At 58.5% G+C, this 57,671-nt stretch carries 48 protein-coding genes (1 of these 48 running past the window's edge); 24 read left to right on the forward strand and 24 right to left on the reverse strand.

What is annotated here, in order from left to right; translation table 11 throughout:
* Nucleotides 1–154 precede the first annotated feature (154 nt).
* From yfaE to ubiG, 5 genes are all read right to left on the reverse strand, one after another.
* Nucleotides 155–475, reverse strand: coding sequence for a class I ribonucleotide reductase maintenance protein YfaE (gene yfaE / locus ACW5XD_RS02220; RefSeq protein ID WP_456493427.1), 321 nt, complete (start codon nucleotides 473–475; stop codon nucleotides 155–157).
* Nucleotides 476–508: 33 nt separating this feature from the next.
* Nucleotides 509–1,642 carry a class Ia ribonucleoside-diphosphate reductase subunit beta gene (gene nrdB / locus ACW5XD_RS02225; protein ID WP_456493428.1) on the reverse strand — a complete coding sequence of 378 codons (1,134 nt, stop codon included), beginning with the start codon at nucleotides 1,640–1,642 and terminating at the stop codon, nucleotides 509–511.
* Between the two features lie 65 nt (nucleotides 1,643–1,707).
* Nucleotides 1,708–3,975, reverse strand: coding sequence for a class 1a ribonucleoside-diphosphate reductase subunit alpha (gene nrdA / locus ACW5XD_RS02230; protein WP_456493429.1), 2,268 nt, complete (start codon nucleotides 3,973–3,975; stop codon nucleotides 1,708–1,710).
* 555 nt (nucleotides 3,976–4,530) lie between these two features.
* Nucleotides 4,531–5,217 (reverse strand): HAD family hydrolase, encoded by a 687-nt coding sequence (locus ACW5XD_RS02235; RefSeq protein ID WP_456493430.1) that lies wholly within the window; start codon nucleotides 5,215–5,217, stop codon nucleotides 4,531–4,533.
* Nucleotides 5,217–5,933: a bifunctional 2-polyprenyl-6-hydroxyphenol methylase/3-demethylubiquinol 3-O-methyltransferase UbiG gene (ubiG, locus tag ACW5XD_RS02240; RefSeq protein WP_456493431.1), complete on the reverse strand. Its 717-nt coding sequence runs from the start codon at nucleotides 5,931–5,933 to the stop codon at nucleotides 5,217–5,219. Before ubiG ends, ACW5XD_RS02235 begins: the two co-directional genes overlap by 1 nt.
* Nucleotides 5,934–6,134: 201 nt before the next feature.
* Here ubiG and gyrA point away from each other — a divergent pair, with 201 nt between their 5' ends.
* Complete coding sequence (gyrA, locus tag ACW5XD_RS02245; protein WP_456493432.1) at nucleotides 6,135–8,930, forward strand: DNA topoisomerase (ATP-hydrolyzing) subunit A; 2,796 nt, start codon at nucleotides 6,135–6,137, stop codon at nucleotides 8,928–8,930.
* Between the two features lie 511 nt (nucleotides 8,931–9,441).
* On the opposite strand, the gene ACW5XD_RS02250 is transcribed toward gyrA, so the two are convergent.
* Entirely contained in the window at nucleotides 9,442–10,497 is a 1,056-nt protein-coding gene (locus ACW5XD_RS02250; protein ID WP_456493433.1) for a PA0069 family radical SAM protein, read from the reverse strand.
* Nucleotides 10,498–10,673: 176 nt separating this feature from the next.
* Between ACW5XD_RS02250 and ACW5XD_RS02255 the strand changes: the two genes are divergently transcribed.
* From ACW5XD_RS02255 to ACW5XD_RS02320, 14 genes are all read left to right on the forward strand, one after another.
* The gene (locus ACW5XD_RS02255; RefSeq protein WP_456493434.1) at nucleotides 10,674–11,261 is read left to right on the forward strand and encodes a tetratricopeptide repeat protein; all 588 of its coding nucleotides are present in this window, start codon (nucleotides 10,674–10,676) and stop codon (nucleotides 11,259–11,261) included.
* A 236-nt stretch (nucleotides 11,262–11,497) separates the two neighbouring features.
* Nucleotides 11,498–13,426 carry a threonine--tRNA ligase gene (gene thrS, locus ACW5XD_RS02260; RefSeq protein ID WP_456493435.1) on the forward strand — a complete coding sequence of 643 codons (1,929 nt, stop codon included), beginning with the start codon at nucleotides 11,498–11,500 and terminating at the stop codon, nucleotides 13,424–13,426.
* A 21-nt stretch (nucleotides 13,427–13,447) separates the two neighbouring features.
* The gene (gene infC, locus ACW5XD_RS02265; RefSeq protein WP_274454371.1) at nucleotides 13,448–13,978 is read left to right on the forward strand and encodes a translation initiation factor IF-3; all 531 of its coding nucleotides are present in this window, start codon (nucleotides 13,448–13,450) and stop codon (nucleotides 13,976–13,978) included.
* Nucleotides 13,979–14,063: 85 nt separating this feature from the next.
* Nucleotides 14,064–14,261, forward strand: coding sequence for a 50S ribosomal protein L35 (rpmI, locus tag ACW5XD_RS02270; RefSeq protein WP_005315535.1), 198 nt, complete (start codon nucleotides 14,064–14,066; stop codon nucleotides 14,259–14,261).
* Nucleotides 14,262–14,275: 14 nt separating this feature from the next.
* The gene (gene rplT / locus ACW5XD_RS02275; protein WP_005300683.1) at nucleotides 14,276–14,632 is read left to right on the forward strand and encodes a 50S ribosomal protein L20; all 357 of its coding nucleotides are present in this window, start codon (nucleotides 14,276–14,278) and stop codon (nucleotides 14,630–14,632) included.
* A 319-nt stretch (nucleotides 14,633–14,951) separates the two neighbouring features.
* On the forward strand, nucleotides 14,952–15,935 hold the full coding sequence (gene pheS / locus ACW5XD_RS02280; RefSeq protein ID WP_456493436.1) for a phenylalanine--tRNA ligase subunit alpha: 984 nt from the start codon (nucleotides 14,952–14,954) through the stop codon (nucleotides 15,933–15,935).
* 12 nt (nucleotides 15,936–15,947) lie between these two features.
* Nucleotides 15,948–18,335, forward strand: a complete 2,388-nt coding sequence (gene pheT, locus ACW5XD_RS02285; RefSeq protein WP_456493437.1) for a phenylalanine--tRNA ligase subunit beta — start codon at nucleotides 15,948–15,950, stop codon at nucleotides 18,333–18,335.
* Between the two features lie 3 nt (nucleotides 18,336–18,338).
* The gene (gene ihfA / locus ACW5XD_RS02290) at nucleotides 18,339–18,635 is read left to right on the forward strand and encodes an integration host factor subunit alpha (RefSeq protein WP_005300715.1); all 297 of its coding nucleotides are present in this window, start codon (nucleotides 18,339–18,341) and stop codon (nucleotides 18,633–18,635) included.
* Nucleotides 18,636–18,671: 36 nt separating this feature from the next.
* Entirely contained in the window at nucleotides 18,672–22,661 is a 3,990-nt protein-coding gene (locus tag ACW5XD_RS02295; protein WP_456493438.1) for an ATP-binding protein, read from the forward strand.
* A gap of 1 nt (nucleotide 22,662) precedes the next feature.
* Complete coding sequence (locus ACW5XD_RS02300; protein ID WP_456493439.1) at nucleotides 22,663–23,910, forward strand: response regulator; 1,248 nt, start codon at nucleotides 22,663–22,665, stop codon at nucleotides 23,908–23,910.
* Between the two features lie 5 nt (nucleotides 23,911–23,915).
* Nucleotides 23,916–24,515, forward strand: coding sequence for a GNAT family N-acetyltransferase (locus tag ACW5XD_RS02305; protein ID WP_456493440.1), 600 nt, complete (start codon nucleotides 23,916–23,918; stop codon nucleotides 24,513–24,515).
* 89 nt (nucleotides 24,516–24,604) lie between these two features.
* Complete coding sequence (cobB, locus tag ACW5XD_RS02310; RefSeq protein ID WP_456493441.1) at nucleotides 24,605–25,372, forward strand: Sir2 family NAD+-dependent deacetylase; 768 nt, start codon at nucleotides 24,605–24,607, stop codon at nucleotides 25,370–25,372.
* 86 nt (nucleotides 25,373–25,458) lie between these two features.
* Nucleotides 25,459–25,920 carry a hypothetical protein gene (locus ACW5XD_RS02315; protein WP_456493442.1) on the forward strand — a complete coding sequence of 154 codons (462 nt, stop codon included), beginning with the start codon at nucleotides 25,459–25,461 and terminating at the stop codon, nucleotides 25,918–25,920.
* Nucleotides 25,917–27,611, forward strand: a complete 1,695-nt coding sequence (locus ACW5XD_RS02320; protein ID WP_456493443.1) for a GGDEF domain-containing protein — start codon at nucleotides 25,917–25,919, stop codon at nucleotides 27,609–27,611. Before ACW5XD_RS02315 ends, ACW5XD_RS02320 begins: the two co-directional genes overlap by 4 nt.
* Here the strand turns inward: ACW5XD_RS02320 and ACW5XD_RS02325 are convergent.
* The 7 genes from ACW5XD_RS02325 to ACW5XD_RS02355 form a co-directional block, all read right to left on the reverse strand.
* Complete coding sequence (locus ACW5XD_RS02325) at nucleotides 27,556–28,563, reverse strand: substrate-binding domain-containing protein (protein WP_456493444.1); 1,008 nt, start codon at nucleotides 28,561–28,563, stop codon at nucleotides 27,556–27,558. The two genes, ACW5XD_RS02320 and ACW5XD_RS02325, sit on opposite strands and share 56 nt — an antisense overlap.
* The gene (gene rbsK, locus ACW5XD_RS02330) at nucleotides 28,563–29,495 is read right to left on the reverse strand and encodes a ribokinase (protein ID WP_456493445.1); all 933 of its coding nucleotides are present in this window, start codon (nucleotides 29,493–29,495) and stop codon (nucleotides 28,563–28,565) included. The genes ACW5XD_RS02325 and rbsK overlap by 1 nt, the downstream gene beginning before the upstream one ends.
* Before the next feature lie 107 nt (nucleotides 29,496–29,602).
* On the reverse strand, nucleotides 29,603–30,478 hold the full coding sequence (gene rbsB, locus ACW5XD_RS02335) for a ribose ABC transporter substrate-binding protein RbsB (RefSeq protein WP_456493446.1): 876 nt from the start codon (nucleotides 30,476–30,478) through the stop codon (nucleotides 29,603–29,605).
* A gap of 21 nt (nucleotides 30,479–30,499) precedes the next feature.
* Nucleotides 30,500–31,465, reverse strand: coding sequence for a ribose ABC transporter permease (gene rbsC / locus ACW5XD_RS02340; protein WP_456493447.1), 966 nt, complete (start codon nucleotides 31,463–31,465; stop codon nucleotides 30,500–30,502).
* Entirely contained in the window at nucleotides 31,462–32,991 is a 1,530-nt protein-coding gene (gene rbsA, locus ACW5XD_RS02345; protein WP_456493448.1) for a ribose ABC transporter ATP-binding protein RbsA, read from the reverse strand. Before rbsA ends, rbsC begins: the two co-directional genes overlap by 4 nt.
* A 21-nt stretch (nucleotides 32,992–33,012) precedes the next feature.
* Complete coding sequence (rbsD, locus tag ACW5XD_RS02350; protein ID WP_456493449.1) at nucleotides 33,013–33,432, reverse strand: D-ribose pyranase; 420 nt, start codon at nucleotides 33,430–33,432, stop codon at nucleotides 33,013–33,015.
* Between the two features lie 198 nt (nucleotides 33,433–33,630).
* Nucleotides 33,631–34,248 carry a glutathione S-transferase family protein gene (locus tag ACW5XD_RS02355; protein ID WP_456493450.1) on the reverse strand — a complete coding sequence of 206 codons (618 nt, stop codon included), beginning with the start codon at nucleotides 34,246–34,248 and terminating at the stop codon, nucleotides 33,631–33,633.
* Nucleotides 34,249–34,548: 300 nt separating this feature from the next.
* On the opposite strand from ACW5XD_RS02355, the gene ACW5XD_RS02360 reads away from it, so the two are divergent.
* Nucleotides 34,549–35,286 (forward strand): hypothetical protein, encoded by a 738-nt coding sequence (locus ACW5XD_RS02360; RefSeq protein ID WP_456493744.1) that lies wholly within the window; start codon nucleotides 34,549–34,551, stop codon nucleotides 35,284–35,286.
* A 74-nt stretch (nucleotides 35,287–35,360) separates the two neighbouring features.
* Nucleotides 35,361–36,041, forward strand: coding sequence for a DUF2987 domain-containing protein (locus tag ACW5XD_RS02365; RefSeq protein ID WP_456493451.1), 681 nt, complete (start codon nucleotides 35,361–35,363; stop codon nucleotides 36,039–36,041).
* A gap of 79 nt (nucleotides 36,042–36,120) precedes the next feature.
* Here the strand turns inward: ACW5XD_RS02365 and ttcA are convergent, their stop codons facing one another.
* From ttcA to ccoN, 11 genes are all read right to left on the reverse strand, one after another.
* A complete protein-coding gene (gene ttcA / locus ACW5XD_RS02370; protein WP_456493452.1) occupies nucleotides 36,121–37,029 on the reverse strand; it encodes a tRNA 2-thiocytidine(32) synthetase TtcA in 909 nt (302 codons plus the stop codon).
* A gap of 82 nt (nucleotides 37,030–37,111) precedes the next feature.
* On the reverse strand, nucleotides 37,112–38,059 hold the full coding sequence (gene uspE / locus ACW5XD_RS02375; protein ID WP_456493453.1) for a universal stress protein UspE: 948 nt from the start codon (nucleotides 38,057–38,059) through the stop codon (nucleotides 37,112–37,114).
* Nucleotides 38,060–38,189: 130 nt separating this feature from the next.
* On the reverse strand, nucleotides 38,190–38,945 hold the full coding sequence (locus ACW5XD_RS02380) for an FNR family transcription factor (protein ID WP_042866440.1): 756 nt from the start codon (nucleotides 38,943–38,945) through the stop codon (nucleotides 38,190–38,192).
* A gap of 68 nt (nucleotides 38,946–39,013) precedes the next feature.
* The gene (locus ACW5XD_RS02385) at nucleotides 39,014–39,700 is read right to left on the reverse strand and encodes a sulfite exporter TauE/SafE family protein (RefSeq protein WP_456493454.1); all 687 of its coding nucleotides are present in this window, start codon (nucleotides 39,698–39,700) and stop codon (nucleotides 39,014–39,016) included.
* Nucleotides 39,684–39,872 carry a cbb3-type cytochrome oxidase assembly protein CcoS gene (gene ccoS, locus ACW5XD_RS02390; protein ID WP_456493455.1) on the reverse strand — a complete coding sequence of 63 codons (189 nt, stop codon included), beginning with the start codon at nucleotides 39,870–39,872 and terminating at the stop codon, nucleotides 39,684–39,686. The genes ACW5XD_RS02385 and ccoS overlap by 17 nt, the downstream gene beginning before the upstream one ends.
* A 139-nt stretch (nucleotides 39,873–40,011) precedes the next feature.
* Entirely contained in the window at nucleotides 40,012–42,408 is a 2,397-nt protein-coding gene (locus ACW5XD_RS02395) for a heavy metal translocating P-type ATPase (RefSeq protein ID WP_456493456.1), read from the reverse strand.
* Nucleotides 42,409–42,500: 92 nt separating this feature from the next.
* Nucleotides 42,501–42,989, reverse strand: coding sequence for a FixH family protein (locus ACW5XD_RS02400; RefSeq protein ID WP_456493457.1), 489 nt, complete (start codon nucleotides 42,987–42,989; stop codon nucleotides 42,501–42,503).
* 125 nt (nucleotides 42,990–43,114) lie between these two features.
* Nucleotides 43,115–44,092: a cytochrome-c oxidase, cbb3-type subunit III gene (gene ccoP / locus ACW5XD_RS02405; RefSeq protein WP_456493458.1), complete on the reverse strand. Its 978-nt coding sequence runs from the start codon at nucleotides 44,090–44,092 to the stop codon at nucleotides 43,115–43,117.
* Nucleotides 44,092–44,271: a CcoQ/FixQ family Cbb3-type cytochrome c oxidase assembly chaperone gene (locus ACW5XD_RS02410; protein ID WP_005315611.1), complete on the reverse strand. Its 180-nt coding sequence runs from the start codon at nucleotides 44,269–44,271 to the stop codon at nucleotides 44,092–44,094. Before ACW5XD_RS02410 ends, ccoP begins: the two co-directional genes overlap by 1 nt.
* 12 nt (nucleotides 44,272–44,283) lie before the next feature.
* Nucleotides 44,284–44,898: a cytochrome-c oxidase, cbb3-type subunit II gene (ccoO, locus tag ACW5XD_RS02415; protein WP_456493459.1), complete on the reverse strand. Its 615-nt coding sequence runs from the start codon at nucleotides 44,896–44,898 to the stop codon at nucleotides 44,284–44,286.
* A 16-nt stretch (nucleotides 44,899–44,914) separates the two neighbouring features.
* A complete protein-coding gene (ccoN, locus tag ACW5XD_RS02420; RefSeq protein WP_456493460.1) occupies nucleotides 44,915–46,339 on the reverse strand; it encodes a cytochrome-c oxidase, cbb3-type subunit I in 1,425 nt (474 codons plus the stop codon).
* 283 nt (nucleotides 46,340–46,622) lie between these two features.
* Between ccoN and ACW5XD_RS02425 the strand changes: the two genes are divergently transcribed.
* The 7 genes from ACW5XD_RS02425 to ACW5XD_RS02455 form a co-directional block, all read left to right on the forward strand.
* Nucleotides 46,623–47,081, forward strand: a complete 459-nt coding sequence (locus ACW5XD_RS02425) for a hypothetical protein (protein ID WP_456493461.1) — start codon at nucleotides 46,623–46,625, stop codon at nucleotides 47,079–47,081.
* A gap of 110 nt (nucleotides 47,082–47,191) precedes the next feature.
* Complete coding sequence (locus tag ACW5XD_RS02430) at nucleotides 47,192–47,650, forward strand: GAF domain-containing protein (RefSeq protein ID WP_456493462.1); 459 nt, start codon at nucleotides 47,192–47,194, stop codon at nucleotides 47,648–47,650.
* Nucleotides 47,651–47,751: 101 nt separating this feature from the next.
* On the forward strand, nucleotides 47,752–48,384 hold the full coding sequence (proQ, locus tag ACW5XD_RS02435) for an RNA chaperone ProQ (RefSeq protein ID WP_456493463.1): 633 nt from the start codon (nucleotides 47,752–47,754) through the stop codon (nucleotides 48,382–48,384).
* An 8-nt stretch (nucleotides 48,385–48,392) separates the two neighbouring features.
* The gene (prc, locus tag ACW5XD_RS02440; protein WP_456493464.1) at nucleotides 48,393–50,408 is read left to right on the forward strand and encodes a carboxy terminal-processing peptidase; all 2,016 of its coding nucleotides are present in this window, start codon (nucleotides 48,393–48,395) and stop codon (nucleotides 50,406–50,408) included.
* Between the two features lie 137 nt (nucleotides 50,409–50,545).
* Nucleotides 50,546–53,170, forward strand: a complete 2,625-nt coding sequence (gene pepN, locus ACW5XD_RS02445; protein WP_456493465.1) for an aminopeptidase N — start codon at nucleotides 50,546–50,548, stop codon at nucleotides 53,168–53,170.
* 119 nt (nucleotides 53,171–53,289) lie between these two features.
* A complete protein-coding gene (locus ACW5XD_RS02450) occupies nucleotides 53,290–53,511 on the forward strand; it encodes a DUF2835 family protein (protein WP_456493466.1) in 222 nt (73 codons plus the stop codon).
* Between the two features lie 278 nt (nucleotides 53,512–53,789).
* On the forward strand, nucleotides 53,790–57,671 hold the 5' portion of the coding sequence (locus ACW5XD_RS02455) for an NAD-glutamate dehydrogenase (protein WP_456493467.1). 960 nt of this gene lie beyond the right edge of the window; 3,882 of the gene's 4,842 nt are visible here — the first part of the coding sequence; its start codon is at nucleotides 53,790–53,792; the stop codon falls past the right edge of the window.

Genomic DNA, 57,671 nt, shown 5'->3' on the forward strand with positions numbered 1-57,671 from the left:
GCTGGAGCGTTACGGAAGGGGAGTAAATATCAAAGCGTGTTTGCATGAGGCGCTGGGGCACCCCATGCAACACGTAATTGGGACATAGCCATAAAAAAGCCGCCGGAGCAATCCGGCGGCTTTTTGTTTGGTGACGCGTGTGGTGCTTGCTGTGTCAGCCTTTCTTGATGTCCAGCCGGATGGCACCGACCGGTTTGCAGCAGCAGGGCAGGCATTCGCCAGGGGAAACAAACGCCAGGGGCACAGTGGGATAGTGCACCGAGCCTGCCAGCAAGGGCGTGCGGCAGGCGCCGCAATAGCCGCTGCGGCACTGGAACTCCACATGATGACCGTGGCGCTCCAGGGTCTCCAACACGCTCTCGCCGGGATGGACGCGCAGGATACCGTCGCGGGTATGCACCTGCGGCGCCTGTGTGTCCTCCTGCCGTGTTGCAGGCTGCAGGGCAGGGGCCTGCGTCTTGGTCCCATCACTCACGGTGTAATACCGCCGAACGGGCACATCGCCTCATCACAGCTCGAAATCACCGAGATCATCTGCGTGTACTTCGCTGTCGATCTGGCCGACCAGATAGGAGCTGACTTCCACTTCCTGCGGGGCGACCTGCACGTTGTCAGACGACAGCCAAGTGTTGATCCAGGGGATCGGGTTTTGCTTGGCGCCTGCAAAGGCTGGCTGCAGGCTGACCGCGTTCATGCGCAGGTTGGTGATGTACTCCACGTACTGGCAGAGGATGTCCTTGTTCAGGCCGATCATGGAGCCGTCCTGGAACAGGTACTCAGCCCACTCTTTTTCCTGAATGGCGGCTTCCTTGAAGATCTCGAAGCAGGCCTGCTCGCACTCGGCGGCAATCTCGGCCATTTCGGGGTCGTCCTGGCCTGTGCGCATCAGGTTCAGCATGTGTTGGGTGCCGGTCAGGTGCAGCGCTTCGTCGCGAGCGATCATCTTGATGATCTTGGCGTTGCCTTCCATCAGCTCGCGCTCGGCGAAGGCAAAGGAGCAGGCGAAGCTGACGTAGAAGCGGATCGCCTCCAGCGCATTGACGCTCATCAGGCACAGGTAGAGCTTCTTCTTCAGCTCGCGCAGTGTGATGGTGCGCATCTGTCCGGCGACGCTGTGGGTCCCTTCACCGTGCAGGTTGTAGAGCGCGGTCGCTTCAATCAGATCGTCGTAGAAGCAGCTGATGGAACCGGCGCGCTTCAAGATCTGCTCGTTGGTCACGATATCGTCGAACACCTGGGCCGGGGTGTTGACGATATTGCGAATGATGTGGGTGTAGGAGCGAGAGTGGATGGTCTCCGAGAAGGCCCAGGTCTCGATCCAGGTTTCCAGCTCCGGGATGGAGACCAGCGGCAGCAGCGCCACGTTGGGGCTGCGACCCTGGATGGAATCCAGCAGGGTCTGGTACTTCAGGTTGGAGATGAAGATGTGCTGCTCGTGGGGCGGCAGCGCCTGATAGTCGATGCGGTCGTGGGAGACATCCACCTCTTCCGGGCGCCAGAAGAAGGAGAGCTGCTTCTCGATCAGCCGCTCGAACACTTCGTGTTTTTGTTGATCATAACGGGCCACATTGACCGATTGGCCAAAAAACATCGGCTCTTTGAGCTGGTCGTTTTGGGTTTGGCAGAAAGTTGAATAGGCCATGGTTACCAGAATGTATTGAATGGATAAAACAGGAGAGCGGGAGCTTGTCGCTCCCGCCCGGTTAATCAGATCTTGCAGGCGCCACCGGCACAACCGTCATCTTGCATATCGGCTTGTGCGTCATCCGCACCATCACGGGTGTTGTGATAGTAGAGGGTCTTGAGGCCGTATTTGTAAGCGGTCAGCAGATCCTTGAGCAACTGCTTCATCGGTACCTTGTTGCCTTCGAAACGGGCGGGGTCGTAGTTGGTGTTGGCGGAGATCGCCTGATCCACAAACTTCTGCATGATACCGACCAGCTGCAGATAGCCATCGACGCTCGGTTGCTTCCAGAGCAGCTCGTATTGATCTTTCAGGCGATGATACTCGGGCACCACCTGTTTGAGAATGCCGTCCTTGGAGGCCTTGACCGAGACCAGGCCGCGCGGCGGCTCGATGCCGTTGGTGGCGTTGGAGATCTGGCTGGAGGTCTCGCTCGGCATCAAGGCGGTCAGGGTGGAGTTACGCAGACCCACTGTCTTTATCTCTTCACGCAAGGTTTCCCAGTCCAGGTGCAGCGGCTCGTTGCACAGGTTATCGAGATCCTTTTTATAGGTATCGATGGGCAGAATGCCCTGGGCATAGGTGGTCTCGTTGAAGGCCGGGCAGGGGCCGAACTCGCGGGCCAGCTGCACGGAGGCTTTCAGCAGGTAGAACTGGATCGCCTCGAAGGTGCGGTGGGTCAGCGCCAGACCGGAACCGTCGGAGTAACGGGCGCCGTTCTTCGCCAGGTAGTAGGCGTAGTTGATGACGCCTATTCCCAGGGTGCGACGGTTCATGCTGCCTTTCTGGGCGGCCTTGAGCGGGTAGTCCTGATAGTCGAGCAGGGCATCCAGGGCGCGCACGGCGAGATCCGCCATCTCTTCCAGATCTTCCAGCTTCTCGATGGCACCCAGGTTGAAGGCAGACAGGGTGCACAGGGCAATCTCGCCTTCTTCGTCATCCACGTTGTTGAGCGGCTTGGTCGGCAGCGCGATTTCGAGGCAGAGGTTGGACTGGCGTACCGGCGCCACGCTCGGATCGAACGGGCTGTGGGTGTTGCAGTGATCCACGTTTTGGATGTAGATACGACCGGTGCCAGCGCGCTCCTGCATCATCAGGGAGAAGAGATCGACCGCCTTGAGGGTCTTCTTGCGGATGGATGGATCCTGCTCGTACTTGACGTAGAGCTGCTCGAACTTGTCCTGATCCGCAAAGAAGGCATCGTACAGACCCGGTGCATCTGAGGGGGAGAACAATGTGATGTCGCCGCCCTTGATCAGGCGCTGGTACATCAGCTTGTTGATCTGCACGCCGTAGTCCATGTGACGGACCCGGTTCTCTTCCACGCCGCGGTTGTTTTTCAGGACCAGCAGGCTCTCTACTTCGGTGTGCCACAGCGGGTAGAACAGGGTGGCCGCACCGCCGCGCACGCCGCCCTGGGAGCAGCACTTGACCGCCGTCTGGAAGTATTTGTAGAAGGGGATGCAGCCGGTGTGGAAGGCTTCACCGCCACGAATGGGGCTGCCCAGACCACGGATGCGCCCGGCGTTGATGCCGATGCCGGCGCGCTGGGAGACGTAGCGCACGATGGCGCTGGCGGTGGCATTGATGGAATCCAGGCTGTCATCGCACTCGATCAGCACGCAGGAGCTGAACTGACGGGTCGGGGTGCGCACGCCGCTCATGATGGGCGTGGGCAGGGAGATCTTGAAGGTCGAGACCGCATCGTAGAAGCGCTTGATGTAGTCCAGACGGGTATCTTTCGGATACTTGGAGAAGAGGCAGGCCGCCACCAGGATGTAGAGGAACTGCGGGCTCTCGTAGATCTCGCCGGTGACGCGGTTCTGCACCAGGTATTTGCCTTCCAGCTGCTTGACGGCGGCGTAGGAGAAGTCCATGTCACGCCAGTGATCCAGGTGCTCGTTGAGTTCCTCGAATTCGGCCTGGGTGTAGTCGGTCAGCAGGTGCTTGTCGTACTTGCCCATGTCTACCAGACGGGCGACGTGCTGGTAGAGGTGGGGGGGCTCGAACTGGCCGTAGGCTTTCTTGCGCAGGTGGAAGATGGCCAGACGGGCGGCCATGTACTGGTAATCCGGGCTTTGCTCGGAGATCAGGTCAGCAGCGGCCTTGATGACGGTTTCGTGGATATCGGCGGTACGGATGCCGTCATAGAACTGGATGTGGGACTTGAGTTCCACCTGGGAGACCGACACGTTGTCGAGTCCCTCGGCGGCCCAATCCAGCACGCGGTGAATTTTATCCAGATCGATGGGTTCTTTGTGGCCGTTACGCTTCGTCACAAACAAGTTCATTGGCTGATGACCTTTAGTTGATTCCCGAAAAACCATCGCACGGCCTTGACCTCCTGGCCGTGATCGGCTGCGGGAGGTGGGGGCGTATTGTGCGATGAATCACAAGATATAGTGTTATTTTAAGTTCGAGCTACAAGATAGTGAGGTCTACCCGGCTTTGCAATCTGTGGATAAGGCATTAGCTGTGGATAAATTGTGGGTGTCGCGACCCATGTTAGTGGATGCTCACAGTGAGTGGGTTTTCATGCGTCCGATCCGGTAAATGCAAGTCTGATGATCGAACATGGAAAATTTAAATAACTTTTTTTGCTTGCGAAAACGGGGTGTTTTTACTAGCAAATTCAGTCTGGTTATCCCTTGTGCAGCAAGGGTCAAAAGGTGTCCTGTCCCAGTACGTTAGCGGTTGCCAAACGGCAAAAACGGGAGATCACTCCTGACCTCCCATCGCACCCTGGCGTACCCGCATGCACCGTAGGGTGGTGCTCATGTGGGCACCGTTTGGCAATAAAGTCGCCTTTGTGATCCATCAATGCCGGTGACCAGGCGGATCATGGGTCAGGCTACCTCGTAACGCAGCCAGTGGTGCAGGGCCTGCACGGTATCGAACTGCAGATCCGCGCCCCAGTCGGCGGGATCCTCGTCATCGCTCAGATAACCCCAACCCGCCACCGCGGTGCGCATGCCTGCATTGCGGCCCGCCTCGATGTCACGCACATGATCCCCCACGTAGAGGCAGTGGGCAGCGTCGACGCCCAGTTGCTCGCAAGCAAAGTACATGGGGGCTGGGTCGGGTTTGCGCACCGGCAGGGTATCAGCACTGACGGTAACGCCGCAGCTGGCCAGCTCGGGCAGGGCCGCCAGCAGTGGCTCGGTCAGAAAGCCCGGCTTGTTGGTGACTATGCCCCAAGGCAGGGCGCGTTCGTCCAGCCATTCGATGAGATCCACCATCCCTTCATAAGGGCGGGTGCCGACGCACAGGTGTGCGGCGTAAAAGTCGAGCAGGGCGGTGCGCAGGCGCGTAGCGCCCAGCTCCTCGAGCAGCTCATCGCCAAGCCCGGCCCTGAGCAGCCCGAGGGCCCCGTGGGAGGTGGTCTGGCGGATGATGGCGTCAGAGAGCGGGGCAAAGCCTTCGCTCACCAGCACATGGTTGACGGCGGCGCCCAGATCGGGAGCCGTGTCGAGCAGGGTGCCGTCGAGATCAAACAGCACGCAGCGCAGCGGCGCCGGGTGAGAGTCGCTCATCAGCCTTGCTCCGGGCGGATGAATTCCACCATGTAGTTGACGTCGACGTTCTTGCCGAGCTTGAACTGGCCGGTCAGCAGCGAATAGTGCACGCCGCTCATGTCCCGCACCAGCAGGCCCGCCGCTTCACCCATGCGACACAGTTCGGCCGGGGTGATGAACTTCTTGTGATGATGGGTGCCCTTGGGGACCATCTTCATCAGGTATTCGGCCCCCAGGATCATCATCAGGTAGGCTTTCGGGTTGCGGTTGATGGTGGAGACGAACACCCGCCCACCCGGGCGCACCAGGGTCGCGATGGCGCGCAGCACAGAAGCCGGATCCGGCACATGCTCCAGCATCTCCATGCAGGTGACCACGTCATACTGGCCAGGGGCCTGGCCGGCGTGCTCCTCCGCCGTCATCTGCTGGTACTGGAGCTCCACCCCCTGCTCGAGGGCGTGCAGGCGGGCGACGCCGAGGGGCTCTTTGCCCATGTCGATGCCGGTGACGCGGGCACCGCGCCGGGCCATGCTCTCGGAGAGAATGCCGCCCCCGCAGCCGATGTCGAGGATGTGCTTGCCAAACAGGCCACCGCTCTTGTCGGTGATCCAGTCAAGGCGCACCGGATTGATTTGATGCAGTGGCTTGAATTCGCCCTCCATGTCCCACCAGCGGGAGGCGATGGCTTCAAATTTGGCGATTTCTGTCAGATCGACATTGGCATCACTATTCATGTTTTGATGATCCTGTGGCAGGGCGCGCAGGTAGCAAGACTTGGGCGCAATCTATTGTCCTGGCGGGCATTATAACGGACACACTTTGTCACACCAGCCCGACTTGTTACCCGGATTTGTGGCTTAAGGTATTTGGCTCAGTGTGTTACCATGGCGCGCTGTTTAAGCCAAAGAACAACTAATTAGGGATTAAGGCTTTCTATGAGCGATCTGGCCAGAGAGATCACGCCGATCAACATCGAAGAAGAGCTCAAGAGTTCCTATCTTGATTACGCCATGAGCGTGATCGTAGGACGAGCTCTGCCGGATGTGCGTGATGGCTTGAAACCGGTTCACCGCCGCGTTCTGTTTGCTATGAACGAGTTGGGGAACGACTGGAACAAGCCCTATAAAAAATCGGCCCGTGTGGTCGGTGACGTAATTGGTAAATACCACCCGCACGGCGACAGTGCCGTGTATGACACCATTGTCCGCTTGGCGCAGGATTTCTCCATGCGCTACATGCTGGTCGACGGTCAGGGCAACTTCGGTTCGGTCGACGGCGACAGCGCCGCCGCCATGCGTTACACCGAAGTGCGGATGGCCCGCATCTCCCACGAGCTGCTGGCCGATCTGGACAAAGAGACCGTGGACTGGGTACCGAACTACGACGGTACCGAGATGATCCCGGCTGTCATGCCCACCAAAGTGCCCAACCTGCTGGTCAACGGCTCATCCGGTATCGCGGTGGGCATGGCGACCAACATTCCTCCTCACAACCTCACCGAGATAGTCAACGGCTGTCTGGCGCTGATCGAAAATAGCGATCTCACCATCGATGAGTTGATGACTTATATCACAGGGCCTGATTTCCCCACTGGCGCCATCATCAACGGTCGCGCCGGCATAGTGCAGGCTTACCGCACCGGTCGCGGCTCCGTCTATGTGCGCGCCAAGGCCGAAGTGGAAGTGGACGATAAGACGGGTCGTGAGACCATTCTGGTTCACGAGCTGCCTTATCAGGTGAACAAGGCGCGGCTGATCGAAAAGATCGCCGAGCTGGTCAAAGAGAAGAAAGTCGAGGGCATCAGTGCCCTGCGCGATGAGTCCGACAAGGACGGCATGCGCATCGTTATCGAGATCAAACGTGGCGAGTCTGGCGAGATTGTGCTGAACAATCTCTACAAGCACACCCAGTTGCAGACCACGTTCGGCATCAACATGGTGGCGCTCGATAACAACCAGCCCAAGGTGATGAACCTTAAAGACATTCTGGATGCGTTCCTGCTGCACCGCCGTGAAGTGGTGACCCGCCGGACCGTGTTCGAACTGCGCAAGGCGCGGGATCGGGCCCACATCCTGGAAGGTCTGGCGGTGGCGCTGGCCAACATAGACCCCATCATAGAGCTGATCCGTCACTCCGATACTCCGGCTGACGCCAAGGCCAAGCTGGTTGCCCGCGGTTGGGAACTCGGCAACGTGGCCGGCATGCTGGAAAAGGCAGGCGACGACGCGGCCCGCCCAGAGTGGCTGGAGCCGGAGTTCGGCATCCGTGAAGGTCAATACTTCCTGACCGAACAGCAGGCCCAGGCCATCCTGGATCTGCGTCTGCACAAGCTGACCGGTCTCGAGCACGAGAAGATCCTGGAAGAGTACCAATCTCTGCTGGATCTGATCGCCGAGCTGCTGTTCATCCTGGCAAGCCCGGAACGGCTGATGGAAGTGATCCGCGATGAGCTGCTGGCCGTGCGCGAGCAGTATGGCGACGCGCGTCGCACCGAGATCAGCGCCTCCAGCGCCGAGATCAACATCGAAGATCTGATCACCCCGGAAGACGTGGTCGTGACCCTGTCTCACCAGGGTTATGTGAAGTACCAGCCGCTGACCGACTACGAGGCCCAGCGTCGTGGTGGTCGTGGCAAGTCGGCTACCCGGATCAAGGAAGAGGACTTTGTGGAACGTCTGCTGGTGGCCAACACCCACGACACCATTCTGTGCTTCTCCACCCGTGGCAAGGTCTACTGGCTCAAGGTGTATCAGCTGCCAGAGGCGTCCCGTGGCGCCCGTGGTCGTCCGATCATCAACTTGCTGCCGCTGGAAGAGGGTGAGCGCATCACCGCCATCCTGCCGGTCAAAGAGTATGCCGACGACAAGTATGTCTTCTTCGCTACCGCCGACGGTACCGTGAAGAAAACCAGCCTGTCTGCGTTCAGCCGTCCGCTCTCCTCCGGTATTCGTGCCATCAACCTCAAAGAGGGTGATGAGCTGATCGGGGTGGATATCACAGATGGCAGCAACGAGATCATGCTGTTCTCCGATGCGGGCAAGGTGGTTCGCTTCAATGAAGGCAGCGGCCGCGCCGATGCAGCCGATGCCGATGCCAGCGATGATGTCGACGGGGATGACGAGAGTGTCATTGACGCCGGCAACGACGACGATGGCAGCGACAACGGCGAAGGCATCGAAAGCAAGGGTACCTTCAAGGGCGTACGTCCCATGGGCCGTACCGCCGGTGGGGTACGTGGTATCCGCCTGCTCAACGGTGACAAGGTGGTTTCCCTGATCGTCCCCCGTGGCGAGGGTGCCATCCTGACTGCCACCGAGAACGGTTACGGCAAGCGTACCGCGCTGACCGAATACCCGACCAAGAGCCGTGGTACCCAGGGCGTTCGTTCCATCAAGGTGGACGAGCGTAACGGCAAGGTGATCGATGCGATCCAGGTCGAAGATACCGACCAGATCATGCTGATCACCAATGGCGGCACCCTGGTCCGTACTCGCGTCGCCGAGGTGAGCGTCATAGGTCGCAACACCGGCGGTGTGCGTCTGATCCGTACCGGTGAAGACGAGACCGTGGTCGGCCTGCAGCGTATCGCCGAGAGCGACGAGGAAGAGAACGACGTCGTGGCCGTTGACGGTGAAGTGTCCGCAGGCACCGATACCGCGCCAGATGCCGGCTCTGCCGATGCAGGATCCACTGAAGGGTCCACTGAAGAGGGTGCAGCGAGCGACGAATAATCGCGCGTCTGCCTCCATGAAAAAGAGCGACCCTTGGGTCGCTCTTTTTGTTGTTGCCGTTTGCCCCTGGTTGCGCGTTCCCCCAGGCCAGATGGACCAGCCTGAATGCGATCGCTGATCACTCGCTCCGCGAGCATTGCCGCACTCCTCCTTGTTTCGTTCTCCTCAATTCATCATGCCTGTGTCATCCCCCTGTCATGGGATGCGGCCATGCTGCCCACAGACATGCGATGCGGGCACGCTGTGCCAGCAGCCACCAAACAAGCAGGAGTACCTATTATGACTAGCTGGGAAATGTGGGAGAGCTGGTGGAGCCGGGTATGGGGCGAACATCAGTCAGCGTCGCTGACAGGAGAGTATGAGGCTGAAGTGGCCCATGAGCCTGCGCGTTTACCGGTCGAGTTGATTGCACAGGGCAAGGCCACGCATTCGCCCCGGCCAAGAGGGTGAGGCCCTCATCGGCATGGTTTGTGGTGCGCCGGTGATAGCGCGGTTGATGCCATCGGGGCGATCAGAACAGCCGCAGTTGTTCGCCCGGGCGAATGAAGCCGTCCAGTCTCAGTTGAAAGTGGCGCTTGCCCAAGCCCAGGCGCTTGCTGATGAGTCGAAAGCGCTGGGCGAGCAAGTCGGCAAACTGGCCCTCACCGCGCATGCGGGTGCCAAAGGCGGGGCTGTTGAGTCCGCCATCCCGACTGGCCCGCAGCTGGTTCAGGATGGCCTCCTTCTGGCCGGAGTAGTGTTCCTCCAGCCAGTCACTGAACAGGGTGGTCAGCTCGTGGGGCAATCGCAGCAGTATGTAATCGGCGCAGTGGGCACCGGCCTCGGCCGCCGCCTTGATGATCTGCTCGAGCTCGGGCTCATTGAGGCGCGGGATCATGGGGGCCGCCAGCACGCCGACCGGCACACCTGCCTGTGCCAGCTTTTCGACCACCTTGAGTCGACCCGCCCCCGTGCTGGCTCTGGGCTCCAGTTGTCGCCGCAGGGTTTCATTTAATGTCGTCACCGACACCATCACTTGGCAGAGCCCCTCCCGGGCCAGCTCGGTGAGCAGATCGAGGTCACGCAATATCATGGCGCTCTTGGTGATGATGCCCACCGGGTGACGATGGGCCAGTATCACCTCCAGCAAGGCGCGGGTGAGGCGATAGTGATGCTCGATGGGCTGATAGGGATCCGTGTTGGCGCCGAGCACTATGGTCTGTGGCTGATAGGTTGGCTTGGCAAACTCCCGGCGCAACAGCTCGGCGGCATTGAGCTTGGCAAACAGCCTGGTCTCGAAGTCGAGGCCGGGAGAGAGCTCCAGATAGGCATGACTGGGTCTGGCATAACAGTAGATGCAGCCATGTTCGCACCCCTGGTAAGGGTTAATGGAGCGACCAAAGGACACATCCGGTGAACTGTTGTAGCTGATGATGCTCTTGGCTTGAATCTCGCGAACCTCGGTCTGGGGGGCAGAGGTGTTGAATGCCGGTTCCCACTCTGTTTGCTGCCAGCCATCATCGACGGCTTCGACCTGCGGGCCACTGAAACGATGCTCGATATTGTGGGTGCTGCCTCGTCCTGCCATCACATCATGCCAATACTGTTTATATATACAGTCATCTTGCAAGTGCGCGCATCAAAAAACAAGCCCCTGTTCGCGGGTCGTTGTTTGAAATGGCATGGCAAATGGATCTCTTGCTTGATCCCGTCGCTACATTTCGTTTACATAGACGAAATGCGAACTGGATCACGGAAATCATCATGGCACCCATCACCTCCCGCTGGCTCTTCATCGCTGTCATTGCGCTGGTTATCTGGCGCCTGATCCCGCTCTCCACCGAGCAGGAGCTGGCATCGGCCAACCGGGCCTGGCGCATCGGCCAGTTCGAGACGGCGACCAGGATTTGGCAACCACTGGCCGAGCAGGGGGTCCCGCGCGCGCAGGCGCTGATGGGCTGGAGCCACGAAGTGGGGCAGGGCACAGATCAGGACATGGAGCAGGCCATCAGCCTCTATCGTCAGTCGGCTCAAGCGGGTGATGCCTTCGGCCAGTACCGGTTGGCGGAGGTCTATCTGCGCGGCGCCGGGGTGAAACGGGATCTGCGGCAGGCATTTCACTGGATGGAGCTGGCGGCCCGCAACGGTGACGTGCCCGCCATGTTGAAAGTCGGCGTGCTGCACCTGATGGGGGTGAGTGGCCGGGTCGATCTGGCTCAGGCCAAACAGTGGCTCTATCAGGCCTCGCAAAAGGGTAACAAGCTTGCATTGACGGTGTTGGAGGAGCTCGCACTGGCCGAGGAGGGGAGCAGTACTTTCGATTTCAACTGGCAACCCCTGCTGGGCGACTAACCGGCAAGCACCTCATTTTGTTGTAGAAAATCTCATCAAACCCGATACAGCCCCGCCTACTTCTGGTAGCATGGTTCGGTTTTTGGTTTGCCTTGTGCCGTCACGCAAGCTGTTTGCGGCGCTGGGTGCCTTCGCAAAGTGCTGTGGAGAGCCAGAACATCACCCTTTTTTGAATGATTTTTTCCATCCCGCATGTGCCCTTTGGTAGGGGGCACCACTGTACAAGGAAACACACAATGCCAATCATTACTCTGCCTGACGGCAGCCAACGTCAATTTGCCCACGCCGTTTCCGTCATGGACGTGGCCGCGGACATAGGTCCGGGTCTTGCCAAGGCGTGCATTGCCGGTCGGGTAAACGGTGAACTGGTGGATGCCTGCGAGCTGATCGAAGCCGATGCCTCCCTGGCCATCATCACCGCCAAAGACGAAGAAGGTCTGGACATACTGCGCCACTCCTGCGCCCACTTGCTGGGTCATGCCATCAAGCAACTCTGGCCCCAGACCAAGATGGCCATCGGCCCTGTCATCGACAACGGTTTCTACTACGACATCGATCTCGACCGCACCCTGACCGACGACGATCTGGCTGCTCTGGAAGAGCGCATGCTGGCGCTGGCCGCCAAGGATTACGACGTCATCAAGAAAAAAGTCTCCTGGCAAGAAGCACGCGATGTGTTCGAAGCCCGTGGCGAGACTTACAAGGTCGAGATCCTGGATCAGAATATTGCCCGTGATGACCAGCCTGGTCTGTATCATCACGAAGAGTACGTCGACATGTGTCGCGGCCCGCACGTGCCCAACATGCGTCACTGCCACCACTTCAAGTTGCAGAAGATGTCCGGCGCCTACTGGCGTGGCGATTCCAACAACAAGATGCTGCAGCGCATCTACGGCACTGCCTGGGCTGACAAAAAGCAGCTCAAAAGCTACCTGCAGCGTCTGGAAGAGGCTTCCAAGCGCGATCACCGCAAAATAGGCAAGCAGCTCGACCTGTATCATATGCAGGAAGAAGCGCCTGGCATGGTGTTCTGGCACAACGATGGCTGGACCATCTTCCGTGAGCTGGAAACCTTTATCCGCAGCAAGCTCAAAGAGTACGACTATCAGGAAGTGAAGGGTCCCTTCATGATGGATCGCGTGCTGTGGGAGCGTTCAGGTCACTGGGAGAAGTATGCCCAGGCCATGTTCACCACCCAGTCCGAAAACCGCGAGTACGCCATCAAGCCGATGAACTGCCCGGGTCACGTGCAGATCTTCAACCAGGGCCTGAAGTCCTACCGCGATCTGCCGCTGCGCATGGCCGAGTTCGGTTCCTGCCACCGCAACGAGCCGTCCGGTTCCCTGCACGGCTTGATGCGGGTGCGCGGCTTTACCCAGGATGACGCTCACATCTTCTGTACCGAAGAGCAGATCATGGAAGAGGTGTCCGCCTGTATCCGTATGGTCTATGACGTCTATGGCACCTTTGGCTTCGAAAATATCGTGGTCAAGCTCTCGACTCGTCCCGAGCAGCGTATCGGCTCCGATGAGGCCTGGGATCGCGCGGAAGCCGCCCTGGCTGAAGCCCTGGTGCTGAACGGCCTGAAGTACGATCTGCAGCCGGGTGAGGGTGCCTTCTACGGTCCCAAAATCGAATTTACCCTGCATGATTGCCTTGATCGTGCTTGGCAGTGTGGTACCGTGCAGCTCGACTTCGCCCTGCCTGGACGTCTGGGTGCCACTTATGTGGGTGAAGACAACGAACGCCACGTACCGGTGATGATCCACCGGGCCATTCTGGGTTCACTCGAGCGTTTCATCGGTATTCTGACCGAAGAGTACGCCGGATTGTTCCCGACTTGGTTGGCTCCGACTCAGGCTGTGGTCATGAATATCACAGATAATCAGGCCGATTATGCGGTAAAAGTAGCCAAAGCATTGAATGATGCGGGTCTTCGCGCAAAAGCGGACTTGAGAAATGAGAAGATTGGCTTTAAAATCCGCGAGCATACTTTGAAGCGAGTACCTTTCATGCTGGTCTGCGGCGATAAAGAAGTTGAAGCCGGTAAGATTGCAGTACGGACTCGTAAAGGGGCTGACCTGGGCACTTATCCTGTTGAAGAGCTAGTTGCTCTGTTGACCCAGGAAGTTCAGACCCGCGGACAAAAGAAAGTGGAGGAATAAGCTATAAAAGGCGGAAAAAAACTGGGCAAGCAACCGCAAGCCCGCGCTCACCGGATCAATACCGAGATTCGTCTGAAAGAAGTTCGTCTGACTGGTATTGACGGAGAGCCTTTGGGCGTCGTTGCTATCCAAGATGCATTGAACTTAGCCGTTGAAGCTGGAGTGGATCTGGTCGAGATCAGCCCTAACGCTGAACCGCCCGTTTGCCGGATCATGGATTACGGCAAATTCCTCTACGAAAAGAGCAAAACAACCAAAGAACAGAAGAAAAAGCAGAAAGTCGTCCAGGTCAAGGAAATCAAATTCCGTCCTGGCACTGACGAAGGCGACTATCAGGTAAAACTACGCAACCTGGTTCGCTTTCTGGAAGACGGGGACAAGGCTAAGGTCACCCTGCGCTTCCGTGGTCGTGAAATGGCACACCAGGATCTTGGTATCAAGGTTTTGGAGCGCGTCAAGAACGATCTGGAAGAGTTGGCCGTAGTAGAGTCGTTCCCGAAAGTCGAAGGCCGTCAAGCAGTGATGGTCCTCGCACCTAAGAAGAAATCTTAAGGCCCACAAGAAATTGACTCATGGGTTTGCCCCATGAGTCGGTTCGCCTTGCGATTTTGTTGTCACTCACAATGCGGAGTATGAAATGCCGAAGATGAAAACCAACCGGGGTGCTGCAAAGCGCTTCAAGAAGACTGGCTCGGGTCGCTTCAAGTGCAAGCACAACCACCTGCGTCACATCCTGACCAAGAAGAGCAGCAAGCGTAAGCGCAAGCTGGGGCCGAAGTTCATGGTTTCTGCTGCCGACCACAAACGTGTTGTCGCTTGTCTGCCGTACGCATAAGGGGGATGTGAAAAATGCCAAGAGTTAAACGTGGTGTGACTGCTCGCGCTCGTCACAAGAAAGTAATGAAAGCCGCCAAAGGTTACTACGGCGCCCGTTCCCGAGTTTACCGCGTAGCGGTACAAGCGGTAACCAAAGCTGGTCAGTATGCCTACCGTGACCGTCGCCAGAAAAAGCGTCAGTTCCGTCAGCTGTGGATTGCGCGTATCAACGCTGCAGCCCGTCAGAACGGTCTGTCCTACAGCCGTCTGATCAACGGTCTGAAGAAGGCTTCTATCGAGATCGATCGCAAGATCCTGTCCGATATCGCCGTTCACGACAAGTTGGCTTTCACCGCCCTGGTTGAAAAGGCTAAAGCAGCGCTGGTTTAATCCGGTTCTGTTATGAAAGATAAAAGGAGGCTCAGGCCTCCTTTTTTGTTGCCCGTCATTCTCCCATCCTGTTATTGCGCTTACCCATTTCTCTTCATCCCTGCAACATGCTGCCTTATATGCCAACAAACTAGTATTCTTTACCCATATTTAATGCAAACAGAGGGCAGAGTAAGCTGCTTGCCCGATAACAAAATGATTTCTAGGGAGAAAAGCCCACCATAACTATGGTCAGCCAAGGGGCTTTTTTTGTATTATTCCCCTCTTGACCTTATTTAGCCTAACAGGCTCCTGTTTCGGGAGTGGTGACGAGGAAGACATGCAACAGCTTGAAGAAGTAGTCGGCCAGGCCAAGGCCGAAATTGAGGGCGTCAATGACGTTGCGACCCTCGACGAGATCCGGGTCAAATATCTGGGTAAAAAAGGCTTTTTTACCGAGCAGATGAAGACATTGGGCGCCTTGTCCGCCGAAGAGCGTCCCGCTGCGGGCGCCGTGATCAACCAGGCCAAGCAGCAGGTTCAGGATGCCCTGAACGCACGCCGTGATGCACTGGTGGAGCAGGAGCTGAACCAGAAGCTGGCCGCAGAGACCATCGACGTCAGCCTGCCGGGCCGCCGCATCGAGAATGGTGGTCTGCACCCGGTAACCCGCACCATTGAACGCATCGAGCGCCTGTTTGGCGAGATGGGCTTCAAGGTGGCCCGTGGTCCCGAGATTGAAGATGGCTTCCACAACTTCGATGCGCTGAATATTCCGGCACACCATCCGGCGCGTACCGATCACGATACCTTCTACTTCAATCCTGATCTGATGCTGCGTACCCATACCTCCGGTGTGCAGATCCGCACCATGCAGCAGCAACAGCCGCCGATCCGCATCATTGCACCGGGCCGCGTCTATCGTAACGACTACGACATGACTCATACCCCGATGTTCCATCAGGTTGAAGGTCTGCTGGTTGACGAACATGCCAGCTTTACCGAACTGAAGGGCATCCTGCACGACTTCCTGCGTAACTACTTCGAAGAAGACCTGACCATTCGCTTCCGTCCTTCCTACTTCCCGTTCACCGAGCCGAGCGCCGAAGTGGATGTGATGGGCAAGAACGGCAAGTGGCTGGAAGTGCTGGGCTGCGGCATGGTGCACCCGAACGTGCTGCGTTCGGTCGGTATCGATCCGGAAAAATACTCCGGCTTTGCCTTCGGCATGGGCGTTGAGCGCCTGACCATGCTGCGTTACGGGGTCAACGACCTGCGTGCCTTCTTCGAAAACGACCTGCGCTTCCTCAAGCAGTTCAAGTAAGGGCGAGAGAACATGAAATTCAGTAAATCCTGGGTGATGGAGTGGGTCCGCACCGAGTTGAGTGACAACGCACTGGCCGAGCAGATCACCATGGCCGGTCTGGAAGTGGACGCCGTGGAAGCGGTAGCCGGCCAGTTCAACAATGTGGTGGTGGGTGAAGTGGTCGAGTGCGCCCAGCATCCCGACGCCGACAAGCTGCGGGTGACCAAGGTCAACGTGGGCGAAGCCGAACTGCTGGACATCGTCTGCGGCGCGCCGAACTGCCGCGCCGGCCTGAAAGTGTGCGTGGCCAAAGTAGGGGCGACTCTGCCGGGTGATTTCACCATCAAGAAAGCCAAGCTGCGTGGCCAGCCGTCTCACGGCATGCTGTGCTCCTTCAGCGAGCTGGGTATCGATGTCGAAGCCGATGGCATCATCGAGCTGCCGCTTGATGCGCCCATCGGCACTGATATCCGCGAATACCTCGCGCTCAACGACGTCAGCATCGACGTGGATCTGACCCCGAACCGTGCCGACTGCCTCGGCATCGCAGGTCTGGCCCGTGAAATCGGCGTGCTCAACAGCGTCGACGTGGTCGAGCCGACCTGGGCGCCGGCTGTTGCCACCATCGATGCGACCTTCCCGATCCGGGTCGAGGCAAGCGCCGACTGCCCGCGTTATCTGGGCCGCGTCATCAAGGGGCTGAACTTGCAAGCGCAGAGCCCGCTCTGGATGCAGGAGAAGCTGCGCCGTGGCGGCATCCGTTCCATCGACGCCATCGTCGACATCACCAACTACCTGCTGCTGGAATACGGCCAGCCGATGCACGCCTTCGATCTGGTCAAGCTTGAAGGGGAACTGGTGGTGCGCCGCGCTCGTAGCGACGAGCCGATGACTCTGCTCGATGGCAATGAAGTGAAGCTCAAAGAGACTACTTTGGTGATTGCCGATGCCAAAGGCCCTGCCTGCATGGCCGGTATCTTCGGTGGCGATCGCACCGGCGTTTCCGAGACCACTACCGACATCCTGCTGGAGTGCGCCTTCTTCGCGCCGCTCTCCATCACCGGCCGTGCCCGTGCCTACGGTCTGCACACCGACTCTTCCCACCGTTTCGAGCGCGGGGTGGATCCGCAGCTGCAGGCCAAGGTGATGGATCGCGCCACCCGTCTGCTGCTGGATATCTGCGGCGGTGAAGCCGGTCCGGTCATCGAGGTCAAATCCGATGCCCATCTGCCCAAGGCTGCCCCCATCAAGCTGCGTCGCGCCAAGCTCGACAAGGTGATCGGCATCAGCGTGGCAGATGCTCAGGTGGTCGAGATCCTGACTCGCCTCGGCATGCAGGTCACTGTGGATGCTGACGGCTGGACCGCGCTGGCTCCCTCCTGGCGTTTCGATATCGCCATCGAGGAAGACCTCATTGAGGAAGTGGCCCGTATCTACGGTTATAACAACATCCCGAACCTCAAACCCGCCGCCTCTCTGGCGATGGTTGAGCAGGCAGAAGGGCAGGTGACCCTCAAGCGGGTACGCGATCTGCTGGTCGACCGCGGCTTCCAGGAAGCGATCACCTACAGCTTCGTCGATCCCAAAGCGCAGCAACTGCTTTATCCGCAGAGTGACGCCATCGTGCTGCCGAACCCGATCTCGGTCGAGATGTCCGCCATGCGTGTCTCCTTGTTCCCGGGTCTGGTGCAGGCGGTGGTCTACAACCAGAACCGCCAGCAGGCGCGCGTGCGTCTGTTCGAGCAAGGCCTGCGTTTCATCAAGGACGAGAGTGCCGAAAACGGCATCCGTCAGGAAGCCATGCTGGCCGGCATCATCACCGGCAACCAGAGCGACGAGCACTGGGACATCAAGAGCCGTGCAGCCGACTTCTTTGATTTGAAAGGAGATTTGGAAGCAATTCTGGATCTCACCGCGGAAGGGGCCACCTTCAGTTTCGAGCGTACCGAGCACAGTGCCCTGCATCCGGGCCAGAGCGCAGCCATCCTGCGCAATGGCGTGGTCATCGGCCACATCGGCGTGATCCATCCAAGCCTCGAGAAGAAGCTGGGGCTCAAGAGCCGCGCCGTCATGTTCGAGCTGGAGCTGGACAAGCTGACCCCTGCCAAGGTGCCGGTTGCAGCCGAGGTTTCTCGCTTCCCTGCCAACCGTCGCGATATCGCCGTGGTGGTCGACCGTCAGGTTCTGGCCGGCGATGTCCTCGCAGTAATTAAAAAAGTTGGCGGAAATCAGGTAGTTGGAATAAACTTGTTTGACGTATACCAGGGTGCTGGTATGGCAGAGGACAAGAAGAGCCTGGCCATCAGTCTTGTTCTGCAAGATACCCAGCGCACTCTGGAGGAGAAAGAGATTGCCGAGACCGTAGACAATGTCGTGCGGGCACTTGGTGAAGAGTTGAATGCATCCTTGAGGGATTGATCTATGGCGCTTACCAAAGCCGACATTGCAGAGCACCTGTTCACCCAACTTGGGATGAGCAAGCGTGAAGCCAAAGATATGGTGGAAGCCTTCTTTGAGGAAATCCGACAGGCGCTTGAGCGCGGTGAACAAGTCAAGATTTCAGGCTTCGGTAACTTTGACCTTCGTGAGAAGAATCAGCGTCCCGGACGCAACCCCAAGACTGGCGAAGATATCCCCATCAGTGCCCGTCGGGTGGTGACTTTCCGGCCTGGCCAGAAACTCAAGGCCAGGGTAGAAAATGTTGAACCCAACGAGTGACAAAAAGCCAGGCAGCCGCCTGGCTTTTACTTTTTCATGATAAAAACCAGCCTATTACTAGGCCTGCTGCTGGCCATGCCCGCACAGGCAATAACTCTGCCTATTTCGTCTGCGACCCGTGCCTACGCCGATACCATCAAATCGCTTACCATCTGTTACCCGGCGCTGATCAGACCGCCTTATCTTGAGGAGTCGGGGGGATTGCTTATCGATCAGATGGAGCGACTGGCAGATCAACTGCCATTTCCGTTGCTGCATGAAAAACTGCCGAACTGGTCTGCGGTCCAACGCGGTTTACTGGAAGGACGCTGCGATCTCATCCCCAATGTCGGTCCCTTGCTGCGACCCTTGCCGGGTATGGCGCTGAGCCGCAGCATGCTGGAGGCTGAATCCGCCATTATCTACCGTGGCGATCTGGAGCGGGCCACGTTTCTGGTGTCGCCCATTTGGCAAGCTGGCGAGGTGTTGAAGAAGCTCTATCCTCACTCAACCCGGTTGGCCCTGACTGATGCCGATAATTGGTATTCGGCACTGGCGGCAGGCAAGGGAACGGCTTATCTCGGCGACTATCTGCAACTGCGTTATTTGATGCGTGAATACCCGGATGAGGGGCTGCGCCTGCGCCGGCTGCGCAGTGACGAACTGGTGGTGAGCTATCGTCTGATGATGCGGGACAAGCCAGAGCTCAGGGAACTCATCGACACAGCCATTCGTTATATGCCACCAGGCAGTCTCTACAAGGATCTGGATCGGTATCTGGAGCAGGGGGAACAGGATATCAACCCGCTGCACTTCACCGATGGGGAACAGGCCTGGCTGGTGGGTACCTCCCGTACCATCAAGCTGGTGGTGAACCCCGATCTGATGCCCTACAGCGGTATCGATGAATTGGGTCAGCTCAAGGGATGGAGTGCTGACGTACTGCGACGGGTGAGCCAGCAGACCGGGCTCAACTTTCATGTTATTCCCTCCGTCAATACGGAAGATGCGCTGGCGAAGCTGCGCAGCGGTGAGGCGGACATGATGGCGGGGCTGCTGGAAACGCCAGCGCTGACCAGCCAGTTCAACTTCACTCGCATCATGGTGGTCAACCGTTATGCACTGGTCAGCCGCAAGTCCCGCTCGTTCGACACGCTGACGTCGCTCAAGGGAGAGATCGTCGTACCCGCCAGTCTTTATGACCCTGAGTTGTTGGGCAGATTGGGGGGCGAACATCACTGGATCAGCAGCAAAAATCTGGCAGAGGGGCTGGCGGTCGTGCGGGCGGGCAAGGCGGATGCCATGCTGGCCGAGTTGTATCAGCTGCAATATCCGCTGCGCAACAACCAGCTGGATGGACTGGATGTCAGGGAACTGCCGCAGCAATTTGGATTGGGATTTGCCATCAGCCCCCACAGTCCAAGGTTGGCCGGGGTGATGGAACAGAGTCTGATGACCCTTACCGGCAAACAGAATGATGATCTCAATCTACGTTGGCGCCGGCTGGTGCTGACCCAACAGTCTGGTGTCAGCTACGGCATCTGGCTGGGTTCCGTGCTGTCGGCCCTTCTGATCAGTGCTGGCGTCATCTGGTTGATCTGGCGATCTCGCCAGCAACTGGCACGTGAAGTTCGTCAGCGCCAGGAGATAGAGCAGGATCTGGCGCTGGAGAGTCAGTTCAGGGAGTCCCTGTTTCAGGCGTTGCCGGTACCTGTCTTTCTGCGTAACAACCAGGGGGAGATCATCAAGCGCAACAAACAGGCAAAGCGGCTGGAAGCTCGTTATCTGGCCGAGTTGCATTTGCCGGCATCCCGGCTGCAAGGTGCGGAAGGGGCGCTGTCTCTCGGTGATCAGGTATTTTCCTATGCCCAGATCCCGTTGCAACTTGGCAAGCAGGCACCGGCAGGGGATTTGATTGCACTCTCCGATATCAGCGCCCTGCGTGAGCGGGCCCGTTTGCTTCGTCAGGCCGAGCGCCGCTTGCGTGCCCTGACCAATACAGTGCCCGGCGTCGTCATCCAGTTTCTGTTGCAGCGTAAAGGCATTGTCCGGGTGGAGTTCATCAGCCGCGGCAGTTATGAATTGCTGGGGCTTGCCAGCCAGCAGATCCGCCGAGATCCCGACAGCGCACTCAATCGCCTGGATGAGCAGGATCGGCGGGAGATGCAAGCCCCTATGTTACTGATGTTGCAAGCCGGGCAGCCTTTCTCCTATGCCCTGCGTTACGAACACCCTGGCAAGGGGATACGCTGGTTGCAATTCTATGGTCGGGGACGCAGCCAGCCGGAGGAGGGGTGGCGTGTCTATGGTGTCGTGCAGGACGTGACCGCTCGGGTAGAGCAGGAGCGCGCCCTGCAGGCTTCCCATGAACGAGCAGAACAGGCCGTCTTGGCCAAGGGGCGTTTCCTTGCGGCGGTGAGCCATGAAATTCGAACCCCCATGAATGCCATATTGGGATTGCTGGAGTGGCTTAGCCACACCTCCCTCAACGCAGAGCAGCGCTCTGCACTTTCTCACGTCAGACAGGCGGGAGACGAATTGTTGAGTCTGCTCAACGACGTGCTCGATTTTAGTCGCAATGAGAGCCGCCAGTTGGCACTTTCACCCCAGCCAACTGACTTGGTCGATTTGTGTGAACACGTGGCCGCCGTGCACTGGTCCAAAGCGCGTTCCCAGCACTTGCAACTGCGGCTGGCGCTTGATCATCATTTGCCCGCACAGGTGGAACTGGATCCTCATAGGGTGCAGCAGGTGCTGCATAACCTGCTTTCCAACGCCATCAAGTTCAGCCTCTCCGGCGAGGTGGTGTTGTGGGCCCGCCGGGAAGAAGAGTATCTGCTGTGCGGAGTGGATGATGACGGACCTGGTATCAGTGGCGAATTACTGCCTCGCCTGTTCCTGCCTTTCGAACAGGGAGGGGAAGCGGGGCAACCACGAGCTCAGGGCACCGGGCTCGGATTGGCTATCTGTCGGCAACTGATGGAACAGATGGGTGGAGAGATCCGTGTCGAACCGCGTCTCTCCGGTGGCAGCCGCTTCATTTGCCGTTTGCCACTGGTGTTGCTGCAAGAGATGCCGCGCTGGCAACCCAAAGTGACCAGCGTCAATGTTCAGCTCTGTGGCGAAGCACGCGACTATCTGCTGCCCTGGCTTGCTGAGCTGGGACTGAGTGATGATCCGGCTGGCCCCACTTTGCGATCTGCACTGGATGAACAGGGGTTACTTTACTGGGATTGGCAAGGCGAGCCCTGGGTGCCAGGCTCTGTGGTCAGCCTGTTACAACCGAGGTTGGCAGCGTCTGACCAAGGGGGAATTAACTTGCCGGGGCAGGGAATGCGAGTGCTGCTGGTAGAAGATCACGATGTGAACAGAGTGCTGATCAGTATGCAGCTGGCCCAATTGGGAGCACAGGTGGTGAGTGCGGCCAATGGCCAGCTGGCGCTCGACCTCTTGCAACACGAGACGGTTGATCTGGTGTTGACCGATCTGCAGATGCCGGTGATGAATGGGGCCGAGCTCTGCCGGCAACTGCGTGACTCGCCTCGTTGGCAACATCTGCCTGCTTATGTGATCACCGCCGATCTCAGTGAACAGGCGGCGCAGCAGCTGGCCAGCTGCGGTTGCCGGGGTCATCTGGACAAGCCTCTGCTGCTCAAGGATCTGGCCAACCTGCTTCGTTTGCAGGTACTGCCCGATGCAGTGGCGGTACCCGCGTGTCAGATCGCGCATTCGCCCTCTCCCAAGACCGACAATCTGGCACAGGACTGGCATAGAGAGGGTATGGTTCCCATGAGCGCAGAGCTTGTCACCCTCTATCTGGATGCGACTCGCCAAGATCTGGCTGACATTGAGCAGTGCATCACACAAGGAGATGATACGGCGCTTGATGCAGCTTTACACAAGATGAAAGGGGCCGCCAAAATGGTGGGAGCTAGCCCGTTGATCCAGGTGATTGAGCAGTGGAAACGCGATCCACGCCAACCCCTGATATTCCCGCTGCAGCAAGCTCTGGATGAGGTATGCCGGCGATTACGTGAGAGGCTCTGACATGATCATCACAGACGAAGAGTTATTGGCGTTGCTGAACTCGGAAGAGACACAGGAGCGCTTTTTCTACCCCGTGACAATTTATGCACTGGATGGGCTCGCCTATCGGGCGGCTCAGGCGGTCAACCTGCCCGAATTTGCGATCCTGCGTCGTACCAAGCCGGATGCCTGCTGGCAGTGGGAGGGCCTGTTCGCGGCGGGTGCCATCGCTCTGTTTGATCCTGCGTCCCACGTCGGGGCCAACTATCTGTCGCAACTGGTGGCACAGAGTGAGGGAGTCTATCGCCTCTCGGATGACTGGCTGGCGGGTGTGCATGGCCGTTACCAGCAATGGCGGCAATGGCTGGCCCAGATGCAGGTGCTGTTACTTGAGGATCACCCGTTTCAGGGGGCACATATCCAGCAGGAGATACAGGGATTGGGCTTGCCTTGTCAGTGGGTACAGGATGGCAACGCTTGCATCAAGGCGCTGGCGCAGGGAGATATCAAACTGCTGATCAGCGACCTCAGCCTGGTGGAGCAGGATGCCATCAGCCTGCTGATGGGCCAACCCCAGTACCAGAACAGTGGTCTGCCCATCATATTGCTGTCGGCGCACGACCAGACTCTGATCGATGGCGCACGACGGTTGTTGCATGATGCGGGCTTCAATGTGGTGGCCGCCTTGGCAAAACCGCTGTTGACCGACGATCTGTTACGGCTGCTCAAGTCGCTATATCTGGGGCCTCAGCGGCAACAACGGCTAAGTGGTTTGCGCCGCACCATACGTACCTGGCAGGGAACCGAACAGGGGCTGCTGGGACTCCTGTCTGATCCCCCCTCGACGCTGCCCATCTGGTTGGCGGTGACCGGCTTGCCACCTCGCTGGGAACTGGTGCGGGAGTGGCTTGGCAAGCAGGAGAGAGATGCAAGTGAACTGACTCTTGTCATTCATCGTCGCGATCATTTGCTCAATCAGGCTGAGCGGTTCGCCTTGGTGCTGCAGGCCAGTCTGGCTGGCACCAAACTCGCATTGCTGCTCGACAATGATCAGCACATCCCATTTGATCTGCTGGAGAGGGTGCCCTTGCAGCATCTGTTGCTGGGTCAGAATCTGCTGCCGGAGCTGGAGTCCATGACGGCTGACTCTCTGCTTGGGCGCTTCATCAACCGGGCCAGGGAGCTGGGGATCGCACTCTATCTGGATGATCCCTTCAATCTGCTAGACAATACCCTGTGGCGTGATCGCGGCATGGCGGGGCGCTGGTAAGCCGCATGCCGCGCTATCTTTGCTGGCCGCTTGACGAGACGCGCTTGCGGCGCGCCTTGGTTGGTTGGTTGCATCCCACCTCGCGGGCATCCCTGCCCCTGATGATGGAGGTGGGCGGTATCCCCTGCCGGCTGCAAGAGCTGGCGGGGGCCGATCCCGAACGTATCAAGGCGGCCTATGAGGCGTTGAGCGAGCAGAGTGTCTACTTGCGCTTCATGCGGGCCAAGCAACCTCCGACCGCCGATCAACTCGCCTTCTTTCTTGATTATCCCAGGGCTTCCCAGATAGGGCTGCTGCTGACCGATGGTCTGGGGCAACCGCTGGCTCAGGCCCAGTCAATTCGGCGGCGGCTGCACCCGGAACGAGCCGAATTCTCCTGTCTGGTGGCGGATCACTTCCAGCACAGGGGGGCGGGCAGACGCATCCTGTTAGCACTGGCACTGCTGGCGCGCGCCGAAGGCATTGAGGAATGGACGGCAGAGGTGCTGGCCCAGAATCGCCCCATGCTGGCGCTTCTGCGTGGGTTGGGGCTGCCGCTCACGTTGGTGGTCGGACGGGAGCTGGTGTTTGTCCGGCTTGACCTGAGCGTGCTCGACAGTCTGTGAAACGAGTATCCTTATAAGACCAAGGGCGAATAGGCCGACTTTTCGCCCTGTGTTAAGGTCAGCCTCGTATGGTGTCAGAGGAGTCAGCCATGGTGCAGTTAGCTAAACATATCGTTATTCTTACCGGTGCCGGGATCTCTGCCGAATCTGGCATCAAGACCTTTCGTGCCTGCGATGGTCTGTGGGAAGAGCACAGAGTGGAAGATGTGGCGACTCCGGAAGGGTATGCACGGGATCCTGCTCTGGTACAAGGTTTCTACAACTCGCGCCGCCATCAGCTGCAACAGCCGCAGATCCACCCCAACCCGGCCCACTATGCACTGGCCCGCCTCGAACGCCTGCTGCCGGGCACTGTCACCCTGGTGACCCAGAATATTGACAACCTGCACGAGAGCGCGGGCAGCAAGAACCTCATCCATATGCACGGCGAACTGCTCAAGGCCCGTTGCCCCGAGTCCGGTCAGGTGATCGCGTGGCGCGGTGATCTCCATCAGGATGAACTCTGCTCTTGCTGCCAGTTTCCTCAGCCGTTGCGTCCTCACGTGGTCTGGTTTGGCGAGATGCCGCTGGGGCTGGATCGTATCTACAGCGCCTTGGCCCAGTGCGATCTCTTCATCTCCATCGGCACCTCGGGAGCCGTCTATCCCGCCGCAGGTTTTGTGCATGAGGCCGGGTTGAACGGTGCCCATACCATAGAGCTCAATCTGGAACCGAGCGAGGTGGGTAGCCAGTTTGACGAGAAGCGTTATGGGCCGGCCTCCTTGCTGGTGCCCGCTTTTGTCGATGAACTGCTTGAACAGATGGGGATCCACCAACCAAAAGTCATCGAAGGTGAAAACTGGATGGTGATGCGTTAAACATCACCATAATATTTGCGCCTCAATTTATTTTCTCCCAAACTACATGAAGATAGTGTTCTTTATGTTGCAGAGGGGGATGTCTCATGCGCTTTATTTATGGAATTTTATTATTGTGGGCCGGGACACTGTGGGCTGTAGAACCAACTTCGTTGTTGGTTCTTAAAAATGGTGAGCATGAATATCCAATCAGCCGCGCCGAGCTGGATGCTTTACCACAAATCGAATTTTCGACAACAACGCCTTGGTCTGATGGGCTACATACATACCGTGGCCCTTTGTTGACATCCTTGTTGAAAAACCATGGTATTCAATCACAGAAAATGATGTTGATTGCGTTGGATGAATATTCCCAACCACTTGATCTTGAAAAATTCAAGGGTGTTGACGTCATCTTGGCAACAAGTGAAGATGGGCGTCTGCTTTCAAGGCGCAGCCGTGGCTATGTATGGGTCATGCTGCCATTATCCCGCTATCCAGAGTTAGATCATACTGATACCCATGCTCTTATGGTATGGCAGTTAACTCGTATTGAGTCGCAGCCATGATGAATCGTTTGGCATATTATTTATTGCTTGCCTTGATTAGTCTTCTTTTCGTTTTTACATCTATTTTTACCATCCAGTTACTGGGAAGAAATGAGTTATTGGTGGATAACTTTTATCGGGTCTCTCACTGGAATATTAGTCAAGTTGAATATGAAATGAATAAATTCAGATTGGAGCTGAAACTCTATCGCATAGGGGGTGCTGATTTTGATGCATTAAGTCGACAGTATGATGTGTTGTGGACTAGATTAGAAACCTTTCTTGAGGGGGATGAGAGTCGTGTAGCCAGAGAACGTTTTGAACTCACTCCTTTACTGAATAGTTTGCTTCAGGATATTGCTCTTATTCAATCACAAATGGATCAGGGTGTTTTAAACGATTCCCGATTGCTTGATGAGCTTGAGCATAGATTGGCAAGTAAAGAGAAGCTTCTGCATCTTAAGGTATTACAGGTTTTTCAACGCCCGACCCAGATTGTTATCATAGAGCAACAACGACAGACTCTGCGTTGGCTCATGTGGGGACAATTAGGGTTGCTGGCGAGTGGACTTGTATTGGTGTTTGCTTTGGTCCGGGCGTATCTAGCCAATTATCGTTTGGCACGTCGTGATGCTTTGACCGGATTGGGTAACCGACGCGCATTAATCGAGCAACTGAAACACCAACTCGGTGGGTGTCTTATATTGATCGACCTCAAGCATTTTAAGCAGATCAATGATCAGCTTGGCTATCAATATGGTGATAAAGCGTTGATGGAAATGGGGCTCCGGCTGGAGTTATTCAACATGGCTGCTGCTTATCGCCTGGGAGGTGATGAGTTTGCCATTTTGCTTACACCGACTCCTGACGAAATGGCTTTGCAGAAGTTGCTATACAAATTGCTGGCGGAAATACCATTTGAATGCAGCAATGGCAACCTCAAATTTAGGGTTGAGGGCCGAGTCGGCGTAGCAATTGCGGGAGAGGGGGAAATATGCGGTGAGTTGTTGCTCTCTCGTGCGATTTTTAGTCTGAATAGAGCTAAGTTATCGGGACAGGATATCGTACATTTTCACGCTGCTTTGCATGCAGACCTAGAGGCTGCGCGAGTTCGTAGCGAGCTGTTAAGGGATCTTGAGTCCAATGTTGACTGGCCTTTAAATCTGCTCTGGGTACAGATTGACGATATTTTGGGCACCCCCTGTTTGGTCAGACCTGAGCTGTCATGGAGAAAAAGTGGTGATGTTTGCTCATGGGAGTGGCTTGATGAAATCGGGTTGCTTGAGCCAGTGTTGAGTGTTGTGTGCAAGCGTTGGGAGGATGAAGTTGCATCTCGATTGTCTCTTCTATTCCCCTGCTTGGGGCCACGGCTCTGGACGTTGTTAGAGGCATTTGGAGTAGCAAGCGAAAGTGTGCTGCTGGTGAAAGACAGTGTTCTCTTTGAGAGTGAACAAAACAGGAAGGCGATCGTGGCAAGGGGTAGCCAGCTGGTTGTTGCAGAACTGGGTACCCATACCATCGAGTTGCTACGGACAGGATGGCCATTACGGTATTGGTGGCCTGATCGGCACTGTTGCATCAAGTCCGAGTTGCTGCAAACCCTTGCCTCAGAGCTTGGTCTGGTTGTTCTGGCGTCTGACTCTGAATGTATGTCCGTTAACCCGGTAGTGGTGCGCAGGAGTGCCGGATCACCAGATCAGGTTCCAATGTGATCACTCTTCCTTCCTCCGGCTCGCCATTTATTCTGGCTAACAGCCGGGTGACGGCGAGGCGCCCCAGCTCCTCCTTGGGCTGGTTGATGGTGGTGAGCGGCGGCGAAAGGTATTGCGCCAGCGCCACATTGTCGTAGCCGACGATGGAGATATCCCGCGGTATCACAATGCCAACCTGATGGGCAGCACTGATGGCCCCCATCGCCATCATGTCGTTGCAGACAAAGAGGGCGGTAGGGCGCGCAGGGAGGGCCAGCAGACGCTCCATGGCGGCAAAGCCGCTGGCGCAATCAAAATCTCCCTCCTGGATCCACTCCTGATTGACGGTGATCCCTGCCTCCTGCAACGCCTGCTCAAAGCCTGCCTGCCGCTGGTTGGCGGGGGCGCGGCTCTGGGGGCCGGTGATGCAGCCAATGGCGGTATGACCCAGCTCAATCAGATGGCGGGTGGCAAGATAGCCGCCGTGGAAGGAGTTGTCGGCGATGATATCCACATCCTCGCTGACCAGGCCCCAGTCCATTACCACCACGGGCAGGCTCTTGAGCCAGTCGAGTTGGTTGAATACCTCTTGCTGCCCCTCGCTGCACATGATCAGCAGGCCATCGACCCGCTTGCGCAGCATCATTTTCAGGTAGGAGAGGGCAGTCTCGGTCTGACCCTCGGTGTTGCCCAGCATCAGGTTGTAACCCTGCTCGAAACAGTAGCGTTCCACTCCGCGCACCACCTCGGCGAAGAAGGGGTTGCTGGACGTGGTGACCAGCATACCGATGCTGTTGGTCTCCTTTACCTTGAGGCTGCGAGCCACCAGGCTCGGGGCATAGTTGAGGTCGCGCATGGCGGCGAAGACCCGCTCCCTAGTCTCCTCGGCCACGAAGCGGGTCTCGTTGATGACGTGGGAGACGGTAGTGGTAGAGACGCCCGCCAGTGCCGCCACCTCCTTGATGTTGGCCATCAGTGCCCCTGCGCAGTTTGAGCAAGCAGGAAGGCCTCTACCTCTTCCTTGCTCGGGATCGAGCTCTGGGCCCCGAAGCGGGTCACAGAGAGGGCAGCCGCGCCGTGGGCAAAGCGCACCGCGGCCTTGAAATCGGCACCGGCCAGCTCGGCAGCCAGCAGGGCGCCGTTGAAGGTATCGCCTGCGGCAGTGGTGTCCACGGCTTCGACTCGAAAACCCGGGATGAGCTGTTGCTGCTGAGCGTTGCTGCAATAGACACCCTGCGAGCCCAGGGTGATCATCACATCGCTTATGCCCATCTGGTGGAAACGGTCGGCGGCCTGGGTTGCGCTCGCCTTGTCGGTGACCTTGATGCCGGTCAGCAGCTCGGCTTCGGTCTGATTGGGGGTGATGAGATCCACCAGCGCCAGCAGTTCGCTAGAGAGCGGACGAGCGGGCGCCGGGTTGAGCACCACCCGGGTGCCGTGGGCGCGGGCCAGTCTGGCGGCTTCAAAGACGCTCTCGAACGGCACTTCCAGCTGCAGCAGCAGGGTATGGGCGTTGGCAATCAGGGCTTCATGGCGCTTGACCATGGCAGGGGAGAGGGCGCCATTGGCTTCGGCGGAGATGCCGATGCTGTTCTCCCCCTCGTCGCTCACATAAATGATGGCGATGCCGGTAGGAAGCTGCTCGTCGAGCTCCACCGCGCTGACGTCTATGCCATCTTTGGCAAATCCTGTTTTCATCTGCTGGCCGATGGCGTCATCGCCGATGCGGGCGATAAAGGCGACGGGGGCGCCGAGGCGCGCGGCGGCGACCGCCTGATTGGCCCCCTTGCCACCGGGGACGACTTGATAGCTGTGGCCGGTCAGGGTTTCACCGGGGCGAGGAAAGTGGGGAACACGCAACACATGATCCGCATTGACACTGCCCAGAACAACGAGACGATTCATTCTTATCACCCTTGATTTGGAACATCTTGGCTTGAGTGGGCCCAAGCCAAGCTGCACGGTTAATCGTATACAGGGGCGAAGGGGGAGGCGAACCTCCCCCCGTCAACTTACTTGCTGACCACTTGCAGCGGGACCGGTATGGATTTTTCCACCGGCTGGCCCTTGAGCACCTTGTCGGCAGTTTCCACGCCGATGGCACCGATCAGAGCGGGCTGCTGGGCCACTGTTGCGGCCAGTTTACCCTTGGCCACGGCGGCCTTGCCATCGTCAGTGCCGTCGAAACCGACGATCATCACCTCTTTGCCAGCGGCTTGCACGGCGCGGATGGCACCCAGTGCCATCTCGTCGTTCTGGGCGAACACGGCCTGCACGGTCGGGTGGGCGGCCAGCAGGTTCTCCATGACGTTCAGACCCTTGGTACGGTCAAAGTCGGCGGGCTGGGAGGCCAGCACTTCCAGCTTGTTGGCGGCCACGGCCAGGGCGAAACCTTCGCCACGGTCGCGGGCAGCCGAGGTGCCGGCGATCCCTTCCAGCTGAATCACCTTGGCACCGGCCCCCAGTTTCTGGGTGATGAAGTCACCGGCCAGTTTGCCGCCGGCCACGTTGTCGGAGGCGATGTGGGCCTTGACGTCACCCTGGGCCGCGCCGCGGTCCAGGGTCAGCACAGGGATGTTGGCCTTGTTGGCCAGGCGGATGGCGTTGCCCACGGCCTCGGAGTCGGTCGGGTTGATCAGGATGGCATTGACCTTGCGCACGGTGAGGTCCTCCACGTTGGAGAGCTCCTTGGCCGGATCATTCTGGGAGTCCAGCACCACCAGCTCGTAGCCGAGCTCCTTGGCCTTGGCTTCAGCCCCTTCCTTCATGGTGACGAAGAAGGGGTTGTTGAGGGTGGAGACCACCATGGCCAGGGTGTGATCGGCTGCCTGGGCAGTGCCCAGCACGGACATGATGGCGGCAGCGAGCAGGGTATTGAGCTTTTTCATCATTTCATTCCTTGTGTGTGCTTACTTGCTTTTGTTATCGATCATCACGGCGAGCAAGATCACGCTGGCCTTGGCGATCATCTGGTAATAGGACGAGACGTCGAGCAGGTTGAGGGCGTTGTTGAGAAAGCCGATGATGAGAGCCCCGATCAGGGTTCCCATGATGCGGCCCTTGCCCCCCATCAGGCTGGTGCCACCCAGCACCACGGCGGCGATGGCATCCAACTCGTAGCCCATGCCGGCGGTCGGCTGGGCGGAGGAGAGGCGGGAGGTGACGATAAGCCCTGCCAGCGCAGAGAGAGCGCCGCACAGACCATACACCGCCAGCTTCACCCTGGCCACATTGATGCCGGAGAGGCGGGTGGCTGACTCGTTGCCGCCCAGGGCGTAGATGTAACGGCCGAGACGGGTGTGGTTGAGCATGAACCAGGCCAGCAGGAAGACGATGGCCATCAGCCAGATGGGCACCGGCAGACCAAACAGGTAACCGGTACCGAGCCAGGCGAAGTGATCGGCGCCATCACTGAAACCGGTGGAGATGGGACGACCCTCGGTATAGACCATGGTGATACCGCGCAGGGCGGTCATGGTGACCAGGGTGGCGATAAATGCCTGCACCTTGCCCTTGGCAATGATAAGGCCGCTGACGCCGCCAAGCAGGGCACCGGCCCCCAGAGTGAGGGGCACCACCAGCCAGATCGGCAGCTCCATGGCGACCATGGTGGCAGCCAGCGCGCCGCACAGGGCCAGTACCGAGCCGACCGACAGATCGATACCGGCGGTAAGGATAACCAGCGTCATACCGACCGCCATGATTGCGTTGACCGAGGTCTGGCGCAGGATGTTGAGCAGGTTGTCGGCGGTGAAGAAGTTGGGGCTCAGGAAGGAGACCACACCAATCAGGACCAGCAGCGCGACCAGGGATTTGTTCTCGATCCACCACGCCTTGCTCATGACGCCACGGCGGGAAAGGGTTTGGGTTGTCATTGGGATGCCTCTTGCTCTGCTTGCCACTGTTTACCGACTGCCGCCGCCATCAGCTTCTCCTGATTGGCATCGCGGGTGTTGAACTCTGCGCTGATGCGCCCTTCGTGCATCACCATGATGCGATCGCTCATGCCGAGCACTTCTGGCATTTCGGAGGAGACCAGAATGATGCTCATCCCCTCCTTCTTGAACTGGTTGATCAGCTGATAAATTTCCTTTTTCGCCCCCACGTCGACGCCGCGGGTCGGCTCGTCGAGGATCAGCACCTTGGGCCTTGTCAGCAGCCCCTTGGCGATGGCCACCTTCTGCTGGTTGCCGCCGGAGAGCAGCTTTATCAGCTGATCCTGACTCGGGGTCTTGATGTTGAACAGGCGCACATAGTCGCTCACCGCCTGCCGCTCGGCCTTGCCGTCAATCTTGCCGTTGCGGATGAACTCGTCGAGGGCGCACAGACTCATGTTCTCCCGCACCGACAGCTCCAGCACCAGGCCATCGCCTTTGCGATCTTCGGAGATATAGGCGATGCCGGCGGCCAGACCATCGGCCGGGCTTTTGGGCACCAGAGCATGACCGTCAACTTGCACTTCACCGGCGCTGATGGGGCTGGCGCCATAGATAAGCTTCATCAGCTCGGTACGGCCGGAGCCCATCAGGCCGCTAAAGCCCAGAGTTTCCCCCTGACGCAGGGAGAAACTCACCCCGCGCACGCCGGGACCGGCCAGATCCTTCACCTGCAGGCTGACGGGGCCAAGCTCGCGCTCAAGGCGCGGGTACTGCTCTTCCAGCCGGCGGCCCACCATCATCTCGATGATCTTGTCTTCATCCAGATCGCTCACCGCCTTCTCGCCAATCCACTTGCCATCGCGCAGCACAGTGACCCGATCGCAGATCTCGAAGATTTCTTTGAGACGGTGGGAGATATAGACGATGCCGCAACCCTGCTCACGCAGCTCGCGGATAACCTTGAACAGCTGCTCGGTCTCGGTATCGGTCAGCGCATCCGTGGGTTCATCCATGATGATGACGCTGGCATCGAATGACAGCGCCTTGGCGATCTCCACCATCTGCTGTTCGCCAATGGAGAGATCCCCAAGCCGGGTATCCGGACCATGCTTGACGCCAAGTCGCGCCAACAGGCCGCTTGCCCGCTCGCGCAGCTGTTTGTGGTCGATGCTGCCAAAACGGGTACGGGGTTCACGGCCGAGGAAGATGTTGGCGGCAATAGACAACTCCGGCAGCAGGTTCAGCTCCTGGTGGATGATGCTGATCCCCTGATCCTGAGAGTCGCGGGGGCCCTTGAAGTGAACCGGCTGGCCGCGGTAGCTGACGCTGCCCGCATCGGCCTGATAGATACCGGTCAGCACTTTCATCAGGGTGGATTTGCCGGCGCCATTTTCACCGAGCAGGGCCATCACCTGGCCCGGATAGACCCGCAGACCCGCTTCGTCGAGGGCGCGCACACCGGGGAAGGTTTTGACGATCCCGGTCAGCTCCAGAATGGGTGAGAGGGGGGAGGTTGTGCTCATTTGCAGCTTCCTTGAAGAGGCTTAAAACGCCACACCGGCGCAGAGAATAATGTTGGCGTAGGGGGTGACCTCGCCGCTGCGTACCACAGCCTTGCTCTGGCGGGAGCGGGTCTTGAACGCCTCGTGCAGGCAGTACTCGATGGCGATGGGTTTGCCTTGGGCAGCGGCGTGCGCCTCCAGCTGATCGACCAGCGCCTGATGGGTAGCGGGGCTGATCAGTTTTATCTCGCTTGCCATGATCACTTTCTCCACCACCAGATCGGTGAGCAGGGCGGTCAGCACAGTTGCAAGGCTGGGGGTACCCGCTATCAGCGCCAGATCGATGCGCTCCGGCCCTGCCGCAATGGGCAGGCCCGCGTCGCAGACGGTGATCTCGTCGGTGTGACCCATCCGTGCCACCAGGGCACTCAGGGGAGCATTGAGCAGTACGCCTCGTTTCATACAGCACCTCGGCAGGCTATGCCCGCGTATCTGATGTTAGCTAGGCAACCGGTTACGCAACCGGTTGCGTCATGAGATGGAAGATAGGCGCTCAGGCGGTTTTGATCCACCAAGAGATGGCAGAAATGTGAAAACGATCTCAATGCGGGGCAAACATAAAGTACAAATGGGGCCAGCAGAGCGCTGGCCCGCAGGGGATTAAACGATCAGCGCCTGTTGTACTGCGGGACGGGCCAGCACCCGCGCCGTGTGGGCGGCCACCCTGGGGAACTCGTCGATGGCGACCCCGTCACTCTTGAGCCAGCTGGCCACCACGTACAGGTAGATGTCGGCCAGGCTGAAACACTCTCCCAGCACCCAGGGGCCGATCAGATAGTGGCGTTCAATCTCGGCAAAGCCATCGCGCATGTTTTGCGGCACCTTGGCTTGCATGGCGGCGATGGCCTGTTCGTCATCGGCCCAGCGACTGCCACGGCGACCGTGGGCATGGGAGACGTGAACGGTAGAGGCGAGGAAGCTGTTCACCTCCTGCATGCGGGCCAGCAGGAAGGGATCGTCCAGCGGTGCAAGCCGGGCATCCGGGAAGCGCTGCGCCACATAGAGCAGCAGGGCCGGGGTTTCGGTCAGCACGCCGCGCTCGGTCACCAGCGCCGGCACTCGGCCTTTGGGATTGATGGCGAGGTAGGCGGGGGAGCGCTGCTCGCCGCTGGCGAAGTCCACGCGCCTTATTTGGTGAGGTGCGCCAGCCTCCACTAGGGCGATACGAACCGCCATGGCACAGGTGCCGGGGGTGAGGTAGAGGGTCAGTTCTGACATGGTCGATATCCTTTATCGAACGAGGGTGCATGAAATCCGCCGCCCAATGAGCTAGCTGGCGGCGCTTTGGGCATCCTACCCCCATGCGTCAGGGGAACCAAGCGGGTATTGCGAGTCAGGTGGGCGAGTGGGCCGGGGAACCCGGCTTTGTCCGGAAAAATGCCACGGCTCCCTGTGAAATCAATGAGTTTCTGAACGGCAGATAACAGGAAAAACGGCTACGCATGCCGGGTCAAATCGCTATAATGTGCTCCCTGAATAGCAGTTTTTCGGATGTTGGATAGTCAATTGAGTAACAAAATGCGGATAGGTGGTTCCCTCGAACAATCCCTGAGTCAGGGATATCGTCTCGACCTCAAGGGGGTATTGCAGGAGAGTTGGCAACAGACGCGGCGCACCGGTTTCGGCCTGTTGCTGGCCATCGTCGGTGTCACGGCCATCTGGATATTGCTGAGCAATACCCTGCTGGCACCCTACCTCAATCAGGAGGGGGGAATGGACATAGCCCTGGTGCTGAGCCTGCTTATCACCATCATGATGTCGCCCATGACCTCGTCCCTCGACATGCTGGGATTGCAGCAGTCGGTCGGGGTGCGTGCTCGCCCGAGCCAGGTATTCGATTTCTTTCGCCACTTCCTGCGTCTCGGCAGCCTGAGTCTGCTGGGCAGCATGCTCACCAGCCTGTTCGGCCCCCTGTTTGAACTGGTGGGACTGCCGGTGGTGCTGGCCTTCATCCCGTCTGCGTTGATCGGCATGGGACTGGTGTTCTCGGTGCCGCTGGTACTGGAGCGCGGCCTGTCGCCGGTGCAGGCCATTCTGGTGTCGCTCAAGCTGTTTGCCCGTGGCTGGCCCAGCATAGTGCTGCTGCACGGTGTCATGCTGGCGCTGTTTTTCCTGGCGCTGATCCCCATGGGATTGGGCCTTGTCTGGGTGGCTCCCCTCTATTTCAACTGCAAGGGGATCCTCTATCGGGATCTGTGCGGGGTCGCGGTCGAAGTGACGGAAGTGAGCGAAGGCCCCGATCATTTCAACGCATAGCGAGCCTGAGGCCAGACGATGGCACAGGCACATTTCACAGCGCAAGACGAGTGCGCGATGCAAAAGGACGGCATATGAAGAGGACTCGACATGGCGTGGCGGCAGGCTTGCTGCTGTTGCCCACCCTGGGCTTGGCACAACCTTCACTGGATCTGCAGTACAGCACCTTCTACAGCCAGATGAAGACCTTCGCCAAGGGGGAATTTGGCCACGCCAGGCTGGGGTTTTACCTGACCGATCAGCAAAATGGCCAGCGCTGCCTGCTCACCTCGGCCCGCGTCTCGACCCAGGATCGGGACGTGGCCGCCGAGGTGACGGTAGACAGCGAGCTGCGGCTGCCCTACGACGATGATCTCAATCTGGACAAGGCGACCGTGGTGGTGGGCTTGACCGAAGCGCACACGGCCTGCGATCTGTCGGTGCAGGTGATGGCCGATGTGCAGCCCGTGTCTGGCAGCCAGTGGGATCTCGAGGTGGCCGAGGTGGCCAAGCGTCAGCAGGATATGCAAGCTCTGCTCAGCAAGTTGGCCGGCATGGTCGGCAAGTATTTCCTGCCCGAGATGGCGGGTGTGCGGGTGACCCTGGTACAACCGACGGGCACTGCCTATCTGGTCGATGGTGCCCGCCAGCAACCGCTCCCCTGGCAAGGGGGGCAACTGCTGCTCAGCAATGTGCAGCTGGCGGATTTTGCCGCGGGCAAGCTGCAACTGCAGGGCGACATACTGCGACTGACCCCCTGGTTGCACAAGGAGTAAGCCAGCCGCTTGCCTGTGAGATAAAAAAAGGAGCGCCGGGCGCTCCTTTTTTGTTGCTGTGGACTTGTGTCTATCGTGCTTAGCGCACTTCAATCACATCCAGCATGTCCATCTCGTCGATGTCCAGCAGCGGCGCCTTGGGCAGTTCAGGCGGATCAAATGCCTTGTCACCACCATCTATGATGCCGGAGTCGCGGTTGATGCTCTTGAAGTCAAACAGCTTGTGATCGAGCAGGTGGCTCGGGATCACGTCCTGAATGGCGGTGAACATGGTCTCGAGACGACCCGGGAAGCGGCGATCCCAATCCTGCATCATCTGCTTGATGGCCTGACGCTGCAGGTTCTCCTGCGAACCGCACAGGTTGCACGGGATGATGGGGAAGGCCTTGACCTCGGCATAGCGCACCAGGTCTTTCTCCTTGCAGTAGGCCAGCGGGCGGATCACCACGTTCTTGCCATCATCGCTCACCAGCTTGGGCGGCATGGATTTGAGCTTGCCACCGTAGAACATGTTGAGGAACAGGGTCTCGAGTATGTCGTCCCTATGATGACCGAGGGCAATCTTGGTGCAGCCCAGCTCCTGGGCGGTGCGATAGAGAATGCCACGGCGCAGACGGGAGCAGAGGGCACAGGTGGTCTTGCCTTCCGGCACCTTGTCCTTGACGATGGAGTAGGTATCTTCCTCGACGATTTTGAAGTCGACGCCCAGGGTGGCCAGGTATTCCGGCAACACGTGCTCGGGGAAACCGGGTTGCTTCTGATCTAGGTTGACGGCCACCAGATCGAAATGGATAGGGGCGCTCGCCTTCAGGCTCATAAGGATGTCGAGCATGGCGAAGCTGTCCTTGCCACCGGACAGGCACACCATGATCTTGTCGCCCTCTTCAATCATGTTGAAGTCGGCGATGGCCTGACCTATGTTGCGCCGCAGGCGCTTTTGCAGTTTGTTGAAACTGTATTTATCTTTGGCGTTCAGCTCTTCTAGCATGCTCGTAAAACCCGGGACACAAATAAGCGCGTTATTATAGCCATGTCCCGGGGGAGGGCAAGATGCCAGGATGAAAGCCGTCTTATGATTGGCTGCGTCGGCTGTCTACCGGGCAGCTGTAATCGGCGGGTTTGAGGATCAGCATGTCGCAGGCGAGTCTGTCCACCACGTGTTCGGCGGTATTGCCGAGCAGGGCGGCGGAGAGGCCTGTGCGACCGACGCAGCCCATGATCATCAGGGTGGCTTGCAGGTCTTCGGCCAGATCGGGCAACACCTCTTCCGGCAGGCCTTCCGCCACCCGGGTCCACAGATGACCGATGCCAAATTTGTCGGCATGGCTCAGCAGCAGGCTCTCATGGTGTTTGCGAATGGCATCGTTGTAGGCGTTGGGATCAAACTCCGGTAACTCGATGGCCACGTTGACCGGGGTGCCGGGATAGGTGTTGACCAGATAGAGGTTGGAACCGAGCAGCTCGGCGATGGCGATCCCTTCCTCCGTGATCCGCTCGTTCAGCAGTTTCTGATCCTGATCGTCGCTGGAACAATTGATGGCGGCTATGATGTTGCCGCCCCGTTGCCAATGACCCTCCTTGACCAGCAGGACGGGGCAGGGACACTTGCGCAGCAGGTGCCAGTCGGTCGGGGTAAAGATGAAGGTTTGCAGAAACGAGTGATGGTGAGTCGCCTTGACCACCAGATCGTGGCGGTTTTCCAGTACTTCTTGGATGACGCATTCGAAGGGCCGATTGTGCCAGACCACCTTGATCTCGCAGTCCAGTCCTTTGGCACGGTAGGGTTTCAGAATATCGTCGAGCCATTCACGGCGCTGGGCGATCACGCCGTGGCGCATCTCTTCCCGTTCGTCCACCGACAGCATGGCGGTCATCTCGTACGAGAAGTCGTAAATGGTGAGCAACAGGGTCAGTTGAGCGCCTTCATCCAGCTCAGCCACCTTGACCGCACGTTCGAGGGCAATTTGCCGCTCTTCTTCCGGGTTGATAACGACCAGGATCTTTCGGTACTTGACCATGTTCTCCTCCTCCTTGGCAAAAATACCAATGATGGCAGACCTTTAGCCATTACAGCTTAGCTCAGCAGGAGGAGGAGGGACGTGTGCCGGATCAAATTTCAGCGTAAACCGATCCGGCAACAGAGGGAAATTAACCGCAGGGAGGACGGGTCGCGCCAGCCATGACGCCGAGGGCCACATGATCCAGCACGGTAATGTACTTGCCCTTGACGCTGATCAGCTCGGACTTCTGGAAGCGGCCAAGCAGACGGCTGATGGTCTCGACGGTGAGACCGAGGTAGTTGCCGATGTCACCGCGGGTCATGGAGAGGCGGAACTCCTTGGCGGAGAAACCACGCTCGGAGAAACGCACCGACAGATTGTGCAGGAAGGCGGCGAGGCGCTCTTCGGCATTCTTCTTGGAGAGCAGCAGAATCATCTCCTGATCACCCATGATTTCGTTGCTCATCAGTCGCATGATCTGCTGGCGCAGCTTGGGCATCTTGCCGGAGAGATCGTCGAGCACGTCGAACGGGATCTCGCACACCATGGCCGTTTCCAGCGCCTGGGCAAAGGAGGGGTGGGCCTGCTTGTGAATGGCATCGAAACCAACCAGATCACCGGCGAGGTGGAAGGCGGTGATCTGCTCATCCCCTTGTTCCGTGATGGTGTATGACTTGATGGTCCCGGAACGGATCGCGTAGAGCGATTTCAGCTCATCGCCGGCTTTGAACAGTTCCTCACCCTTCTGGATCGGCTTCTTTCGCTCAATGATGCTGTCGAGCTGATCGAGTTCGCTGTCGTTCAGGGTGAAGGGAATGCAGAGCTGGCTGATGCTGCAATCCTGGCAATGAATTGCACAGCCACCGCTCTGAATACGTCTGCCAGGTTTCTTTTCCGGGATCATAGGCTCATACGAATAATTGATTTATATCAAACAAGTTTACCATCAACTCATCCGTTTTGGATAGGGTTTCAAAAGGAAGCAATCCCGACCCAGAGAGTATGAAGCCCGTACGCGATGAGCAAAACAGCCCCGCCCTGGCGCAAACTGCGCAGGGTCAGCCAGTAGCGCAGCCGGTCTGCCAGCCCTCCCAGTGCGAACAGGGTCGGCAGTGTCCCTATGCCGAAACAGAACATGATGAGCGCGCCGCCCCCGGCGGAACCCGCCGCCGCACTCCAGGTCAGCATGGAGTAGACCAGCCCGCAGGGCAGCCAGCCCCACACCATGCCAAAGGGAAAGGCCTGCCAGGCCGAGGTGAAGGGGAGAAACTTGCCCGCCAGCGGCTTGATATGGGGCCAGAGTCGGGCACCGATACGCTCGAGCAGCAGTATGCCCTGCCACCAGCCGGCGAGGTAGAGACCGAGGGCTATCATCAAGATCGCCGCCACCAACCGCAAGCCGGCGATGGCATGCTTGCCGGCGCCGAGCTCGCTGGTCGTGGCCAGCAGGCCTCCCACCAGAGCACCGGCTACCACATAGCTGAGGATCCGACCCAGGTTGTAATTGAGCAGATAACCGAGCCGGCCCCAGAAGTGCTGCTTCTCGGGAGGAATGGCCATGGAGAGGGCCGCCGAGACGCCGCCACACATGCCGATGCAGTGGCCTGAGCCCGCGAGCCCCACCAGCATGGCCCCGACCAGATCAAGGCTGGCGATCATCGGGGGTATGCTCGGTGGATTTCTGGGCGGGTTTATCCTCATCGAACAGGATATTGGAGCCCTGGCGGTCGAGATCTTCAAACTGCTCGGAGCGAATGGCCCAAAAGAAGACGGCGCCGGCGATGATGACAAACAGGATGGCGATAGGGATCAGGACAAAAATTATGTTCATAGAGGTACCTTGGCATTCATCCTTTTGGCGAGCGTTCCCTATGGTAACCCTGTTCGGGCAGAGGAATCGCCGCTATCGGTTGAAAATGTGGCCAGCATCGAGGGCTGGCCACATTTTCAGCTATGTTACTGCAACCTGCTCATCGGTTGAGACGCATGGAGTTGGTGACCACGATGAGGGAGCTCAAGGACATGCCCGCCGCCGCCACATAGGGTGGCAACCAGCCGCTGGCCGCCAGTGGCAACACCAGCAGGTTGTAGCCGATGGACCAGGCGAAGTTTTCCTGGATGATCTTGCGGGTGCGAATGGCCAGGGTGCGCGCCTCCAACAGGCGGGAAAGATCGTCGGCCAGCAGAATGGCATCGGCGCTGTTCTTGGCCAGATCCGTGCCGCCGGCCATGGCGAAGGAGGCGTGGGCACCTGCCAGCACGGGAGCATCGTTGATGCCATCCCCCACCATGATGCTGATATCGCCGCGGGCTTCATGTTCCTTGAGATAGGCCAGCTTGCCGTCCGGCGTGACCCCTTTCACAAGCTCATCCACACCGAGCTCGCGAGCCACCTCGTCGGCCTGGGCCGAGCTGTCACCCGTGAGTATGGTGGTCTGCAGACCTGCTGCCTTGAAGGCCTGGATCAGCGCCCTGGCATCCGGGCGCAAGGTATCTGCCAGAATGAAGCGGGCCAGCAACCTGGACTCGTCCGCCAGATAGATGGCAAGGCCCTCGCTGGCGGTGTGCTCTGTGGGCAGTGCCAGCCAGTGGGCGCTGCCGATGCGATAATGCTGGCCTGCGATCTTGCCCTGAATGCCGTGACCTATGACGGGCGTCACCTCGCTTGCCGCCAGCAACACGGCATCGTCTGCCGCCTTGCTGCGAAAGGCGCGGGCGATGGGATGTTCTGAGTAGGCTTCCAGTGCGCGGGCGATGGCGAGGCACTGGGCCTCGCTCAGCTCGGCCAGCGCCGTGGTACTGGTCAGGCTGATGTTGCCCGTGGTCAGAGTGCCTGTTTTGTCCATCACGATCCGGTTGGCCTTGGTCAGTACGTCCAGCACATGGCCACGGCGCAGCAGAATGCCGGACCGGGTCAGGCGGGCGGTGGCCGAGGTGAGCGCGGTCGGCGTAGCCAGCGACAGGGCGCAGGGGCAGGTGGCGACCAGCACGGCCAGGGTGACCCAGAAGGCCTGTTCCGGCTGATGGAAGTGCCAGAAGGTCCACACAGCCGCGGCAATGATCAGCAGCACCAGAATGAAGTGGCGGGAGAGCACATCCGCCATCTGGGCGATGGCCGGCTTGTCGTCAAGCGCGTGATCCTGCAGCCGCATGATCTGGGCGATGCGCGACTCCTCGATGCGGTGGCTGACCCGGATCTGGAGCGGTGCGTCCGTGTTGATGGTACCGGCATAGACGCTGTCACCCACTTGCTTGAGCAGCGGCAACTGCTCACCGGTCAGCATGGATTCGTTGAGGCTGGCCTGCCCCTCGATGATGAGGCCATCGGCCGGCAGGGTGGTGCCGGCCAGTACCCGTATCCTGTCTCCCACCTGCAGCATCTTGGCCGCTACCTCATGCTCGCCATCTCCATCGATGCGCGTGGCCATGATGGGCACCAGCCGTGCTAGGTTGGAGCTCGACTCGGACGCCTTGCGTCTGGCCCGCAACTCCAGAAAACGCCCCAGCAGCAGGAAGAAGACGAACATGGTGATGGAGTCGTAATAGACCTCACCGGTATTGAAGACGGTGGCCCACATGGAGGCGACAAAGGCGCCGATCAGTGCTAGTGATACCGACACGTCCATGGAGAGATGGCCCTGTTTCAGGCTGCGCCAGGCGCCCACGTAAAATGGCTGCGCCGAGTAGATCATGATGGGGGTCGAGAGCAAGAGGCTGATCCACTTGAAGTAGACCATGAACTCATCCTCGACGCTGATGAAGAGATCCATGTAGAGCGCCACGGCGCACATCATCACTTGCATGGAGCCCAGGCCCGCCAGTGCCAGCCGGAACATATAGCTGCGCACTTCTTTGGCGTAGATAGCTTCCTGGTTGTGAGTCTGGAACGGGTAGGCACGATAGCCTATCTTGGCGAACCCCTTGAGGATGTCGCTCAAGGCAAGCTGGTCCGGATCCCACTTGATGCGCGCACGGTGGGTGGTGGTATTGACGTTGATGTAGTGCAGGCCGGCAAGGCCGGTCAGATGACGCTCGATGAGCCAGGCGCAGGCGGCGCAGGTCAGCCCTTCCACGCTGAGCAGGATCTCGCGCTGCCTGTGACTGCCCGTGCCGCTGTCGGTGACGAAATCCTGTTGCACCTCGGCCAGATCGTAGTGGGTGAGGGCGGCCAGCTCTTCCGGGACCAGTTCCCCCTTGATGCCGGGCGCGGTGCGGTGCTCGTAATAGCTGGAGAGGCCGCACTCCATGATGGTTTCTGCCACGGCCTGGCAGCCCGGGCAGCACATGGGTTGTACTATGCCCTTGATCTCAAGCGCATAGCGACTGCCAGTGGGAACCGGCTCACCACAATGAAAGCAAGCGTTCATGGCGTTTTGCCCCAAGAGGCAAGGTGAGTAATCGGGGCATGGGGCGTGCTGGCGGGAACCGGCTCGCCAGGGTGAAAAACGCCTGTCATGGCTTAACGTCCTTTGGGATCGAGTTCGACGGGCGCCTTGGTCGGGAGCTGGACTGTCTCTTGCAAACGCCACTCGTGATTGAAGGCATCGACCCGGATGTGCCATTTCCCGCTCAATGGTTTGTCGAGCAGCAGGCGATAGATGCCGCTGGCGTCGGCCGTCACCATGTGTTCGCTGTCCATGCCGGCCAGGGTCGGGTGGAACAGAGAGAGGTAGAGGGCCTGACCGGGGGGGATATCTCCCGAAATGGGTTTGAGGGTCAGCTCTTTGCCATTCACTTCCAACGCTATGCGGATGTTAAGGGCTTCGGAGCGATCGAACTTGCTCAGATCCTGATTAATCTCCTTGCCTTGCTTGTAATAGTCTTCTGCGACCAGATTGACGCCATCCTTGCTGGCGATGATCGCCGTGCCGATGCTGGCGATCACGGCGGCGGCCGGGAGGGCGATGATGAACCAGGGCCAAAATTGGCGATACCAGGGTTGGGACATAATGCTACCGAAACGTATGATTAACAGAATGGAGGCCTTTCAGCCAACATAAGATAACAAAAAGCCTCGAAGAGTCGAGGCTTTTTGCTGAGTAATCACGTGGTTATCACATGTTACTGCTAATTTTACTTGTTGTTGTGGGACAAACTGTAAACGTAGGAGGCGAGCAGTTGCACCTTGTCTTCGCCCAGAATATCCTTCCAGGCTGGCATGACGCCGTGACGACCGTGGGTGATGGTCTGCTCGACCACCTGGCGGGAACCGCCATACAGCCAGGTGTTGTTGGTCAGGTCCGGTGCCCCGAAGGCGATACCGCCCTTGGCATCCGGGCCATGACAGGCTGCGCAGATGGTGAAACGGGCTTCCCCCTTCTTGGCTTCTACCAGATCGACCTTGCGACCGGACAGGCTCAGCACGTAGGAGGCAACTTCTTTCACTCCATCCTGACCCAGGATCTCGCCCCAGGCCGCCATCACACCCTGACGACCGCCCATGATGGTGGTCTTGATCTGATCCGGTTGGCCACCCCATTGCCATTCGGTGTCGGTCAGGTTCGGGAAACCGCGACCACCACGGGCATCAGAGCCGTGGCACTGGGAGCAGTTCTGCAGGAACAGACGTTGACCCACCTTGCGCGCTTCCGGATCGGCAGCAATCTCTTCGATGGTGCGATAGGTCTTGCCATCGGCTTGATAGGCCAGCTCGCGGAACTTGGCGCCATAGATCTCGTCAGCCTTGACCAGTTCGCGATCGTACTCCACCGCGCGACCTTCGGCCTTGGCGGAGGCCACAGCAGCCTTGGACTCGGCCAGCGAGCGGACGTCCTGGTTGGAGCTCTGCCAGCCCAGCAGACCCTTCCAGTTGCCCAAGCCCGGGAAGGCCAGCAGATAGACCAGACCGGTGACGATGAAGAAGAGGAACATGTAGGTCCACCACTTCGGCAGCGGGTTGTTGATCTCTTCGATACCGTCGAAGGCGTGTCCCATGGACTTGCCCTCTTCCACGCCCATCTTGTCGCGCAGGCACCACACCAGCAGCAAGAAGCAGCCGAGTATGGTTCCCAGGCTGATGACGGTCACAAAAATGCTAAACAAAGTGCTCATTATTGTTTCGCTCCTGCGTTCTTGTTATCAGCACCGGGTTGCTCGTCGTCGGCAAAAACCAGGTTGGCGGCCTCGTCGAAAGAGGCCTTGCGGCGCTTGCTGTATGCCCAGACGATGATGCCGATCATGATGGCCATCAACAGCAGGGTATAAAGGCCGCGAAATGTGCCGTAATCCATATCCTGACTCCTTTATTTCAGGGCATGACCCAGTGATTGCAGATAGGCTACCAAGGCATCAAGCTCGGTCTTGCCCTTCACGGCTTCGCCCGCGCCCGCGATGTCGGCATCGGTATAAGGCACGCCGAAGTGGTCCCGGAACAGCGCCAGTTTCTTGCCGGTCAGTTCACCTGTCAGCACGTTGGTGTCGAGCCAGGGGAAAGCTGGCATGTTGGATTCGGGTACCACATCGCGCGGATTGATCAGGTGAGCGCGGTGCCAGTCGTCTGAATAGCGACCGCCCACACGGGCCAGATCCGGACCGGTACGCTTGGAACCCCACAGGAAGGGGTGCTCCCACACACTTTCACCGGCAACCGAATAGTGGCCGTAACGCTCGGTTTCGGCGCGAAACGGCCGGATCATCTGGCTGTGACAAACGGTGCAGCCTTCGCGGATAAAGATGTCGCGGCCTTCCATCTGCAGGGCGGTATAGGGCTTGAGGCCCTCTACCGGCTCAGTGGTCTGCTTCTGGAAGAACAGCGGGGTGATTTCGACCAGGCCCCCCAGGCTGATGGCAAATATGATGCCGACCACCAGCATGGGTACGCTCTTTTCAAAGATCTCGTGACGGTTATTGTTGCTCATGCTTTGACCTCTTCAATCATGCTGGCTGTGCGACAGGTTCCAGGGAACCCTTGGGCGCAGTGATGGTGCGATAGGCGTTGTAGGCCATCAGCAACATGCCGGTGACAAAGAAGCAGCCACCCAGGAAGCGCACGAAGTAGAAGGGATAAGAGGCCTGCAGCGCTTCCACGAAGCTGTAGGTCAGGGTGCCGTCGTCGTTGACCGCACGCCACATCAGACCCTGCATCACGCCGGAAATCCACATGGAGACGATGTAGAGCACGGTACCCACTGTGGCCAGCCAGAAGTGCACGTTGATCAGGCGGATGCTGTACATGCGGCCCTGCTCGAACAGGTTCGGGATCAGGTGATACACGGCGCCGATGGATACCATGGCAACCCAGCCCAGTGCGCCTGAGTGGACGTGACCTATGGTCCAGTCGGTGTAGTGGGAGAGGGCGTTGACCGTCTTGATCGCCATCATGGGGCCTTCGAAGGTGGACATGCCGTAGAACGACAGGGACACGATCAGGAAACGCAGGATGGGGTCATAGCGCAGTTTGTGCCAGGCGCCGGAGAGAGTCATGATGCCGTTGATCATGCCACCCCAGGAGGGGACGAACAGGATCAGGGACATCACCATGCCCAGCGACTGGGCCCAGTCAGGCAATGCGGTATAGTGCAGGTGGTGCGGACCGGCCCAGATATAGAGGGAGATCAGCGCCCAGAAGTGCACGATGGAGAGGCGGTAGGAATAGACCGGACGGCCCGCCTGCTTGGGCACAAAGTAATACATCATGCCAAGGAAGCCGGCGGTCAGCAGAAAGCCTACCGCGTTGTGGCCATACCACCACTGCACCATGGCATCCATGGCGCCAGAATACATGGAGTAGGACTTCATGCCGCTGAGCGGTACTTCCATGTTATTGACGATGTGCAGCACGGCCACCGTGATGATGAAGGCGCCAAAGAACCAGTTCGCCACATAGATGTGCGAGGTGGTGCGTTTGACCAGGGTGCCGAAGAAGACGACGGCGTAGGCGACCCAGACGATGGTGATGGCGATATCAATCGGCCATTCCAGCTCTGCGTACTCCTTGGAGGTGGTGTATCCCAGCGGCAGCGAAATGGCGGCAGACAGGATGATCGCCTGCCAGCCCCAGAACACGAAGGAGGCAAGCTTGCCACCGAACAGTCTGGTTTGGCAGGTGCGTTGCACCACATAGAAGGAGGTCGCCATCAGGGCACTACAGCCAAATGCGAAAATGACCGCGTTGGTGTGCAGAGGGCGAAGGCGACTGTAAGTCAGCCAGGGAGTATCAAAGTTGAGGGCAGGCCAGATCAACTGGGCTGCTATCAGTACGCCAACCGACATGCCGACAATTCCCCAGACAATCGTCATGATGGTGAACTGGCGAACAACGGTGTAGTTGTACTCAGGATGGTTAGTTGTATGGCTCATCGTTGTATTCCGCTTCCGATGCTGCTGTTGTTTGATTTTGTGTCCAGTGACGTGGACCGACTTCATTGGCTACTGCCTTACCCCTTGTTAACAACTGTTAATGAAAGGAAAAGCAAAAAGTAGCTAAATGAAAACTCAATGGGAATGATACTGAACTGACAGGTAAAATAACAGTATAAACAGTGATATATTTGGCTCCGTTGGGTCTCGCTCGTTCAATTTATTACCTTGCGCGAGATCACGAAAATGTCATTTTCCAGGCATCTTACAAGGTTGTTTTTTCATGAAAGAGAGACTCACTTCACGCAAAATTGTCCACTTGGCGATCGTCCTGGCCATTTTGCTCGGATTGGTTGCCTATCGAACCTGGTTTGGCGGGGACCAGACGGTGATGACAGGTGCAGAAAAAGATCAAATCTGTGATCTTTCTCTCACCTCCTGCAGTTTACTGCTGGGCGACAAACCGATGACCGTCAGCGTCGCCTCCTTGCCGGTACGGGCCGAACATGACTTCGTGATACTGCTTCAGGGGGGGGATCCCGCCTTCAAACCGGTGAAAGCCTGGCTGGAGGGGCGGGATATGTTCATGGGCACCATACCGGTCAGTTTCGAGCCTGCAGAGCGCGGCTGGCAGGGCTCGACGCTGGTAGGTTCCTGCACCTCGGCGGTGATGGTCTGGCTGCTCAATATCGAGTGGAGCAATGGCCAGCGCCAACAATTGGCGCTCTCCGTCAGCCGTTGAATCTCTGCCTTTATGAACAAAAGGATGGGGGGTTAGGTGAAAATTGATTTGAAATTTTCAGGCAGGGCGTTACCTTGCACAGATTATCAGGGAGTGAAGTTCATTTAATCATGATTGAAAAACAAGCATTTTATCGCGGTCTCAATCAGCAGGCACAAGCCTTGCTGGAAGGAGAACCGGATCTCATCGCCAACCTGGCCAACCTCTCCGCCTTGTTGGCACTGGAGCTTGCCGACATCAACTGGGTGGGTTTCTACCTGTTGCAGGGAGATACTCTGGTGCTCGGTCCGTTCCAGGGCAAACCAGCCTGCGTACGCATTCCGGTCGGTCGCGGGGTCTGCGGCACTGCGGTGGCAGAGGGCACAACCCAGCTCATTGATGATGTCCACCAATTTGAAGGCCACATCGCCTGCGATGGTGCCAGCAACTCGGAAATCGTGATCCCGCTGCGTCGTGGTGGCAAGATCATCGGCGTACTGGATATCGATAGTCCAATTTTCAACCGTTTTGACGCAGAAGACCGGATTGGGCTGGAAGAAACGGTGCAAATTTTGGAAAGCATGCTCTAAGTCATTGCTTGATGGTTCGCAAAAGGCCCCAAGCTCTCTATAATGGGGCCTTTGTTGTGCTCGGGCGTGCCCGCGCGTTTATATGAAAGCCAAGGTTATACATGGAAAACACTGAGAAGCTGAAGAACAGTAAAGAGATCGTTGCCTACCTGGTCGAGAAATTTCCGGCCTGCTTCATCGCTGAAGGAGAGGCCAAGCCGCTCAAGATTGGCATCTTCCAGGATTTGGCCGAGCGTCTTGCTGACGACGCCAGAGTCTCCAAGACCATGCTGCGCTCTGCACTGCGTCAATACACCTCCAGCTGGCGTTACCTGCATGGCCTCAAAGCCGGCCAGGCCCGTGTCGATTTGGATGGAAACCCGGGCGAGCTGCTCACCGAAGAGCACATCGAGCACGCCAAGCAAGCCCTGAAAGAGAGCAAAGAGCGTGTCTTTGCCAGCCGTCGTACCAATACTAAAGAAGAGAAGGCCAAGCAGCCCCGTCGTCCTGCCCCGCGCAAGGCTGATGCTGCAGCCAGATCTGACAAACCCAAGGCCGCACCCAAGGCACCTGTTGTCGATGCGCCTCTGGTAAAGGTTGATGCTGCCAATCTGAAAGTGGATCAAGGCGTCAGGGTCGTACTGGGCAAGTCTCCTGTGCCGGCGACCATCAAGGAAGTGACCAAGGATGACGTTCAGGTCCAACTGCAGACCGGCATGATGCTGCGGGTCAAATTTGAGCATCTGGTTCTCTAAGGAGACAAATGTTGAAGCATGGCGTAATTCGTTTTTCCCTCGTTGCCTGTAGCCTGGCGTTTGCCGGGCTTGCACAGGCCATCGAGCCGGTGCTCAAGGAAAGTGATTTGCCTGTGTTGGCTCAAGAGAGCCAACATGCTACGGCCAGCAAGCGAATTACCAATCTGTTTACCCGCTCGCATTACAAGCAGTTCAAGCTGGACGATGCCTTTTCCTCCGTGATTTACGACAAGTATCTGGAGAATCTGGACTACAGCAGAAACCTGTTTTTGGCCTCTGACATCAGCCGCTTTGAAAAGTACCGCAACGGCTTTGACACCGACTTGGAAAGAGGCCGTCTGGCGCCTGCCTACGAGATGTTCAATCTGAGTCAGCAGCGGCGTTATGAACGGTTCGAATACGCCCTCAAACTGCTCGATACTCCTTTTGATTTTACCCAGCCCGACAATTACACCTTTGATCGGGAAGGGGCGGCTTGGCCCAAAGACGAAGCAGAACTCAACGAGTTGTGGCGTCAGCGGGTCAAGTTCGATGCCCTGAGCCTCAAGCTCAGCGGCAAGGAGTGGCCCGAGATCAAGGAGCTGCTTGGCAAGCGTTACAACAATGCCATCAAGCGGATGTCCCAGACCGAGAGCGAGGACGTGTTCCAGCTCTTCATGAACTCCTTCGCCCGAGCCATCGAACCGCATACCAGTTATCTCTCCCCGCGCAGTGCCGATCGCTTCAACACCGAGATGAACCTCTCGCTGGAAGGCATTGGTGCCGTGTTGCAGGCGGAGGATGACTTCACCGTTATTCGTTCCCTGGTGCCGGGTGGCCCGGCCGCCAAGTCCAATCACCTCAAGCCCGATGACAAGATAGTCGGAGTAGGACAGGACGACGGCAAGATTGTCGATGTGATCGGCTGGCGTCTCGATGACGTGGTCGAACTCATCAAGGGACCAAAAGGCAGCAAGGTGAAGCTGGAGATCCAGCGCGGCAAGGGCGCTACCGCCAAGACCGAGCAGATCGAGCTGACCCGTGACAAGGTGCGTCTGGAAGACAGGGCCGCCAAGTCCAAGGTGATTAACGCCGAAGGCAAGAAGATTGGGGTGCTCGAGATCCCGAGTTTCTATGTCAATTTGCACGACGACGTGATCAAGGAGCTCTCCAGCCTCAACAAGCAGAAGATCGAAGGCCTGATCGTCGATCTGCGCGGCAACGGCGGCGGTGCACTGACCGAAGCCTCTGCCCTGAGCGGCCTCTTCTTCGCCAGCGGTCCCGTGGTGCAGATCCGTGATCACATGGGCCGTATTACGGTCAATGGCGATGACGATGGCAACGTCTACTACGGCGGTCCCATGTCGGTGATGATCGACCGTTACAGCGCCTCGGCCTCCGAGATCTTCGCAGCCGCCATGCAGGACTATGGTCGCGCCCTGATCCTGGGTGAAAACTCGTTCGGCAAGGGCACGGTGCAGCAGCATCGCAGCCTCGCCAAGGTCTATGACTTCTACGAGCAACCGCTGGGTCACGTGCAGTACACCATCGCCAAGTTCTACCGGATCAACGGTGGCAGCACCCAGAACAAGGGCGTCGCCCCGGACATCAGCTTCCCCACTGCGGTCTCCCCGGAGGAGACGGGTGAGAGCCGTGAGTTCAACGCGCTGCCGTGGGACAAGATAGCATCGGCCAAGTACGACAAGCTCGGCAACTTTGCCAGCCTGCTGCCCAAGCTGCAGTCGGCACACGAGGCGCGGATCAACAAGGATCCTGAGTTTGCCTATGTGATGCAGGACATCGCCGACTACAAGGAGGAGAAGGACAAAAAGTCGGTCTCCCTCAACGAGGCGGAGCGTCTGGCTGATCAGGCCAAACAGGACGAGAAGGCGCTGGCGCGCACCAACGAGCGCCTGGCTCGCCTTGGCAAGCCTGCGGTGAAGAGCCTGGACGAGTTGCCGGCCGATTTTGAAGCCCCCGATGAGTATTTGGTCGAGGCTGCCAACATCACGGCGGATCTGACCAGACTCAGCAAACAGGGCTGACCTTGGTTGGCAAACAAACATGAATACAAGGGCGACTCAGGTCGCCCTTTCTTTTGGCTGAATGCAAACTATTTGACCCTGCCAACCGGTTGTGACAGCCTCTGACACGTCAATTACAAGCGTGGAAGCAAACAATAATGACCGATCACTCTCAGGCCATGACGGCCAAATATCGCCAGGATTATCAGGCTCCGCTCTACTGGATCGACAGCATCGATCTCGATTTTCAACTGCAGGCGCCGCTGACCCAGGTCACCGCCATCTCCCGTCTGCGTCGTAACGGCGAACACAATGAACCGCTGGTGCTGGATGGAGAAGGTCTCTCCCTGCACAGCGTCAGCGTGGATGGCGTGCCCTATCAAGAGTATGAGCAGGGGGAGAGCAGCCTGACCCTGTTCAACCTGCCAGCGGAGTGCGTGCTGACTGTTGTCACCTTGCTGGATCCCGCTGCCAACACGGCGCTGGAGGGGCTCTACAAGTCAGGGGATGCCTATTGTACCCAGTGTGAGGCCGAAGGATTCCGGCGCATCACCTATTACCTGGACAGGCCCGACATCCTGGCCCGTTACAGCACCCGCATCACCGCCGACAAGGTCAAGTATCCCTTCCTGCTCTCCAACGGCAACAAGGTCGACAGCGGCGAGCTGGATGGTGGGCGCCACTTCGTGCAGTGGCAGGATCCCTTCCCCAAACCCAGCTACCTGTTTGCCCTGGTGGCTGGTGATTTCGATGTGGAGAGCAGCCACTACACCACCAGGAGCGGCCGCAAGGTGGCTCTCGAGATCTTCGTCGACAAGGGCAACCTGGATCGCGCCTGCTTTGCCATGGAGAGTCTCGTCAACTCCATGCGCTGGGACGAGCAGCGCTTCGGCCTCGAGTACGACCTCGACATCTATATGATCGTCGCGGTGGACTTCTTCAACATGGGCGCCATGGAGAACAAGGGGCTCAACATCTTCAACTCCAAGTTTGTGCTGGCCAACCCGGCCACCGCCACCGATGGCGACTACCACGGCATCGAGCGGGTTATAGGCCACGAATATTTCCACAACTGGACCGGCAACCGCGTTACCTGCCGAGACTGGTTCCAGCTCAGCCTGAAAGAGGGGCTGACGGTGTTCCGGGATCAGGAGTTCTCCTCCGATCTGGGTTCGCGCGGCGTCAACCGCATCAACAACGTGCGCACCGTGCGTGGCCCGCAGTTTGCCGAAGACGCCGGCCCCATGGCACACCCCATCCGCCCGGATGTGGTGATAGAAATGAACAACTTCTATACCCTGACCGTTTACGAGAAGGGCTCGGAAGTGATCCGCATGCTGCACACCCTGCTGGGGGAAGCCAACTTCCAAGCCGGGATGAAGCTCTACTTCGAGCGCTTTGACGGGCAGGCGGTCACCTGTGACGATTTCGTGCAGGCGATGGAGGATGCTTCCGGCGTGGATCTCGGTCGTTTCCGCCGCTGGTACAGCCAGTCCGGTACCCCTGAGCTCACCGTGACCGATGAGTACGATGCTGCCAGCGGCGTCTATCGCCTCCATGTGAGCCAGCACACGCCGCCGACCCAGGATCAGCCGCAAAAACTGCCGCTGCATATCCCCCTCGACATCGAGTTGTATGACGAGAACGGCGCCGCCATCGCGCTGCAGTATCAGGGCAAGCCGATCGGCAACGTGCTCGACGTGCTGGAAGCAGAGCAGACCTTCGTGTTCGATCGGGTGCCGGTCAGGCCGGTTCCTTCCCTGCTGCGGGATTTCTCCGCGCCGGTGAAACTGCATTTTGACTACAGCGAGGAGGCGCTGGCCTTCCTGATGCGCTTTGCACGCAACGAGTTCGCCCGTTGGGATGCAGCCCAGATGCTGATCAACAAGGCGGTGATCGACGGGGTGGCACGAGTCCAGCACGGACAGGGGGTTGAGCTCTCCCAGACCCTGCTGGCGGCCTTTGTCGCCATTCTGGACGATGCAGCACTCGATCCTGCCCTCAAGGCGGAGATCCTGGCGTTGCCGGGGGAGGCTACCCTGGCCGAGCTGTTCGAGGTGGCCGATATCGATGCCATCCATCAGGTGCGAAATACCATTCACACCTCGCTGGCGCAGGCGTTCGGTGCCCGGCTGACGGCCACTTATGAGAGTCTGCGCTTGCAAGACTATCAGGTGGTCCATGCCGACATGGCCAAGCGAGCCCTCAAAGGGGTGGTGCTGGGTTATCTGGCGGCACTGAATGCCGAGCATGCCGATGTCCTGGTGCGCGAGCAGTATGCGACCGCCGACAACATGACGGATACCCTGGCGGCACTGCAGGTGGCCAACGGCTATCTGCTACCATGCCGCGCCGCGCTGCTGGCAGACTTCGAAGGCAAGTGGGCCAGGGATGGGCTGGTGCTGGACAACTGGCTGCGGCTGATTGGCAGCAAACCTGCCGCCGACGTGCTGGCGGAAGTGCGCCAGGCGATGGCCCACCCCACTTTCAGCATTCGCAACCCGAACCGGCTGCGGGCGCTGGTGGCCAGTTTTGCCATGAACAATCAGGTGCAGTTCCACGCCATCGACGGCAGTGGTTACCGCTTCCTGACCGATCTGTTGATCGAGCTCAACGAGGTCAATCCTCAGGTGGCTTCTCGCCTCATTACCCCGCTTATCCAGTTCAAGCGACTGGATAAGGCGCGCAAGACGCTGATCCGCGCAGAGCTGCTCCGGCTATTCAACCTGGACGGGCTGGCACGGGATCTGTTCGAGAAGATAAGCAAGGCGTTGCAGCAGTAATAGAATGATACAGGGCAGGGGAGCTGGCTCTCCTGCCCTGTTTTATCAAGCACGAAGTCAAGGCACCGGCACCATCCTCTGTGAATGCGTCCACAAGCTGCCTTTTATCAGGAGTTACAGTGAAGCAGTTTACTTTCCGGCTGTCGCTCAACAGCGATGAAATCATGCTGATGTACCAAGGCCATGCCAGACGACTGGTGGTACGCAGCGAGCAGGGACTGACCCTTGAACTAGGCATTGAGAAAATCCGGCCTTTCGTCGCTATCAGCGGTGTACATGGCTACTTTCGCCTTAAAACTCAGGACGATTATCGCTTTATCAGCCTGGAACGCATAAATTAACAAAATATGAACAGGATCCCGAGTAATTATCTGCTTTCAGTCACTATCTATCCGGTAAATCCGCAATCATCCAGTGGGATTTTCTGTTTTTTGCCAAATTGGCAAAATTTTTCACAGCTCAAGCCGTGATCTGCCCCTTGTTTTTAACATCTCGTTAGCACCTTTGCTCGCCTTCCTTGATCCAAGACATTACACTTCGCAGCAACTCTGTACCGGTGGGCATCCAAGGTGGATGTCTTTCCGTCGGTGGTTAATGTCGTCCGATAAGGAATATAGCAATGGCATTGAAAGACGCCCCTACCTCAGTTCTGCTCGAAAACGTTCTCAGCCTGATCCATCAAAAGTTGCCAAAGAAGAGTGCCTCCCTGGTCGAGTGCTTCGTTGCCAAGTTCTACGGCAACATGGCCAGCACCGATCTGCATGATCGCAATGACAGCGACCTCTACGGCGCCGCGCTCAGTCTGTGGAATGCGCTCAACCAGCGTTCCAGCACTGAGCCCTACATCCGGGTCTACAATCCCGAGCTGACCCGCCATGGCTGGCAGTCTCCCCACACCATAGTCGAGATCATCCTGCAGGACTCTCCCTTCCTGGTGGACTCCATCCGCATGACCCTCAAGCGTCTCAACATCACGGCCCACATGATGCTGCACCAGCCGCTGCACCTCATTCGCGGCAACGAAGGCAAGATCAGCGCCATTTTGGATCTCGACAACACGGCCGGGCAGACCTCGGTCGAAACTGCCTTCCTCATCGAGATTGATCACTTGACCGGTGACGATCAGATGGAGGCGCTGGCCGCCGAGCTCAACTCGGTCGCCGGTGAAGTGGCCCTGGCGGTGGGTGACTGGCAACCCATGCTGGGTCGCCTGAACGAGATCATCGACGAGCTGCCCAAGCGCAAGAACCCGGTCAGCAAGGAGGAGGTTGCCTCCTGCGTCGCCTTCCTCAAGTGGGTGGCCGCCCACAACTTCACCCTGATGGGCTATCGCCGCTACGACGTCAAGGCGGTGGAGGGGGATCACGAGATCCTGCCGTTGCCGGACTCCAGCCTGGGGCTGATGAAAAACTCCATCAAGGATGAGGGGCAGCGCCTTGGCAACATGCCGGCCAGTGCCCGTCATGCGGCCCTGAGCTCTGATTTGTTGATCCTCACCAAGTCCAACAGCAAGTCCCGGGTCCACCGCCCTGCCTATGTGGATTACATCGGCATCAAGCGTTTCGACGAGCACGGCAAGGTAGTGGGGGAGGATCGCTTCATCGGTCTCTACGCCTCTTCCATCTACAACACCAGTGCGACCCAGATCCCGCTCATCAGCCACCGGCTGGAACGCATCATGGCCTCGTCCGGTCATGAGAAGGGGTCCCACGCCTACAAGGCGCTGCTCAACGTGCTGGAAACCTATCCCCGTGACGAGCTGATCCAGGCTCGCGAAGAGGAGTTGCTGGCCACCGGTCTCGGCGTGCTGGAGATGCAGGAGCGGGACATGCTGCGGCTGTTCGTGCGCCGCGATGTTTACGGTCGTTTCTTCTCCTGCATGGTTTATGTCACCAAGGAGCGTTACAACACGGCGCTGCGGGTCAAGACCCAGCAGATCCTGCAGAAGTATTTCGGCAGCAGCGAAGAGGTTGAGTTCAACGTCTACTTCTCCGAAGGCGTGCTGGCGCGGACCCATTACATAGTGCGGGTCAATAATAACAACGTGGATGTGGACGTGAACGAAGTACAGAACAACCTGATTGAAGCGGCCCGCAGCTGGGATGACCGGCTCGACTCCGTGCTGCTGACGCACTATGGCGAGGCCCGTGGCAATGCCCTGCGTCGTCGTTTCAGTACCGCCTTCCCCCGCGCCTACAAGGAAGATGTACTGCCCGGTTCCGCCGTGGCCGACATCATGGCGCTGGACAATCTGAGTGAAGCCAATCCGCTCGGCATGCTGTTCTACCGTGCCCAGGAGGAGGAGAACGATCGCCGGGTTCGCCTCAAGCTGTTCCACCGCAGCGAACCCATTCACCTCTCCGATGTGCTACCCATGCTGGAAAACATGGGGCTGCGGGTGATAGGCGAGACACCGTATCAGGTCCGTACCCCCTCGGGGGATGTGTTCTGGATCCTCGATTTCTCCATGCTGCTGCGTGGCGATCAGCCGTTTGATCTGGAACAGAGTCAGCAGCGCTTCCAGCAGGCGTTTGCGGCCGTCTGGAACCGGGAACTGGAGGATGATGGCTTCAACCGTCTGGTACTGGGTGCCAGCCTCACCGGCCGTCAGGTCTCGGTGCTGCGTGCCTACGCCAAGTACATGCGCCAGACCGGCGTCTCCTTTAGCCAGTCTTACATCGAGGAGACGCTCACCCGTTATCCCGATATCGCCCAGCTGCTGTTCACCCTGTTCGAGCAGCGCCTCGACCCGGCTGGCAAACAGGATGCCAAGGTACAGGCCAAGCTCCACGAGCAGCTGGCCGCCAAGCTGGATCAGGTGGCAAACCTGGATGACGATCGCATCATCCGCCGCTACGTGGAGATGATCGACGCCACCCTGCGCACCAACTACTACCAGCTGAACAAGGAGGGTCAGGTCAAGCCTTACGTCTCCTTCAAGCTGGCCCCCTCCAGCATCACCGACATGCCGCTGCCGCTGCCGAAATTCGAGATCTTCGTCTACTCGCCGCGGGTGGAAGGGGTGCATCTGCGCTGGGGCAAGGTGGCCCGTGGCGGTTTGCGCTGGTCCGATCGCAAGGAAGATTTCCGCACCGAGGTGCTGGGTCTGGTCAAGGCGCAGCAGGTGAAGAACACCGTGATAGTGCCGGTGGGGGCCAAGGGTGGCTTCTATTGCAAACAGATGCCGGTGGGGGCAGCCCGCGCCGTCATCCAGGAGGAGGGCAAGGCCTGCTATCGCCTGTTCATCCGTGGTCTGCTCGATGTGACCGACAACATCATTCAGGGAGAGGTGATCCCGCCCAAATCCGTGGTGCGTCACGACGAGGATGACTACTACCTGGTAGTGGCGGCCGACAAGGGCACTGCCACCTTCTCCGATATCGCCAACGAGATAAGCCAGGAGTATGGCCATTGGCTCGGTGATGCGTTTGCCTCCGGCGGCTCGGTCGGTTATGACCACAAGAAGATGGGTATCACGGCGCGCGGCGCCTGGGAATCGGTCAAGCGCCATTTCCGCGAGATTGGCATCAACTGCCAGACCACCGACTTCACCTGCGTGGGGATAGGTGACATGGCCGGCGACGTGTTCGGCAACGGCATGCTGCTCTCCGAGCACACCCAGCTGGTGGGCGCCTTCAACCACATGCATATCTTCATCGACCCGACGCCCCATGCGGCCAAGAGCTTTGTCGAGCGCAAGCGGCTGTTCGAGCTGCCGGGTTCCAGCTGGGATGACTACAACCGCGACCTCATCTCGGCAGGGGGCGGCATCTTCCTGCGCTCGGCCAAGTCCATCAAGCTGAGCCCGCAGATCCAGACCCTGCTCGGTACCGACAAGGCCAGTATGGCCCCGAACGATCTGATCAAGGCGCTGCTCTGCCTGAATGTTGACTTGCTCTGGAACGGCGGTATCGGCACTTATGTGAAGAGCTCCCGCGAGAGCGATGCTGAAGTGGGCGATCGCAGCAACGACGTGCTGCGGGTCAATGGTCGTGATCTGCGTGCCCAGATAGTCGGTGAGGGCGGCAACCTCGGCTTTACCCAGCTCGGCCGTGTGGAGTACGCCAGTCAGGGCGGTCGCATCAACACCGACTTCACCGACAACGTGGGTGGGGTGGACTGCTCCGACAACGAGGTCAATATCAAAATCCTGTTGAACCAGCTGGTGGCCGCAGGCGATCTGACCCTCAAGCAGCGCAACCAGATGCTCTACGAGATGACGGACGACGTGGCGCAGATCGTTATCACCAATGCCTACCGCCAGTCCCAGTCCATCTCGGTCACCAGTTTCCGGGGTACCGAGCAGCTCAAGGAGCAGCAACGCTTCATCCAGGGGCTGGAGCGTGAAGGCAAGCTGGATCGGGGACTGGAGTTCCTGCCCTCCGATGAGGAGCTGTCCGAGCGGATGGCGGCAGGGCAGGGCTTGACCCGTCCCGAACTGGCGGTGCTGGTGGCTTACGGCAAGATGGTGCTCAAGGAGCAGCTCAACTGCCCGGAGATA

The organism is Aeromonas enterica (assembly GCF_054052465.1).

Bases quoted from the DNA above. Each gene is read 5' to 3' on its own strand.
- cobB (WP_456493441.1), top strand. From the start codon at position 24,605: ATGGTGCAGTTAGCTAAACATATCGTTATTCTTACCGGTGCCGGGATC.
- rbsD (WP_456493449.1), bottom strand. From the start codon at position 33,432: ATGAAACGAGGCGTACTGCTCAATGCTCCCCTGAGTGCCCTGGTGGCA.
- gyrA (WP_456493432.1), top strand. From the start codon at position 6,135: ATGAGCGATCTGGCCAGAGAGATCACGCCGATCAACATCGAAGAAGAG.
- rbsC (WP_456493447.1), bottom strand. From the start codon at position 31,465: ATGACAACCCAAACCCTTTCCCGCCGTGGCGTCATGAGCAAGGCGTGG.
- proQ (WP_456493463.1), top strand. From the start codon at position 47,752: ATGGAAAACACTGAGAAGCTGAAGAACAGTAAAGAGATCGTTGCCTAC.
- ACW5XD_RS02385 (WP_456493454.1), bottom strand. From the start codon at position 39,700: ATGATCGCCAGCCTTGATCTGGTCGGGGCCATGCTGGTGGGGCTCGCG.
- uspE (WP_456493453.1), bottom strand. From the start codon at position 38,059: ATGGTCAAGTACCGAAAGATCCTGGTCGTTATCAACCCGGAAGAAGAG.
- rbsK (WP_456493445.1), bottom strand. From the start codon at position 29,495: ATGAATCGTCTCGTTGTTCTGGGCAGTGTCAATGCGGATCATGTGTTG.
- rpmI (WP_005315535.1), top strand. From the start codon at position 14,064: ATGCCGAAGATGAAAACCAACCGGGGTGCTGCAAAGCGCTTCAAGAAG.
- ihfA (WP_005300715.1), top strand. From the start codon at position 18,339: ATGGCGCTTACCAAAGCCGACATTGCAGAGCACCTGTTCACCCAACTT.
- rbsA (WP_456493448.1), bottom strand. From the start codon at position 32,991: ATGAGCACAACCTCCCCCCTCTCACCCATTCTGGAGCTGACCGGGATC.
- ACW5XD_RS02250 (WP_456493433.1), bottom strand. From the start codon at position 10,497: ATGGCAGGACGAGGCAGCACCCACAATATCGAGCATCGTTTCAGTGGC.
- ttcA (WP_456493452.1), bottom strand. From the start codon at position 37,029: ATGCTAGAAGAGCTGAACGCCAAAGATAAATACAGTTTCAACAAACTG.
- rbsB (WP_456493446.1), bottom strand. From the start codon at position 30,478: ATGAAAAAGCTCAATACCCTGCTCGCTGCCGCCATCATGTCCGTGCTG.
- ACW5XD_RS02325 (WP_456493444.1), bottom strand. From the start codon at position 28,563: ATGGCCAACATCAAGGAGGTGGCGGCACTGGCGGGCGTCTCTACCACT.
- ACW5XD_RS02355 (WP_456493450.1), bottom strand. From the start codon at position 34,248: ATGTCAGAACTGACCCTCTACCTCACCCCCGGCACCTGTGCCATGGCG.
- ACW5XD_RS02380 (WP_042866440.1), bottom strand. From the start codon at position 38,945: ATGATCCCGGAAAAGAAACCTGGCAGACGTATTCAGAGCGGTGGCTGT.
- pheT (WP_456493437.1), top strand. From the start codon at position 15,948: ATGAAATTCAGTAAATCCTGGGTGATGGAGTGGGTCCGCACCGAGTTG.
- ACW5XD_RS02295 (WP_456493438.1), top strand. From the start codon at position 18,672: ATGATAAAAACCAGCCTATTACTAGGCCTGCTGCTGGCCATGCCCGCA.
- ACW5XD_RS02410 (WP_005315611.1), bottom strand. From the start codon at position 44,271: ATGGATTACGGCACATTTCGCGGCCTTTATACCCTGCTGTTGATGGCC.
- thrS (WP_456493435.1), top strand. From the start codon at position 11,498: ATGCCAATCATTACTCTGCCTGACGGCAGCCAACGTCAATTTGCCCAC.
- ccoP (WP_456493458.1), bottom strand. From the start codon at position 44,092: ATGAGCACTTTGTTTAGCATTTTTGTGACCGTCATCAGCCTGGGAACC.
- ACW5XD_RS02400 (WP_456493457.1), bottom strand. From the start codon at position 42,989: ATGTCCCAACCCTGGTATCGCCAATTTTGGCCCTGGTTCATCATCGCC.
- ccoO (WP_456493459.1), bottom strand. From the start codon at position 44,898: ATGAGCAACAATAACCGTCACGAGATCTTTGAAAAGAGCGTACCCATG.
- ACW5XD_RS02305 (WP_456493440.1), top strand. From the start codon at position 23,916: ATGCCGCGCTATCTTTGCTGGCCGCTTGACGAGACGCGCTTGCGGCGC.
- ccoS (WP_456493455.1), bottom strand. From the start codon at position 39,872: ATGAACATAATTTTTGTCCTGATCCCTATCGCCATCCTGTTTGTCATC.
- ACW5XD_RS02320 (WP_456493443.1), top strand. From the start codon at position 25,917: ATGATGAATCGTTTGGCATATTATTTATTGCTTGCCTTGATTAGTCTT.
- pepN (WP_456493465.1), top strand. From the start codon at position 50,546: ATGACCGATCACTCTCAGGCCATGACGGCCAAATATCGCCAGGATTAT.
- ACW5XD_RS02395 (WP_456493456.1), bottom strand. From the start codon at position 42,408: ATGAACGCTTGCTTTCATTGTGGTGAGCCGGTTCCCACTGGCAGTCGC.
- ACW5XD_RS02235 (WP_456493430.1), bottom strand. From the start codon at position 5,217: ATGAGCGACTCTCACCCGGCGCCGCTGCGCTGCGTGCTGTTTGATCTC.
- ACW5XD_RS02425 (WP_456493461.1), top strand. From the start codon at position 46,623: ATGAAAGAGAGACTCACTTCACGCAAAATTGTCCACTTGGCGATCGTC.
- ACW5XD_RS02255 (WP_456493434.1), top strand. From the start codon at position 10,674: ATGGCACCCATCACCTCCCGCTGGCTCTTCATCGCTGTCATTGCGCTG.
- ACW5XD_RS02430 (WP_456493462.1), top strand. From the start codon at position 47,192: ATGATTGAAAAACAAGCATTTTATCGCGGTCTCAATCAGCAGGCACAA.
- rplT (WP_005300683.1), top strand. From the start codon at position 14,276: ATGCCAAGAGTTAAACGTGGTGTGACTGCTCGCGCTCGTCACAAGAAA.
- nrdA (WP_456493429.1), bottom strand. From the start codon at position 3,975: ATGAACTTGTTTGTGACGAAGCGTAACGGCCACAAAGAACCCATCGAT.
- prc (WP_456493464.1), top strand. From the start codon at position 48,393: ATGTTGAAGCATGGCGTAATTCGTTTTTCCCTCGTTGCCTGTAGCCTG.
- pheS (WP_456493436.1), top strand. From the start codon at position 14,952: ATGCAACAGCTTGAAGAAGTAGTCGGCCAGGCCAAGGCCGAAATTGAG.
- ACW5XD_RS02315 (WP_456493442.1), top strand. From the start codon at position 25,459: ATGCGCTTTATTTATGGAATTTTATTATTGTGGGCCGGGACACTGTGG.
- ubiG (WP_456493431.1), bottom strand. From the start codon at position 5,933: ATGAATAGTGATGCCAATGTCGATCTGACAGAAATCGCCAAATTTGAA.
- ccoN (WP_456493460.1), bottom strand. From the start codon at position 46,339: ATGAGCCATACAACTAACCATCCTGAGTACAACTACACCGTTGTTCGC.
- ACW5XD_RS02300 (WP_456493439.1), top strand. From the start codon at position 22,663: ATGATCATCACAGACGAAGAGTTATTGGCGTTGCTGAACTCGGAAGAG.
- ACW5XD_RS02360 (WP_456493744.1), top strand. From the start codon at position 34,549: ATGCGGATAGGTGGTTCCCTCGAACAATCCCTGAGTCAGGGATATCGT.
- nrdB (WP_456493428.1), bottom strand. From the start codon at position 1,642: ATGGCCTATTCAACTTTCTGCCAAACCCAAAACGACCAGCTCAAAGAG.
- ACW5XD_RS02365 (WP_456493451.1), top strand. From the start codon at position 35,361: ATGAAGAGGACTCGACATGGCGTGGCGGCAGGCTTGCTGCTGTTGCCC.